This is a genomic window from Candidatus Zymogenus saltonus (assembly GCA_016929395.1).
Classification (GTDB): domain Bacteria; phylum Desulfobacterota; class Zymogenia; order Zymogenales; family Zymogenaceae; genus Zymogenus; species Zymogenus saltonus.
The window spans coordinates 1-49092 of the sequence record JAFGIX010000055.1 but is presented as its reverse complement, the minus strand read 5'-3'; the positions used below and the strand labels follow the sequence as shown (position 1 = coordinate 49092).

General features: G+C 54.0%; 44 protein-coding genes and 2 riboswitches. Of the genes, 32 read left to right on the top strand and 12 right to left on the bottom strand.

Features of this window, described 5'->3' with window-relative positions:
* Nucleotides 1-341: 341 nt before the first annotated feature.
* Genes JW984_11460 through JW984_11450 form a run of 3 tightly spaced genes read right to left on the bottom strand, consistent with a single transcriptional unit; the run spans nt 342 to nt 3827 of the window.
* Nucleotides 342-1136, bottom strand: a complete 795-nt coding sequence (locus tag JW984_11460) for a tetratricopeptide repeat protein (GenBank protein MBN1573803.1) — start codon at nt 1134-1136, stop codon at nt 342-344.
* A gap of 17 nt (nt 1137-1153) precedes the next feature.
* The gene (locus tag JW984_11455; GenBank protein ID MBN1573802.1) at nt 1154-2062 is read right to left on the bottom strand and encodes a DUF4292 domain-containing protein; all 909 of its coding nucleotides are present in this window, start codon (nt 2060-2062) and stop codon (nt 1154-1156) included.
* Nucleotides 2049-3827, bottom strand: coding sequence for a tetratricopeptide repeat protein (locus JW984_11450; GenBank protein MBN1573801.1), 1779 nt, complete (start codon nt 3825-3827; stop codon nt 2049-2051). The genes JW984_11455 and JW984_11450 overlap by 14 nt, the downstream gene beginning before the upstream one ends.
* Nucleotides 3828-4634: 807 nt before the next feature.
* Between JW984_11450 and mraZ the strand changes: the two genes are divergently transcribed.
* From mraZ to JW984_11350, 20 genes are all read left to right on the top strand, one after another.
* Nucleotides 4635-5066 (top strand): division/cell wall cluster transcriptional repressor MraZ, encoded by a 432-nt coding sequence (gene mraZ / locus JW984_11445; protein MBN1573800.1) that lies wholly within the window; start codon nt 4635-4637, stop codon nt 5064-5066.
* 18 nt (nt 5067-5084) lie between these two features.
* The gene (gene rsmH / locus JW984_11440; protein MBN1573799.1) at nt 5085-6041 is read left to right on the top strand and encodes a 16S rRNA (cytosine(1402)-N(4))-methyltransferase RsmH; all 957 of its coding nucleotides are present in this window, start codon (nt 5085-5087) and stop codon (nt 6039-6041) included.
* Nucleotide 6042: 1 nt separating this feature from the next.
* The gene (locus JW984_11435) at nt 6043-6402 is read left to right on the top strand and encodes a hypothetical protein (protein MBN1573798.1); all 360 of its coding nucleotides are present in this window, start codon (nt 6043-6045) and stop codon (nt 6400-6402) included.
* Entirely contained in the window at nt 6380-8167 is a 1788-nt protein-coding gene (locus JW984_11430) for a penicillin-binding protein 2 (protein MBN1573797.1), read from the top strand. Before JW984_11435 ends, JW984_11430 begins: the two co-directional genes overlap by 23 nt.
* Before the next feature lie 2 nt (nt 8168-8169).
* Nucleotides 8170-9687 (top strand): UDP-N-acetylmuramoyl-L-alanyl-D-glutamate--2,6-diaminopimelate ligase, encoded by a 1518-nt coding sequence (locus tag JW984_11425; protein ID MBN1573796.1) that lies wholly within the window; start codon nt 8170-8172, stop codon nt 9685-9687.
* The gene (murF, locus tag JW984_11420) at nt 9680-11137 is read left to right on the top strand and encodes a UDP-N-acetylmuramoyl-tripeptide--D-alanyl-D-alanine ligase (protein MBN1573795.1); all 1458 of its coding nucleotides are present in this window, start codon (nt 9680-9682) and stop codon (nt 11135-11137) included. Before JW984_11425 ends, murF begins: the two co-directional genes overlap by 8 nt.
* Nucleotides 11138-11207: 70 nt before the next feature.
* Entirely contained in the window at nt 11208-12296 is a 1089-nt protein-coding gene (locus JW984_11415) for a phospho-N-acetylmuramoyl-pentapeptide-transferase (protein MBN1573794.1), read from the top strand.
* A 12-nt stretch (nt 12297-12308) separates the two neighbouring features.
* Entirely contained in the window at nt 12309-12674 is a 366-nt protein-coding gene (locus tag JW984_11410) for a hypothetical protein (GenBank protein MBN1573793.1), read from the top strand.
* The gene (gene murD, locus JW984_11405; protein MBN1573792.1) at nt 12671-14086 is read left to right on the top strand and encodes a UDP-N-acetylmuramoyl-L-alanine--D-glutamate ligase; all 1416 of its coding nucleotides are present in this window, start codon (nt 12671-12673) and stop codon (nt 14084-14086) included. The genes JW984_11410 and murD overlap by 4 nt, the downstream gene beginning before the upstream one ends.
* Nucleotides 14083-15219, top strand: coding sequence for a putative lipid II flippase FtsW (gene ftsW / locus JW984_11400; GenBank protein MBN1573791.1), 1137 nt, complete (start codon nt 14083-14085; stop codon nt 15217-15219). The genes murD and ftsW overlap by 4 nt, the downstream gene beginning before the upstream one ends.
* On the top strand, nt 15216-16292 hold the full coding sequence (gene murG, locus JW984_11395) for an undecaprenyldiphospho-muramoylpentapeptide beta-N-acetylglucosaminyltransferase (protein ID MBN1573790.1): 1077 nt from the start codon (nt 15216-15218) through the stop codon (nt 16290-16292). The genes ftsW and murG overlap by 4 nt, the downstream gene beginning before the upstream one ends.
* A complete protein-coding gene (locus tag JW984_11390; protein ID MBN1573789.1) occupies nt 16292-17701 on the top strand; it encodes a UDP-N-acetylmuramate--L-alanine ligase in 1410 nt (469 codons plus the stop codon). The genes murG and JW984_11390 overlap by 1 nt, the downstream gene beginning before the upstream one ends.
* Before the next feature lie 31 nt (nt 17702-17732).
* On the top strand, nt 17733-18632 hold the full coding sequence (gene murB / locus JW984_11385) for a UDP-N-acetylmuramate dehydrogenase (protein ID MBN1573788.1): 900 nt from the start codon (nt 17733-17735) through the stop codon (nt 18630-18632).
* Complete coding sequence (locus JW984_11380; protein MBN1573787.1) at nt 18629-19429, top strand: FtsQ-type POTRA domain-containing protein; 801 nt, start codon at nt 18629-18631, stop codon at nt 19427-19429. The genes murB and JW984_11380 overlap by 4 nt, the downstream gene beginning before the upstream one ends.
* Nucleotides 19430-19480: 51 nt before the next feature.
* Nucleotides 19481-20707 (top strand): cell division protein FtsA, encoded by a 1227-nt coding sequence (gene ftsA, locus JW984_11375; GenBank protein MBN1573786.1) that lies wholly within the window; start codon nt 19481-19483, stop codon nt 20705-20707.
* Between the two features lie 23 nt (nt 20708-20730).
* Nucleotides 20731-21891 carry a cell division protein FtsZ gene (ftsZ, locus tag JW984_11370; GenBank protein ID MBN1573785.1) on the top strand — a complete coding sequence of 387 codons (1161 nt, stop codon included), beginning with the start codon at nt 20731-20733 and terminating at the stop codon, nt 21889-21891.
* Between the two features lie 38 nt (nt 21892-21929).
* On the top strand, nt 21930-23621 hold the full coding sequence (locus JW984_11365) for a radical SAM protein (protein ID MBN1573784.1): 1692 nt from the start codon (nt 21930-21932) through the stop codon (nt 23619-23621).
* Nucleotides 23622-23699: 78 nt separating this feature from the next.
* On the top strand, nt 23700-24494 hold the full coding sequence (locus JW984_11360; protein MBN1573783.1) for a hypothetical protein: 795 nt from the start codon (nt 23700-23702) through the stop codon (nt 24492-24494).
* Complete coding sequence (locus JW984_11355) at nt 24491-25768, top strand: tetratricopeptide repeat protein (protein MBN1573782.1); 1278 nt, start codon at nt 24491-24493, stop codon at nt 25766-25768. Before JW984_11360 ends, JW984_11355 begins: the two co-directional genes overlap by 4 nt.
* A gap of 267 nt (nt 25769-26035) precedes the next feature.
* Nucleotides 26036-27658 (top strand): hypothetical protein, encoded by a 1623-nt coding sequence (locus JW984_11350; GenBank protein ID MBN1573781.1) that lies wholly within the window; start codon nt 26036-26038, stop codon nt 27656-27658.
* Between the two features lie 79 nt (nt 27659-27737).
* On the opposite strand, the gene JW984_11345 is transcribed toward JW984_11350, so the two are convergent.
* From JW984_11345 to JW984_11325, 5 genes are all read right to left on the bottom strand, one after another.
* Nucleotides 27738-28313, bottom strand: coding sequence for a periplasmic heavy metal sensor (locus tag JW984_11345; GenBank protein ID MBN1573780.1), 576 nt, complete (start codon nt 28311-28313; stop codon nt 27738-27740).
* 111 nt (nt 28314-28424) lie between these two features.
* Nucleotides 28425-28748, bottom strand: coding sequence for a hypothetical protein (locus tag JW984_11340; GenBank protein MBN1573779.1), 324 nt, complete (start codon nt 28746-28748; stop codon nt 28425-28427).
* A gap of 76 nt (nt 28749-28824) precedes the next feature.
* A complete protein-coding gene (locus JW984_11335) occupies nt 28825-29535 on the bottom strand; it encodes a Spy/CpxP family protein refolding chaperone (GenBank protein MBN1573778.1) in 711 nt (236 codons plus the stop codon).
* Nucleotides 29528-30079: a zf-HC2 domain-containing protein gene (locus JW984_11330; GenBank protein ID MBN1573777.1), complete on the bottom strand. Its 552-nt coding sequence runs from the start codon at nt 30077-30079 to the stop codon at nt 29528-29530. The genes JW984_11335 and JW984_11330 overlap by 8 nt, the downstream gene beginning before the upstream one ends.
* A 296-nt stretch (nt 30080-30375) precedes the next feature.
* A complete protein-coding gene (locus tag JW984_11325; GenBank protein ID MBN1573776.1) occupies nt 30376-30942 on the bottom strand; it encodes an RNA polymerase sigma factor in 567 nt (188 codons plus the stop codon).
* A 197-nt stretch (nt 30943-31139) separates the two neighbouring features.
* On the opposite strand from JW984_11325, the gene JW984_11320 reads away from it, so the two are divergent.
* The 7 genes from JW984_11320 to JW984_11290 all read left to right on the top strand — a co-directional run bounded on the left by JW984_11320 (nt 31140) and on the right by JW984_11290 (nt 39438).
* Nucleotides 31140-31898, top strand: coding sequence for a DUF1571 domain-containing protein (locus tag JW984_11320; protein MBN1573775.1), 759 nt, complete (start codon nt 31140-31142; stop codon nt 31896-31898).
* A gap of 422 nt (nt 31899-32320) precedes the next feature.
* Nucleotides 32321-32473 carry a hypothetical protein gene (locus JW984_11315; protein MBN1573774.1) on the top strand — a complete coding sequence of 51 codons (153 nt, stop codon included), beginning with the start codon at nt 32321-32323 and terminating at the stop codon, nt 32471-32473.
* A riboswitch (cobalamin riboswitch) is annotated at nt 32432-32565 on the top strand. Its footprint overlaps the gene before it by 42 nt.
* A gap of 273 nt (nt 32566-32838) precedes the next feature.
* Entirely contained in the window at nt 32839-33783 is a 945-nt protein-coding gene (locus JW984_11310; protein MBN1573773.1) for a cobalamin-binding protein, read from the top strand.
* A complete protein-coding gene (locus JW984_11305) occupies nt 33773-34795 on the top strand; it encodes an iron ABC transporter permease (protein ID MBN1573772.1) in 1023 nt (340 codons plus the stop codon). The genes JW984_11310 and JW984_11305 overlap by 11 nt, the downstream gene beginning before the upstream one ends.
* Nucleotides 34792-35586: an ABC transporter ATP-binding protein gene (locus JW984_11300; GenBank protein ID MBN1573771.1), complete on the top strand. Its 795-nt coding sequence runs from the start codon at nt 34792-34794 to the stop codon at nt 35584-35586. Before JW984_11305 ends, JW984_11300 begins: the two co-directional genes overlap by 4 nt.
* Nucleotides 35554-35842, top strand: a riboswitch (cobalamin riboswitch). (Overlaps the previous gene by 33 nt.)
* 127 nt (nt 35843-35969) lie before the next feature.
* Entirely contained in the window at nt 35970-38099 is a 2130-nt protein-coding gene (locus tag JW984_11295; GenBank protein ID MBN1573770.1) for a TonB-dependent receptor, read from the top strand.
* A 226-nt stretch (nt 38100-38325) separates the two neighbouring features.
* Complete coding sequence (locus tag JW984_11290; GenBank protein ID MBN1573769.1) at nt 38326-39438, top strand: D-alanine--D-alanine ligase; 1113 nt, start codon at nt 38326-38328, stop codon at nt 39436-39438.
* 253 nt (nt 39439-39691) lie between these two features.
* Here the strand turns inward: JW984_11290 and JW984_11285 are convergent, their stop codons facing one another.
* From JW984_11285 to JW984_11270, 4 genes are all read right to left on the bottom strand, one after another.
* Nucleotides 39692-41659: a hypothetical protein gene (locus JW984_11285; protein MBN1573768.1), complete on the bottom strand. Its 1968-nt coding sequence runs from the start codon at nt 41657-41659 to the stop codon at nt 39692-39694.
* Between the two features lie 78 nt (nt 41660-41737).
* Nucleotides 41738-42313 (bottom strand): hypothetical protein, encoded by a 576-nt coding sequence (locus tag JW984_11280; GenBank protein MBN1573767.1) that lies wholly within the window; start codon nt 42311-42313, stop codon nt 41738-41740.
* A gap of 75 nt (nt 42314-42388) precedes the next feature.
* Entirely contained in the window at nt 42389-42796 is a 408-nt protein-coding gene (locus JW984_11275; GenBank protein MBN1573766.1) for a hypothetical protein, read from the bottom strand.
* 678 nt (nt 42797-43474) lie between these two features.
* Nucleotides 43475-45118, bottom strand: a complete 1644-nt coding sequence (locus JW984_11270; protein MBN1573765.1) for a long-chain fatty acid--CoA ligase — start codon at nt 45116-45118, stop codon at nt 43475-43477.
* A 534-nt stretch (nt 45119-45652) separates the two neighbouring features.
* Between JW984_11270 and JW984_11265 the strand changes: the two genes are divergently transcribed.
* From JW984_11265 to JW984_11245, 5 genes are read left to right on the top strand one after another with little or no spacing between them, the layout of a single operon-like run.
* Nucleotides 45653-46537, top strand: a complete 885-nt coding sequence (locus JW984_11265; protein ID MBN1573764.1) for a hypothetical protein — start codon at nt 45653-45655, stop codon at nt 46535-46537.
* 28 nt (nt 46538-46565) lie between these two features.
* Complete coding sequence (locus JW984_11260) at nt 46566-47015, top strand: D-tyrosyl-tRNA(Tyr) deacylase (GenBank protein ID MBN1573763.1); 450 nt, start codon at nt 46566-46568, stop codon at nt 47013-47015.
* A 4-nt stretch (nt 47016-47019) separates the two neighbouring features.
* On the top strand, nt 47020-47541 hold the full coding sequence (locus JW984_11255) for a DUF1285 domain-containing protein (protein MBN1573762.1): 522 nt from the start codon (nt 47020-47022) through the stop codon (nt 47539-47541).
* Between the two features lie 3 nt (nt 47542-47544).
* Nucleotides 47545-47775, top strand: a complete 231-nt coding sequence (locus JW984_11250) for a hypothetical protein (GenBank protein MBN1573761.1) — start codon at nt 47545-47547, stop codon at nt 47773-47775.
* A gap of 12 nt (nt 47776-47787) precedes the next feature.
* Nucleotides 47788-48783 carry a diguanylate cyclase gene (locus JW984_11245; protein MBN1573760.1) on the top strand — a complete coding sequence of 332 codons (996 nt, stop codon included), beginning with the start codon at nt 47788-47790 and terminating at the stop codon, nt 48781-48783.
* The last annotated feature ends 309 nt before the right edge of the window (nt 48784-49092 follow it).

The following is a 49092-nucleotide window of genomic DNA, read 5'->3' as shown; positions in this document are numbered from 1 at the left end:
TCGACCGGGAGTCTTATTCTGTCATTCCCAACTTGACCGGGAGTCTTATTCTGTCATTCCCAACTTGATTGGGAATCCAGAAAGATATTGATCTGGATTCCCGTTTTCACGGGAATGACATATTTTGGATTCCGTTTCCCAAAGGGATGATATTTGTTGGATTCCCGTTTCCCAAGGGGATGACATATGCTGGATTCCCATTTCCCAAGGGAATGACGGACTGGGATTTTGTATTGATATTAACGACCCCGGCATCCGTTGAAAAAACCGCTCTCCGCTTGCGGCTGCGATCGAGTTTCCCCCATAAATCCCAATCGGCGGAGACGGAAGGGGAAGAGAGTCTACCCGCCCGAGTCGGCCTTTTCGACCTCCTTGACGTGACGCTCTATCACCGTGCACCTTTCACCTTTCTTTTCGCACATTTCCAGGGCCTTTTTCAAAAGCTTCAAAGCTTTTTTGTTCTCGCCCATCTTATGCAATATCCAGCCCTTTGTGTCCATCATTGCGTAGTTTTCCGGTTTTTCCTTCAGGGCCTCGTCGATGAGCTTCAGGGCCTCGTCGAGGTTTTCCCCCTTCTGGGCGTAGCAATACGCCAGAAAGTTGTTCACGTCCGATTTCGAGATTTGTTTCTCCGGCAGGGGGTCCTTCTGGTATTCTTTAATAAAGATGATGAACTCGTCCGTGACCTCGAGCATCTGTTTTTCGAGGCCGATGCTGTCGTATATATCGAGCATGGCGTTATAGGACATAAGGATTACTATTTTTGCCTTGTCCGGCTCGGCCGCCTTTGCGTTCTTTCCCCTCTTCAGCGCTTCGGAGAAATGGATCAACGCCTCATTGAAGTTCGAGACATGGAGATAACACTGCCCTATACGCATCTGAATCTGGCCTATCAGTATATCTTCTTTGGGGTGGTTATCGGTTACGATCTTGAGACCCCGATCGTAATACTCCGCGGCGCCGAGATAGTCCTTTGCCTCGTAGAGGTTATCTCCCCACGTCAGGCAATCTTCAAGGCTCTGAAAGGCGGAAGAGGTTGCCGGCAGACAGAAGAAGACGACGGCCGCGATAAGGGCGACTATTACTGCGCTTTTCTTTTTACCAAGGTATGTGTATTTATGGGTTTTTATTCTCACTTTTTCCTCCAAAATAGTTATTCTACAGGCGTCCTGTCGAAGTTGATGATCGTCTTGTCCACATCTATCTCCTGCACACCGTGGGGCGGTGTCATGGAAAAACGGGACTCCTCGATAAAGGCGTTCAGCTTTACATCCTGGTATTCTATCTCGATTTCGACGAAGACCAAATCGCTCGGCACCCTGTATTTCAGGTTCATTGGAAATACGTGGTTATCGATCTTTCTGAAATCGGAGAATGTTCCGTCGATAATGAGGTTGTTGTATCTGTCGTAGAGCTTCATCCCGGTTACGAAGAATGTCCTGGCGTCCACGGTAAGATATGCCATGCCGCGGGTGGGGTCTTCCGGCATGACGGTCAGCGTATATTCCTCCTTTTCGAGGTCAAGGGTCATCTTCGACGGGAAGTATTTGGAGTGGTCCATCTTTCCCTGAACGATCTCCACTATGTCGGCGGATTTGAAGGGGAGCGGGACTATCATGGAAAGGTTTTTTTTTGAGGCGAGCCCGAAATAGAACCGGTTCTCGAGAGGGGAATATATGTAGATTTTCTTATTGTCAGTCGCCAGGAAGAGTACGGTCTGTCCCACGGGGCCGAGACTTTCGAGCCTCAAGTAACCTGGCCTCTTTGCGAGGATGATCTCGGTAATCCTGTACTTTTCGCTTTTAGATAAAACGGAGATTTCCGCCACCCCCCGGATTGACTCCAAGACGCCGTTTGTCTCCTTGACCTTGCTGAAAAGTTCTCCTGTGCTGTTTACCGGCACCAGGGGGATATCGAGCCTCGTCTTGTTCGCCTTTTTGGGCTTTGATGTTGCGCAGGACAGCAGGACAAGCATGATCGAAACGGAAATGACAACAGCAGGGGCCGCCCTCAAACCTCTCCTCAAGAAGACGACTCCCTCTGCACCTTTAAATAAGGTCATCTATCTTCTTTCCCTCTTTTAGATATTCTATCTTCTTCTTCAATGTCTCTATCTGGTGATCCAGGTAGCTCTTCAGGTCCATTTCGAGAGACTTCTGATAGATGGAGAGGACCTCGTCGTCGTTCATTCCCAGTCGATACTTGACATCGCCGAGGTGCTCGTTTATCATCGGGTCGTCGGGGGACAGGGTGAGGGCGCGCTTTATCTCTCTCAGGGCGTCTGCATACCTTCCCTTTTTATAATAGACCCATCCCAGACTGTCCACAATATAACCGTCGTCCGGCTCCAGAGTCAGGGCCTTTATGATCAGCATTTCGGCCTCGTCCAGGTTTATACCCATATCGGCGTACGTATACCCGAGATAGTTCAGGGCGTCGGCATTCTCCGGGTCTCTCTCTATCACCTTCTTCATTACATCAATCGATTTCTTCTGATTCCCGGAGCGCTCCAGGACGGCTCCGTAATAGAAAAGGTGGTTTATGGATTCAGGGTCGAGATTTACTGACTTCTCGATGGATTTGATCGACTTTGCGTATTCCTTCTTGTTCAAGTACAAATTGGAGAGGATGTGATAAAGATTTGCGTTTTCCGGCTCCAATTTCAGGGCGCGGTTTATCTCCTTTATCGCCCCGTCGTAATCCCCTTTGTCCTGAAGGATATAGGCTATCTGAAACGCGGAGTTGGAGAAGTACTCGGATGTTTCCGGGATCTTCCTGAATTCCTCAAGGGCTCTGTCGTTCTCCTCTATTTTGGTTAAACATATCGCCAGGTAGTATTGTACTTTGTCATTCGTGGGGTCGTTTGTAAGGACCGGCTCGAACTCGTCGATGGCTTCCTTGTATTTCTCTATTTCAAAATAGATAAGGCCCATCTTGGTTCCTATCTCGTCCTTTTCGGACCCGTAGAGCTCCATCTTCTTGAACTCGGCGACCGCATCTTCAAGACGGTTCAACAGGATGTATATCTTGGCGAGCCTGTTTCTAAGCAGGTTGTTGCCGGGATACTTCTTTAAAATGCTTATGTATTTCTTGGCGGCGCTCTCGTAATCTCCCCTGTCTTCGTAGAGCAGGCCCAGGGCGGCTATGGCGGACTCATATTCGGGATCGTATTTCAGCACCTTTATAAAGTAGTCTTCGGCCTGGTCGTAATTATTTCTGTAAATCTCGATCTTTCCGATGTAAAAGTAGATGTCGGGAGATTTAGGGTCTATCTTCAGGTATCTCTTGAGAACATCTATCCCTTTATCGAATTGCTTGGCTTCCACATAGATGATGGACAGCTTCAAGTAGTTATCCTTGTCCTTCGGATTAAGCTCTATGATCTTATCGTATCCCTCCGCCGCCTTTTCGACGTTCCCCTGGCTCGCGTATATCTCGGAAAGGAGCTTTATTATCTCGATATCATCGGGCGAAAGGATCAGCGCCATCTCCGCTTCTATGAGCGCCATGGCCGGCTCGCCGTTGGTCATGTAGAGCCTTGCGAGCCCGTAATGTAAATCTGCGCTCTTGGGGTTGTATTCTATGGCCTTCTTGTATTCCTTTATCGCCCTTGGTATGTCACCGTTCCAGGCCGAGACCTGGGCCGCTATAAAGTAGTATTCGGATATCGCCTCCGAAGAGGTGAGATCGCTGGGCAATGAGGTGATTTCCCCTGAAACCGGTTTTGCCGTCTTGATGGTGGAACAAGAGACCGTGAAGATCAGAATCGAAAAGAGGATCAAGGTCAGCGGGATCGATATGACACACTTTCTTATATATTTTTGCATTGGGCTTTTACCTCCTGGCGCTCCGTTTATTGTTTGTATCTTATCCGCTTGTCTAAGATATTGTATTGTTAACAGTATATCAAAACAACCCGGTATCGTCAAAGGATTTTTAATCATCGTTGGTCGATGCGGTTACTCCATATTTAAGCGAAAAGCGGAGGTTCTTATTAATCTCGTTTGTGATCATGGTCGCCGGTTTAAGGGAGTGACAGTTTTTTAGCTGTGGACTGTAATTATTCTGAAAGGTGAAAAGTAAGAAAACGTTTTCCATAGCCCGAAAGACATTTCCATACCGTTTTTGCACTCAGTGTCCTTGATGAACATATCTCGAAGGAATTTCATACCTGTCTCTTTGAGAAAGCGCCGAGGCGCCTTTTTAAATGAAAGCGGCCATAAATGGGCAAAAAATGAGAGAAAATCCTCTAATTAAAGGCGCAAATATTAAAAAATACAGTAAAAAAATACATTTTTCTTGACACAGCCCCCAAACAAGTCTATAGTTTACAAGAGGGTGGGATAAAGTGGCATAGAATGGCAGAAAGGGGAGGATGGGGCCATTAATAAATAGGTAAATCGGCTTCATGTGGGGTCAGTGGAGACGGGTGGATCGGGTTTAGTCGGTTGGGGGGAGTCGGGCGGGGAGGAGGGTGGGGAAATGTGGGAATGGGGAGAATCGAGGTTCCCGGGATAGCGACGGGAGAGGTCTCTCTGCCTCCGACTTTCGTTGTGCCGGCTCAAATTGCGAAAAGCCGGGGGAGGAGGTCGTTAATCTTAAGTGTCTGAGGGTCAGGGAGGGATTTACACGAGATGTTTCGGGGCAACTACGAGCATACCATAGACCAGAAAGGGCGGTTGAGCATACCCTCGAAGTTCAGGGATCTGCTGAGGGAGAACTACGACGAAAAGCTGATCGTCACCCGCCACGAGAATTGTCTCGTGGGCTATCCGGAAGAGGAGTGGATGAAGGTCGAGAGGAAGATGGCGGTTCTCCCCCAGCACAACAAGAACGTCATCGCCTTTCAGAGGTTTTTCATATCTTCCGCGGTGGAGTGCCCCGTGGACAAGCAGGGGAGGATTCTCATTCCGCAGTACCTGAGAACCCACGCGGAGCTCGACAAGGAGGTGATCCTGGCCGGGATGATAAACAGGATCGAGTTCTGGAACAAGAAGAGGTGGGATGAGGGGATGAAGGATACAACGGAGAGGTTCGGGGAGATCGGTGAAGATCTCGGGATTTAGCCTTGGACATTGACCCTTATGGAGGAAGAAGCTCGACATAAACCCGTAATGGCAAGGGAGGTAATCGAGTATTTGAGACCGTCTGACGGCGGCGTCTACTTCGATGGAACGGTGGGGGAGGGGGGCCACGCCTGGGCGATTCTCGAGGCCTCGGCGCCGGGCGGCCGCGTCATCGGCGTCGACCTCGATTCCGAGGCCGTTAAGACGGCCGCGGAAAGGCTCTCTCCCTGGGGTGAGAGGGCGATAGTCAGGCACGGAAACTATAAAGACATAGTCGACATTTTGGTCGCGGAGGGAGTATCGAAGGTGGATGGGATCCTCCTTGACCTGGGGCTCGGGTCACACCAGCTCTCTTGTGCGGAGAGAGGATTCTCGATCGAGGGCGGAGGCCCCCTCGACATGAGATACGACACAAACGTGGGATTAAACGCAAAAGAGGTGGTCAACCGCTTCCCCCAGCGGGAGCTCGAGAGGATATTCAGGGAGCTCGGCGAGGAGAGGAGGGCGAGAAGCGTGGCCAGGGCGATCGTAAACGCGAGGGGGAGGGGGGAGATCGGTGACGCACTTGAGCTTTCGAGGATAGTGGTGAGGGGTGTGGCGGGAGGGTCCAAGGGGTGGAAAAAGATACACCCGGCGACGAGAGTCTTCATGGCGCTGAGGATTTACGTGAACGAGGAGCTCAGAAACCTCGAGGAGTTTTTGCCTGCGGCGATGACACTGTTAAAGGAGGGGGGGGTAATTGTAATAGTCTCGTTTCACTCGCTGGAGGACAGGATAGTCAAGAACGCCTTCAGGAAGTTCTCGGAAAAAGGGGGCGCAGGAGGTAGGTATGAATTGGGGGTTGAGCCGGAGGGGCGGTTGAAAGAGCCGTTGTTGACTATTTTGACGAAGAAACCTGTAACACCGACTCAGGACGAGGTGAGGGAGAACCGGAGGGCCAGGAGCGCAAAGCTGAGGGCGGCAAGGAGGATCTAAGGTGGGAATTGAGACGTTGGCGACAGGGAGGATAATCAGGGTGGAAAAGGACAAGTCCGCCCGCCGGGAGAGTATCGTCAGGCTCTTCGGCGTCTATATCCTATGCGCACTCTTGTTCGCCGTGTCTCTCTTTCTCTTTCTCTTGACGAGGGTTGCGGTGGTCACGATTAACTACGAGATGATCGACCTATCGGAGAAGCGGGACATACTCCTCAAGGAAAACAGGGAGCTGAAGATACAATATGAAACCGTAATCACGCCCAAAAACCTCGAGCGGATGGGAGGAGAGCTGGGATTAAATTATCCGGGACAATCACAGCTGATGCCCGTGAGGGAAGATGGTGAAGATACAAAAAAATAAAGATCGAAGGAAGATCAACGGAGAGAAATGGCTTCGGTTCAGGTCGGGAGTCGTCCTCGTCATCTTCCTTACGTTCTTCCTTGTCATCATCGCAAGGATAACAAACCTCATGCTGATAAACGGGGGCACCCTCTACTCTTACGCCGAAAGGCAGCATAGGGTGATTTCGACCTTTGTAACGAGGCGGGGAAATATATGCGACGTGAACGGCCAGAACCTGGCCGTAAGCGTGGAGATGGAGTCCGTCTGCGCATATCCCGGAGAGGTCAAGGATCCAGAGAAGGCGGCAGACCTCCTCTCCGGGATCTTGCCGATCGAAAGGAAGCTGGTACTGAAACGGCTGAAGGGGGAAAAGAGCTTCGTGTGGGTAAAGCGTCGGGTCTCTCCGTCGCAGGCGAAGAGGATTAAGGATCTGAAACTCGACGGGGTAGGATTTGTCAAAGAGGATAAGAGGTTTTATCCCCACAGGACGCTGGCCTCTCACGTGGTTGGATTTGCCGGCATCGATTCCCAAGGACTGGCCGGAATCGAATACAAGCTGGACGGCGATTTGAAGAGCACGAAGAGTCATTACATAGCCGTCAGGGACGCCAAGGGGGAGAGGCTCTTCGGGACCGACCTTTCCGAGACCGACGCCCTGAGAAACTGCGACGTGACGCTGACGGTGGACGTCTGGGCGCAGTACATAGCCGAGCGGGAGCTCAGATCCGCCGTCAGGGGGAGCTATGCGCAAGGGGGGGTCGCCATAGTGATGAACCCCGCCACAGGCGAGATTCTGGCGATGGCAAGTTTCCCGGAATTTGACCCGAACATCTTCGAGAGATACCCCAAATCGTCGTGGCGGAACAGGGCGATCTCCATGAACTTCGAGCCGGGCTCCACGTTCAAGATATTCCTCGTCTCGTCCGTCCTGGAGGATGAGATTGCGGGAGTTGAGGAAACGCTTTACTGCGAGGGGGGCGGCTACGAGGTGATGAACACGATGTTTCACGACCACGGCGGGAGTTTCGGCATGTTGTCGGTATCGGACATCGTCACCTACTCCAGCAACATCGGGGCGATAAAGCTCGGCATGAAGCTCGGCAAGAAGAGGTATTTCGACTACCTTACGATATTCGGGTTCGGCAAGTCGACCGGGATCATGCTCCCGGGGGAGGAGAGGGGTTTTATTCCTCCCGTTTCATCGATCAACGAAGTCGATCTTGCGGCCCTCTCCTTCGGGCACGGGCTTTCGGTAACGCCGATCCAGCTTATCACCGCGGCGGCGGCCATCGCCAACGGAGGTTTTTTGATGGAGCCGCATGTCGTAAAAAGGATCACCAGGAGTGACGGCGATACCGTCTACGAGGCGAACCCGAAGATAGTCAGGAGGGTGATGGGCGACGAGACCGCCAAAAAGGTGAGGGAGATAATGCTAAACGTGGTCGAGTCCGGCACGGGGGGTGGCGCTAAGGTGCCCGGCTTTTCCGTGGCGGGTAAGACCGGAACCGCCCAGATATTCGACTCCGACACGGGGACATATTCCGAGACCGAGTTCATCGCCTCCTTTGTCGGGTTTATACCGTCGGAGGAGCCGAGGCTCGCTATCCTCGTTGTGGTGGACAGGCCTAAGACCAACTTCTACGGCGGGAGCGTGGCGGCGCCGGCGTTTTCGAAAATAGCGGCCGATACGATGAGATACCTTAAAATATATCCGGAGGAGATGCTGAAAAGGGGGGACGAGATCAGGAAGAGGGAAAAGACCGATCTCTCCCCGCTGATGTAGAGATGAGGCTCGATAAATTAATAGAGGGGGTCAAGACCGTGAAGGTAACGGGCGATACCGGGGTGGAGATAGGCGGGATCTTCTACGATTCGAGGGAGGTCATTCCCGGGGGGCTCTTCTTTGCGGTTCGCGGCCTCAAGACGGACGGCCACAACTTCATCGACGACGCCGTGGCGAAGGGGGCCGCGGCCCTCGTGGTCGAGGAAGACATTGCGGTTTTCGGCGTGACCACTGTTCGGGTCCCAGACACGAGAGCCGCCATGGGGTACTTTGCGGACAGGTTCTACGACCACCCCTCGATGGATCTGAAGCTGATAGGAGTCACCGGGACGAACGGGAAGACCACCGTCTGTTACATCGTGGAGGAGATCATCAGAGCCGCAAATAAATCTCCCGGCGTCATCGGGACGATCGACTACCGCTACTTAAGGAAATCGATCGTGCCTCCCCACACGACCCCGGAGGCGGTCGATCTGTTAAAGTTAATGCGGGAGATGGTCGAGGGCGGCGTGACCTTTGTTGTGATGGAGGTCTCCTCCCACGCGCTGGACATGAACAGGGTGGACCAATGCATGTTTGACGCGGCGGTCTTCACGAACCTGACCCAGGACCATCTCGACTACCACGGGACGATGGAGGAGTATTTCGAGAGCAAGGCGAGATTCTTCACGGAGCTTGTCGGCAGGGAGAAGGAGACGGTGAGCGTGATCAACATAGACGACCCCTGGGGGAAGAAGCTATTGTCGAGAATCGATGGGAGAATTGTCACCTTCGGCCTCGGCAAGGGGGCGGACATATATCCAAAGAGCTTCGAGTCGGACACGGGGGGTGTGAGGGGGGAGATTGTAACGCCAAACGGGTCGTTTAATTTCAACAGCAACCTTTTGGGCAAGCACAATATATATAACATCCTGTCGGCGGTCGGGGCTGCGCTGGGCGCGGGAATAGGGATGGACGCCGTGAGGCGCGGGATAAACGGGAGAATCACCGTCCCCGGGAGGCTCGAAGCGGTGGATCGGGGGCAGGATTTTCTGGTGTTAGTCGACTACGCCCACACGGACGACGCCCTGAGAAACGTCATCTCGACCCTGAAGCCCTTGACCGAAGGGAGGCTCATTACGCTTTTCGGGTGCGGCGGGGACAGGGACAGAAACAAGCGGCCCAAGATGGCCGCCGCCGCGGTCGATCTCAGCGACAAGGTGATCGTCACGTCCGACAACCCGAGGACGGAGGAGCCGGACAAGATCATAGAGGACATATTGAAGGGATTTGAAGGGGCGGAGATTCAAAAGGTCGATCCGACCCACGGGGTTTTTGGTGGCAAAGATAGGGCCTATGTTGTGATCCCGGACAGGAGGGAGGCGATCGCCTTTGCCGTCTCCGAGGCGGAGAAGGGCGACATACTCCTCATCGCCGGGAAGGGGCACGAGGACTACCAGATAATCGGGACGAAAAAATACCCCTTCGATGACCGGATCGAGGCGGAAAAGGGGCTGATGAAGAGGGGGAAGGATGGTTAATTCCGCCCGGATAGAGCTTTTTGGAAGAGATGTGGCAAAGCTTTTTCTCGGCGCCGAAGATTGTTCAAGGGGGGAAGGAGACAAACTCGATAGTATCCGCTTTTCGGGCGTCTCGACCGATTCGAGGACGGCGGGGGAGGGGGAGCTCTTCTTCGCCCTCGTTGGGGATAATTTCGACGGCCACGACTTTGTGGTGGATGCGGTCAAAAGGGGGGCGGCGGGAGTGGTCGTTGAAAAGAGTTATAAATCAAAGCTCTCTCGGGAGCTGGGCGAAAAGGGGAAGGGAGTCCCCCTGATAGCGGTCTACGACACACTCTACGCCCTTGGAGAGCTGGCGAGGTTTCACAGGGGGAGGATGAAGGCGAGGGTCGTGGGGATCACCGGTTCCAACGGCAAGACCACTACCAAGGAGATAACGGCGAGCATCGCCGAGACGAAGTTCGTCACGAGAAAGAGCGAGGGGAACTTCAACAACCTGATAGGCCTCCCGATGATGCTCCTCGCAACAAAAAAAGAGGACGAGGTCATTGTGCTGGAGATGGGGATGAACGTGCCCGGCGAGATGGCAAGGCTCTCCGAGATAGCGGGCCCCGAAATCGGGGTAATAACGAACATCGGCCCCGTTCACCTGGAGGGGGTGGGGTCGATCGAGGGGGTGATCGAGGAGAAGGGAAGGCTGGTCGAGTCGCTCCCCGAAGACGGCACGGCGGTGATCAACGGAGACTGCGTCTACTGCCGGGGGCTGATAGATAAAATCAAATCCAGGGTAATCACTTTCGGGATAGAGGGGGAGGCGGACGTCACGGCGGTCGACGTCGAGGATATGGGGGGCGACGGGATAAAGGCGAAGTTTATTATCCCCAGCGGCGCGTTTCATGCAAGGCTCAAGATTCCGGGGATACACAACATTAAAAATGGACTGGCCGCCGCCTCGGTGGGGGTTGCCCTCGGGATACCGGCAGACGACATCAAGACCGGCATCGAGGCGATAAAGCCTATGAAGATGAGGATGGAGATGATAATGACCGGGGACGGCGTGGTTATATTAAATGACAGCTACAACGCCAACCCGGTGTCGATGAAGGCCGCGATAAGTTTTCTGGCCGGCGAGGCAAGGAGAAAGGGGGGGAGGCTGATTGTCGTCCTCGGCGACATGCTGGAGCTCGGCGGTTACACAATACAGGGGCACGAGGAGGTGGGGATGGAGGCGGCGAAGCTGGGGGCGGGCTATCTCTTCGCTCTTGGAAACAACGCCGTGGACATCGCCAGGGGGGCGGGGGAGAGGGGGATGCCCCCTGAGAGGATATTCACCTACCCGGTTGGGGGTCACGAGAGGCTCATCGAGGATCTTATGGGGGTCATCGGGCCGAAGGACAGGGTGCTGGTCAAGGGCTCCAGGGGGATGAGGATGGAGATCGTTGTATCGGGGATTTCGTCCCCTGCCGCTTAGAGACCTGTAATGGAGATTTTTTAAAAAAACTGTTTAGCGATTCAAATAAAATGTCAGAAAGGTGGATTAAATGATTTATCATCTCTCGATCTGGCTTTCGAGCCTCTACCCGAATTACGCCTCATTTTTCAACCTCTTCAGATACATCTCGTTTCGGTCGATCTACGCCGCTCTAACGGCGCTCCTGTTGTGCCTGATTCTGGGGCCGTGGATCGTCAGGAAGCTGTCGGAGCTTCAGGTCGGGCAGCCGATCCGCGACGACGGGCCCTCCACCCATCTGATAAAGGAGGGGACGCCAACGATGGGGGGGCTTCTGATTATCGCCTCGATGACGGTCTCGGTCTTTCTGTGGTCGGACATCACGAATTTTTACGTAATACTCGTGATGATAGTGACCCTCACCTACGCCCTGATTGGATTCATAGACGATTACCGGAAGCAGATCAAGAAAGACTCCCGGGGACTCCCCGGCAGGTACAAGCTCTTCTGGCAGATCATGGTGGGTATCCTGGTGGGGATTATGCTCTACCTCGCCCCGAACTTCAACACGGAGCTCGCCGTGCCCTTCTTCAAGAACATCAGGCCCGACCTTTCGTGGTTTTACATCCCCTTTGCGATATTCATCATTGTGGGGACGTCAAACGCCGTGAACCTGACGGACGGACTGGACGGGCTGGCGATAGGGCCGGTGGTGGTCGTCGCAACGACGTACCTCTTCTTCTCATATTTTACGGGGAACATAAAGATCGCCGACTACCTCCTGATTCACTACGTTCCCGGAACGGGGGAGCTTGCTATATTCTGCGGGGCGATGGTCGGGGCGGGGATGGGCTTTCTGTGGTACAACTCGTACCCCGCCGAGATATTCATGGGGGACGTGGGGGCGTTGTCCCTCGGTGGGGCTATCGGGACCGTCGCCGTCGCCACGAAGCACGAGCTGCTCCTCGTGATAGTGGGGGGACTCTTTGTCATGGAGACGCTCTCGGTCATCTTTCAGGTCGGCTTTTTCAAGCTGAAGCAGAGACGCATCTTCAGGATGGCGCCGCTGCACCACCACTTCGAGCTATTGGGGTGGCCGGAGCCGAAGATAATCGTAAGGTTTTGGATAATATCTATTATATTGGCGCTTTTGGCTTTAAGTACTTTAAAGATAAGATAATGGAGGGGAGCAATGGCTTATCGTCCTCACGATCTTGACCGGGACGTCGAGGCCTCAAGGCTGAGCGTTGCGATAGAGGAGCTCGATCTCTCGAGCTTCGGCGACGCCCTCGTTCCGGCGGAAATCGTTGATGTGGTGGAGGGGGGGATTGTCCTGGAGAGCAAAAGGGAGTTTCCGCCCGGGATCCTTTTAAGGATCGATTTCTATCACGTCTCCGGGAACGGAAGGGAGACGGCGGCCGACGAGGTCGTGATGTTCGGTCACGTCAAAGAGTCCCGCGAGATCATAAAGGACGGCGTCTATAGGATGTGCGTCGTCTTTAAGAGGCTCAAGAGGGACAATTTCGGGGAGATTGCAGAGGGGATAGGGGCGGTGTGACGACTATGGTTTCGGGAGGAGACGTAGATCTCTTCCTGTCCGGGGGGGAGGTTCCTGCAATCAACGTGCTTGTGGTCGGGGGCGGAGTTACCGGTTTCGGCACGGCGCGCTTTTTGGCCGGAATTTCGAAGGGCGGCGCACGCATCACGCTGTCCGACGCGGGCGATCTTCCCGGAAAGGAGGAGGAGTTAAGGGAGCTTGAAGAGTTCGGTGTCTCTCTGGAGCTTGGGGGGCACAGGGAGGAGACTTTTGTAGAGAGCGATCTCATCATCGTAAGCCCAGGGGTTCCGCTCTACATAGATGAGATCGCAAGGGCGATGGAAAAGGGGGTCAGGATAATGGGGGAGCTGGAGCTGGCGTTCAGGTTCATCGAGGCGCCGATTTTGGCCGTCACCGGGACGAACGGCAAGACCACCACAACGGCGCTTTTGGGGGATATCTTGATAAACTCGGGAATAAAGGCGATCGTGGGCGGAAATATCGGGGATCCGCTGGTCAATCTGATCAAAAAATCGAAGGAGGCGGATTACGTCGTCGCGGAGGTGTCGAGCTTTCAGCTGGAGGCGATAGAGAGCTTCAGGCCCCACGTTGGGGCGCTCCTAAACATCTCCCAAGACCACCTCGACCGCTATCCAGGCTACGAGGAATATATTGAAGCGAAGATGAAGCTGTTCATGAACCAGTCAGATACGGATTGCGCAGTTCTCAACGGCGACGACCCGATAGTATTGGATATGGCCGAGGATATTGCCGGCAAAAAGATATTCTTTTCGAGGGAGAGGGAGATACCGGGAGGGGTTTATTTAAAGGGGGAAAAGATCGTGTGCGAGGCCGGAGACAGGCCCTACACGTACGACCCGACTAAATATTTTCTGACTGGGGTGCACAATATAGAGAACATCATGGCCGCCCTGGGCTCCGCCGCGGCCGTGGGGGCCGGGGGGGAAAGGGCGGACGAGGCGATGGCGAGATTCAGGCCGGCCTCCCACCGTCTGGAGCATGTCTTGACCTTTGAGGGAGTTTCGTTCTATGACGACTCGAAGGCCACCAACGTCGGGGCGGCGCTGAAGTCGATAGAGAGCTTCGGGGGGAATATCCACCTCATCATGGGGGGAGTCGACAAGGGAGGGAGCTACGCGCCCCTTATCCCGGCGGTGGTGGAGAGGGTAAAGGCGCTCTATCTCATAGGGGATGCGAGGGAGAAGATCAAGGAGGAGCTTGGCGGGATTGTGCCGACAATGACGGCTGACGGCATGGAGGGGGCCGTATCCCTGATCGGGGAGCGGATCGAGCCGGGGGACGTGGTCCTTCTGGCTCCGGCCTGCTCCAGCTTTGACATGTACGACAGCTACAAACAGCGGGGCGAGGATTTCAAGAGGATAGTAAAAAAACACTTTGGGAGGGAAGGTTGAACGGAGAAACGGAAAGATACGACAGGGTGCTTCTGGTCTTGACCATCGTTCTGGTCATCTTCGGGATCATGATGGTCTTCTCGGCAAGTTCCGTGGTCTCGTTTAAGGAGTCGGGAAACGCCTTTCGTTATTTCATTCGGCACATGATCTACTGTGTGCTGGGCTTTGTCGCAATGTCGGTTATGATGCGCATCGACTATCATATCCTCAAGCGATTCGTCTACCCGATCCTCCTGGGGAGCCTCGTGTTGCTCCTTTTAGTTCTTGTTCCGGGGGTGGGAAAAGTCATCAACGATTCGAGGCGCTGGATAGGTTTTATGGGGCTTACCTTTCAGCCCGCGGAGCTGGCCAAGCTTACCCTCGTTATATATCTGGCCTATTCCCTGACCAAGAAGGACGAGAAGATAAGGACATTGGCGGTGGGCTTTATCCCACACATCATCCTCCTTGCCATAATCGCCGCCTTCATCATGATGGAGCCCGATTTCGGGGCGGCGGTTACCGTCGGTGTTATCGTCTTTATAATGCTCTTTATCGCCGGAGTGCGCTTTTTATACATATTTATATCGGGCGTCGCCGCCGTGCCGGTGATCCTCATCGGACTCAAGAGCGCCCCCTACCGCTGGGATCGGATAACGGCCTTTTTGGATCCCTGGGCCGATCCGAAGGGGGCGGGTTATCATATAATACAGTCCTTTCTCGCCTTCGGATCAGGCGGTTTCGTGGGAACCGGTCTGGGCGGGGGGACGCAGAAGCTGTTTTACATTCCGTATGCGTATTCGGATTTCATCTTTGCGGTAATCGGAGAGGAGCTGGGCTTTTTCGGGGCAGTCCTTATTGTCGTGGCGTTTTCCGTGTTCGCGGTCAGGGGTTTCAGGGCGGCGAGACTCGCTCCGGACCTCTTCGGGACGTATCTGGCCATGGGGATAACGTCTTTGATCACGCTCGAGGCGATAATGAACATCGGGGTCGTGGTGGGGCTTCTTCCCACAAAGGGGATGACTTTGCCTCTTTTGAGCTACGGGGGGTCGTCCCTTCTGGTCACCATGACCGCCGTGGGGATTCTCCTTAACGTCTCTGGCCAGGGAAGGGAGAGTATTGTCTTGGACAACAGAAAAGTGGGTGTAAGGTGAAGGTCGTAATTGCGGGGGGCGGCACGGGGGGGCATCTATTTTCGGGTCTTGCGGTTTACGAGAGGCTTATGGAAATGGGGGGCAACAGCGCCTATTTTATAGGGACGAGGGACGGAATCGAGGCGGAGATTCTTCCAAAGATGGGGCTTGACGTCTCGTTTATCCCCGTCTCGAAGTTCCGCAGAAGCGGGATCAGGGCGAAGGCCGTCTCTCTTCTCCTTATCCCCGCTTCCGTCCTCTCTGCCTTGAGATACATCTTAAGGATAAGGCCGGACGTGACGCTGGGGGTGGGGGGCTTCGCATCCGGGCCCACGGTCTTGGCCTCGATATTGAGAGGGATACCGACCGCCGTGATAGAGCAGAACTCGGTGGCCGGATTTACCAACCGCCTTTTGGGGAGATGGGTAAAGAGGGCCTTCCTCGGCCTTCCGGGGGCGGAGGAGGCTTTCCCCCAGGGGATCGGTCTCTTCACCGGGAATCCGGTAAGGAAGTCTCTCTTTGACATACCGCCCGTCGATGAAAAGAGGGATTCATTCTGCGTCCTCGTCTTCGGCGGGAGCCAGGGGGCGAGGAGGATAAACGAGCTTGTCACCGATTGTCTTGAATGGCTCAGAGATTACCGGGAGCGGATCGAATTCATCCACCTCACCGGCCCCAGCGATTACGCCTGGGTAAAGGATAAATACGACAAGAGCGGAGTAAGGGCGGAGATATACGACTTCAAGGGCGACATGGAGTCCCTCTACAAGAGGGCCGATTGGGTAATCTCGAGGTCGGGGGCGATGACGGTGTCGGAGCTTTCGGCCGCAGGAAGGCCGTCGCTTTTGATTCCGTACCCCTTCGCCGTGGACGACCATCAGGCGAAAAACGCCCAGTATCTTGTCGATGCGAGGGCCGCGGTGATGTTCAGGCAGGAGCGGCTTTCCGGAGATAAGATCGCCGAGATGATAATCTCGGCGATGTCGGAGCGGGGGGAGCTTTCGAGGATGGGAAGGCGCGCGAGGGAGGCGGCAAGGCGCGACGCCGCCGAGGCGATAGCAAAAGACCTTTTTGACTTGGTCGGTGAAAACTGATGGCAAGATCGAAAACGGATAAAAAGGGTGGAGGCTACAGAGGCTTTCACAAGGTCCACTTCATCGGGATCGGGGGGATAGGTATGAGCGGGATAGCCGAGGTCTTGATAAATCTCAACTACGAAGTCTCAGGCTCCGACCTTAAGAAGGGGGAGATAACAGAGAGGCTTAAAACCCTGGGGGCGGTGATCCACTATGGCCACGCCGCCAAGAACCTCACGGATGCGGACGTGGTGGTGGTGTCCAACGCCGTTAAGAGGGACAACCCCGAGGTGGTGGAGGCGGAGGCGAGGAATATCCCCGTCATACCGAGGGCTGAGATGCTGGCGGAGCTCATGCGGATGAAGTACGGCGTGGCGGTCGCCGGAACCCACGGAAAGACCACCACGACCTCGATGATGGCCACCGTCTTCGGAGTGGGGAACCTTGACCCAACGGTCGTTATCGGGGGGAAGCTGGATTACATCGGCTCCAACGCGAAGCTGGGCGAGGGAGAGTTCTTGGTCGCCGAGGCGGACGAGAGCGACGGCTCGTTCCTCATGCTTACCCCCACCATCGCCGTTGTGACAAACATCGAGGAAGAGCACATGGATCACTACGGGAGCCTCGAGGAGATAAAGGGGGACTTTACGACCTTTATAAACTCGATACCCTTTTACGGCCTCTCGGTACTCTGCCTCGACAACGAGAACGTCCAGGCGATAATACCGGAGGTGAAGAGAAGGTTCGTCACCTACGGTTTTTCCCCCCAGGCGGATTTCTACGCCACGGGGGTGACCTTCGAAGGGCTCAACTCCACCTTTACGGTCAACTACAGGGGTGATGTCTGGGGCGATATTACCCTCCACATGCCGGGCGCCCACAACGCCCTTAACGCCCTCTCGGCGGTGGCTGTGGGGATGGAGGTGGGACTCGACTTTGGGACGATACAGGGGGCGCTCTCCGGCTTTACCGGCGTCCACAGGCGGTTTCAGGTAAAGGGGGAGGCGGCCGGGGTTACGGTCGTCGACGACTACGGCCACCACCCGACTGAGATAACCGCGACCCTGAAGGCCGCCAGGAACTTCTGGAAGGGGAGGGTCGTTGCGGTCTTTCAGCCCCACAGGTACACCAGAACGAGGGACGCCCACGAGGGATTTCTGACCGCCTTTTTCTCGGCGGACGTCCTGGTGATGACCGATATTTACCCCGCGGGGGAGGAGCCGATCCCCGGAATTACCGGGCAGCGCCTCTTCGACGAGATCAGGGAGCGGGGGATGCGCGATACCCACTTCGTCTCGGACAAGGAAGATCTTCCGAAGGAGCTGATGAAGATCATAAGGCCGGGGGATCTGGTGATTACGCTTGGGGCGGGGGACATCTTGAGGGCGGGCGAGAGGCTGTTGGAGCTTCTCGATAAAAAGCAATAGAGACGAAAAGCGTTTTATATGCGGGGACGTTTTGGATATAGAGAAGACAGTCAGGGGGGAGGTCAGGCGCGGTGAGAGGATGGAATTCCATACCACCTACGGGATCGGTGGGCCGGTCGACCTCTTTATCGTCCCCGCGGATACCGATGACCTGGCCGCGGCGGTTAAGTATCTGGCCGGGGCGGGGATACCGGTATTCCCGCTGGGTATGGGGAGCAACGTCCTCGTCTCAGACTCCGGGTTTCGGGGGGCGGTGGTGTGTTTGAGGGGGATGAAGAATATAAAGGAAGCGGGAGAAAACAAAATCTTTGCGGAGGCGGGCGTTCCCCTCTCGCAACTCGTGGAGAAGGCGGCATCCAAGGCCCTCTCCGGCCTCGAGTTCGCCTCCGGGATTCCGGGAAGCGTAGGGGGGGCGGTGGTGATGAACGCAGGGGCGTACGGTGCGGAGATGGAAGGCGTGATCTTAGAGGTTACCTTCGTGGAGAAAGGGGGCAGTGTGAAGACGGTAAGTAGAAAGGATATGGACTTCCGGTACAGGCGACTCGTTATGGGGGAGGGGGAGATCGTGTCGAGCGCACTTTTTTTGCTCAAACCCGATAAAGAGGAGGCCGTCAGAAGGAGGATGGGCGAGAACAACGAGAAGCGGAGGGAAAAACACCCCCTGGGCGCCAAGTCAGCCGGATCGGTCTTCAAGAACCCGAAGGGGCCGGGGAGCGAGCCCGCGGGAAAGATAATAGAGGGCCTGGGCCTCAAGGGGAAGAGGATCGGCGATGCGGAGGTGTCGCCCCTTCACGGGAACTTCATAGTGAATCTTGGAAAGGCCAGCGCAAGAGATGTTCTGGAGCTTATCAATATTATCAGAAAAAGGGCGATGGAGGAGAGGGGGATAGACCTCCAGCTCGAGGTAAAGGTTCTGGGGGAAGACCGATGAACGTGGATCTGAAAGACATGGAGCCCTCGGAGTTCACGAGGAAGAAGCATGAGAGGCGCGGCGGGGAGAAGGGGGGGCGCTCGCTCATGGCGTCGTTTTTTAGGATATTTGTCTTTCTCCTTGTAATCTTCGGGGCCGTCTCCTTCTTCTTTGCGGGCCTTCCCAGGATCAAGGCGAAGCTCTTCGGGTCGGACTATTTCAGGCTGGAAAGGGTGGACATCGTGGGGGTTGTAAGGGCTGACAGGGGAGAGATAGTCAAGGCTGTCAACGTGGAGGCCGGGGGGAGCGTCTTGAAGACCGACCTCGCCGCGATAAGGGACAGGGTCGAAGAGGTCTCCTGGGTCAGGGAGGCGGAGGTGATACGGGAGCTCCCCGCAAGGCTCGTAATAAAGGTCAAGGAGCACAACCCAGTGGGGATTGTGGAGGTGGATGGGGGCTTTCTCTTCGTGGACGAGGACGGGGAGACGGCCGTGATAGACGAGGAGGTCCGGGGCTATCCACTATTCTCCGGTTTCAAGACGAAAGAAGAGCTGGTATACGGGGCGGGTCTTGTCGGCATGTTGATGGATGAGGGGATCGTCGGGGAGAATTCGATAAAGAGCGTCAGGTATGACGACATCATGGGATTTGCCGTGTTGACGAGGGGGGGCGTCCGCCTTCGATTCGGGGGGCCGCCCTTCGAAGAAAAGGTAAAGAGATTATCCATCGTCCTCTCCGATGCTATGGGGAGGGGGGAGATAGAATATATTTATTTGGATGTCGAAAACAGCGTTGTGGTCGGGAAGGGAAAATCTTAGACGATGTGAAAATGTAAGGTTCACAAGAAAATTATAAGGAGGTGATTTGAGATGTCGTCAAACGAAAACATTTTTGTGGGGCTCGATATCGGCACGACGAAGATATGCACGATTATCGGGGAAAATGTCGGCGGCGATGTTGAGATCATCGGGATAGGAAGCGCCCCCTCCAAGGGACTCAGGAAGGGGGTTGTCGTAAACATCGAGAGCACGGTGAATTCCATCAGGAAGGCGGTGGAGGAGGCCGAGCTTATGGCCGGAGTGGAGCTCAAGACCGTCTATGCCGGGATCGCCGGGGGACACATCAAGGGATTTAACAGCCACGGAATAATCGCCGTAAAGAACCGGGAGGTGTCGGAGGGGGATATAAAGAGGGTGATAGACGCCGCGAGGGCGATAGCCATTCCCGTCGACAGGGAGGTGATTCATATCCTCCCCCAGGAGTATATCGTGGACGATCAGGACGGGATTCAGCAGCCGCTGGGGATGAACGGGGTAAGGCTAGAGGCGAAGGTCCATATAGTGACCGGGGCCGTGACGTCCGCCCAGAACATCATCCGCTGTGTCAACAGGACGGGGATGGACGTTTCGACCATAGTTCTCGAGCAGCTGGCGTCGGCGAAGGCGGTGCTTTCGGAAGACGAGAAGGAGCTGGGCGTGGTGATCGTGGACATCGGCGGCGGCACAACGGACGTTGCGGTCTTCTCCGAGGGGAGCATAAAGCACACGATGGTGATAACGCTGGGCGGGAACCACCTGACCAACGATATCGCGGTGGGGTTGAGGACGCCGATGATCGAGGCAGAGAGGATAAAGAAAAAGAGCGGGTGCGCCATGGCTTCTCTTGTGGACAAGGACGAGACGATCGAGGTTCCCTCCGTAGGCGGAAGGAAGCCGAGGATTATCTCCCGCCAGATATTGGCCGAGATAATAGAGCCGAGGGTGGAGGAGATATTGTCCCTAGTGCAGCGGGAGGTGGCAAGGAGCGGTTACGGCGACCTCCTCGCGTCGGGCGTGGTCTTGACGGGAGGCTCTTCCCTCTTGACCGGAATTGCCGATATGGGGGAGCACATATTTAACATGCCGGTCCGGGTGGGCTACCCAAGGGGGATAAGCGGGCTTGTCGATCTGGTCAACAGCCCCATGTACGCCACCGGTGTGGGACTCGTCCTCTATGGCTCCGCCAACGGCGGGAGTGCCCGCTTCAAGGTCGGCGACGGGAACATCTTCGGCAAGGTGACCGAGCGGTTCAAGGAGATTATCAGGGACTACTTTTAAGGGAGTTGGTGAAACCAATGGATATGTTCGAGTTAATGGAAAATCTCCAGGGCGGCGCCCGCATAAAGGTCATAGGAATCGGCGGCGGCGGCGGGAACGCCGTGGACAACATGGTCCAGATGGGACTTATCGGAGTCGACTTCATCTGTGCCAACACCGACTCCCAGGCGCTGAACGCATCGGTGGCTCCCCTGAAGCTTCAGATAGGCTCGAAGCTGACCAGGGGGCTCGGGACGGGGGCTGATCCTGAGATCGGAAGGAAGGCGGCGGAGGAGGACAGGGAGAAGATCAGAAAGGCGCTCGCCGGGGCCAACATGGTCTTCATCACGGCCGGGATGGGGGGCGGCACGGGAACCGGCGGGGCCCCGGTGTGCGCAGAGGTGGCAAGGGAGGTCGGGGCGCTCTCCGTGGCGGTCGTCACGAAGCCCTTTCACTTCGAGAACAAGAAGAGGATGAAACAGGCCGAGGCGGGAATCGAGGAGCTCGAGCAGTATGTCGATACCCTTATCTGTATCCCGAACCAGAGGCTCTTGGAGATAACCGGAAGGCAGGAGACGCTGATTACGGCCTTCAAGAGGGCCGACGAGATACTCTACTGCGCCGTCAGGGGGATATCCGACCTGATAAACATCAGGGGCCTTATCAACCTCGACTTCTCGGACGTGAAGACGATCATGGAGGAGACCGGGATGGCCATCATGGGGACCGGAAAGGCTGAGGGGAAAGAAAAGGGGGTCGAGGCGGCGAAGAGAGCGGTAACCAGCCCGCTCTTGGAAAATATCTCCATCAGCGGCGCCAGGGGAGTCCTGGTAAACCTCACGGGTGGAGAAGACCTCTCGATGGAGGATGTCGAGGGAGCAATGTCGTTCATTCAGGGCGAGGCCCACGAAGATGCAAACATCATCTTCGGAGCCGTCATAGACAACAAGATGAAGGAAGAATTCATGGTGACGGTAATCGCCACCGGCTTTGCGAAGGGGGAGAGGAGGCTCAGCCGGGAATTGGTGCGCATAGCACCCCTCAATACGTCCATAGCGGAAGAAAAGGGCCTCGATACGCCCACCTTCATAAGGAAAGAGAGGGAGGAGCTGGCTCTCCAGAAGGTCACGAGGGGAGTCCGTGTGCCGAACGACGAGGATTCCGAGTACGACATCCCGACCTTTATGAGGAAAAAGGCGGACTGATATAGTACACAGATGGAGAGGCTGGGATTAAAAATCTCGTGTCACGACGATACGAAAGATACCTCAGGGAGCTTTACGGCGAGGAGATAAACCTCACGGGCGGGGGCGGAGACGGGGGACTCTCCGTCTGTATCGTCTACCCGAACCGCTATCGCGTGGCGATGAGCAACCTCGGTTTCCTCTCGGTCTACAGGGTCGCCCGGGATACCTTCGGGGTAAGCGCAGAGCGGGCGACGCTCCCCGACCCGGAGCACGAGGCGGAGATTCAAAGAAAGGGAAAATCGATCCTCTCGATCGAGTCCCTAAGACCGTTAAGACAGTTTGACGCACTCCTTTTTTCAATATCCTTTGAAAACGATTTCATAAACCTCCTGAAAATCTTGAAACTCTCGGACATTTCCATCCGCTCCGAGGAGAGAGGCGGGGACTCCCCGATAGTCGCGGCCGGAGGGGCGGCGGTGATGATAAACCCGGAGGCACTCTCCCCCTTCGTCGACTTTTTTGCCCTGGGAGACGGCGAGGAGCTTGCGGAGGAGATACTCACCATTCTGTTCGACCTGAAGATGTCGGGCGGACCAAAAGACGAGATAATGGACAAGGTCTCCTCGATCCCCGGGGTATACGTCCCCCGCCGCTTCGAGGCCAGATACGACCGCAAGGGGAGGGTGGAGAGCTTTAAAAACGTCGCCGGAGGAAGCGACCGTGTGGTCGTGAGGAAGATGGACAGCCTCTCTTCGGGGAAGTTTTCGTCGTCGGTCGTCACGCCGAACACCGAGTTCTCAAACATGTTTCTGGTGGAGATGGGAAGGGGCTGCCCCTTCTCCTGCGCCTTCTGCATAGCGGACTCCGTCTACGCCCCGGTGAGGATGAGGGGGGGCGGGGAGATAATCGAGGAGATAAGGAGAGGCATGAATCTCACCGGAAAGGGGGGGCTATTGGGCCCGGCGGTCTCCAGCCACCCCGATCTCCTTACCGTCCTCGAAAGGATAAGGGAGCTTGGGGGGAGCGTGGGGATTCCATCCATGAGGGGCGAGATGTTGACCGACGACCAGATAGGATGCCTGAAGGAGTTGGGGGTCAAGACGATAACCGTGGCCCCTGAGGCGGGAAACGAGGGGCTGAGAAAGGCCATTGGGAAGGGGATCGACGACGACCGGTTCTTCGACCTGGTGAAAAGGAGCGTTGCCGCCGGCATTTTCAACGTCCGCCTCTATTTCTTGGTGGGTCTCCCGGGGGAGACCGACGATGATGTCTCGTCGGTGGCCGAGTTCGCAAAGAGGGTCAGGCACATAGTGATAAGCACAGGCAAAAGCACTGGAAGGGCCGGGAGGGTCACGGTGTCGATCACCCCCATTGTCCCGAAGCCGCACACCCCCCTGATGTGGATGGGGATGGAGGAGCCGGGGGCCTTAAACGGAAAGATAAAGAAGATCACGAAGACATTGAAAAAGGCGGGGGGGATAACCGTCGTTTCGGAGCCTCCCAACTGGTCGTACGTTCAGGCGCTTATCTCCAGAGGGGACAGGAGGGTCGCAGATATAGTGGAGGGGGCGCTCCACAAGGGCGAGGACTGGAAGGGGGCAATGAGGGAGTCGTCAATCAACCCCGACTTCTACGTCCTCAGGGAGCGGGACGAGGACGAGATATTTCCGTGGGACTTTCTCGACTACGGGATCGACAAGAAGGCTCTATATGGGAGGTATCTCAAGATAAGATCAAAGGTGAAATAGAAAGAGCATTGTTGGCGGGGCGATATCGAAGTTAAGACCATGTTGACTTTCGACTTCTTTTCTGGTATCTTCAAATTTATGAACATAAATAAGGACAGAGGGGAGTTGAGAAAGGAGATATGGCGGCGCGCCCTGGACAACATGACGTTCGGGGCGGACAAGCGGGACGTCGTCTTTAAGTCTCTTCTCCTCTCCTTTTTCGCAATGATCTTTACTATACCCTATTTTTACTATCTCTTCGTTGCCGTTCCGGCTGAAATCGGATCACAAAAAAATCAGGGCGTCTGGTTGTTTCTGGTCATTGAGCTTTTGATGCTTTTTATCCTCCTCTTTCTCTCTTCCGTGATAGGCCTCTCGTTCTCAAAGAGGTACGATCTCCCCGGATTTGGAGATGTGAAAAAGTTTTTGAAATCGATTCCGATCCTCTTTGTGATAGGGATCGTCATGATAGCCGTCTCTTTTTATTTTTTCGACCGCTTCTACTTCGAGATCTCCCCCCAGTCGTATCCGGGAGAGTACAAGTATCTCTTTACCCTGCCGTTCAAGGGCGCCCTCATGGACGAGATTATCCTGAGGCTCGGCATGACGACCATCGCGGTGGGGTTGTTGAGACACAAGGAGGCCGGGGTGGTCCTCGTCTCGGCCCTCTCCGCCTTTATGGTCATCAAATACAACGAGTTTGTGGGCATCCCCCTTCAATTCGATTACCTCTTTATAAGCCAGCTATTTTTTTCCTTCTGCGCAAATTTTCTTTTGGGCTACCTCTTCGTCAGGTACGGCCTCCTCTTCGCGATGGGTTTGAAGTTCGTCTTCGGGCTTAAATACATTGTGGTCACCCTGCTCCTTGGCACGGTGGGATGGGGAGTTATATGAAAAGGGTGAGATTCCGGCCGTTCGCCACTAATAGATCTGTCGGGGCGATTGTCGCCCTTGTCGCCTCCGCCGTCGTCGCGTTCTCGCCCGGGGGCGCCGCGGCGGAAGAGGAGTGGCTGAGAAGAGAGCTCCTTTCGGGGATTAACCGGATATACAATCTGGATATTGTGGGTGGGGAGAGGGTCTTTTTGGGTATCTCAAAAAAGGCGCCCGAAAACCCCGCCCCGTGGATATATCGGGCCATGGCACGGATGTCCTATCCGCCGAGGGACGGCGACAAGTTCGACTCGAAGGAGGGGGACATCTTGAAGCTTCTTGATACGGGGATTGCTCTTTCGGAGAAGTCCATCGAAGGGCTAAAGGGGGAGGATCTGGGGAGGGCAAAGCTCCTTATGGCCACGGCCCACGCCCTCAAGGCCGAGCTTTTTTTGAGACAGAAACGGTACCTCAAGTCGGTGGAGTACGGCTTTCGGTCGGTGAAGTATCTTGACGAGGCCCGCGAAATCTCCCCAAACGACCCCGATATCCTTTACGCCGTGGGGCTTTTGAAGTACGGCTCCGCCAACGTCCCAAACGTGTTGAGGCCGTTTCTCTCCCTGGTCGAGCTGAGGCCGGACAAGGAGCTCGGCCTCTCCTACATCAGGATGGGAGCCGAGAGGGGCATCTACTCCGCAGGGGGGGCCAAGTTTTTCCTCATGCTTATATCGGTAAGTGAGCTGGAGGACTACAAGACCGCGGCGAAGCTCGGGAAGGAGCTTGTTGGAAGATACCCGAACAACCCGGAGGTCTACTTTCCCTACGCCTACGCCCTCTCGGAGATCGGGGACTATGAGGGCGCATTTATGGTGGTGGATGAGTTCAAGGCGAAGGCAAGGGCGGCGACTCCCTACTTCGACGACGCCCAGAAGGGGAGGCTTCACCACCTCGTGGGAAAGGTATTGATGGATTTGGGAAGGCTTGATGAGGCTGGGGACGAGCTTGAAAAGGCGCTTGTCGTTACCGACGGCAACTATGATTGGGTGCGCCCCCTGGCGCTGGCCAGGCTCGGCATGATCCACGACCTCAGGGGAGAGAGGGAGGAGGCGCTGAAGAGGTACAGAGAGGCGGTCGACACGGGGATTGAGGGAGCGGGCAAGGCCCTCGCCGAGAAGTATATGAAGGAACCTTACTCCAAGGAGGGAGTCAAGGGAGGCGAAAAGCCTGACGTTAAAGAGAAGGGCGGCGGGGCGAGCTCAGGGCCTTTCAAGAGCGGCAAGGGGAGGTCCGGCTTTTGATTGAGGCCAGGCGGATATTAGGTATGTAGTCGCTCTTTTGTCGTGGCGCAATCGCGACGGGTTGGGTCTATTTCGTCGAGGATCGGATCGCCGGCGGAGAATGTCGTTTAAGCCGGTCTTGACAAATATCGAGATTCTGTTATCCTCGAACCAATCGTTTGTATTTCAGGGACGGGGATAAATATAGAAACCTCAATACCTTTTTTAGATGAGGTATGCAGAAATCGGATTGATTACAACTTTTGAAACATTTTAGAGGGCGTCAGTATGCAGCGTTTAAGTTACGATCCAAAACATCCCAGGTATACAATCTTCGACGTGGAGTTTTCGATCGAGATATTTACCTACGAAAACGTATACGGGCTTGACCCCGACAGGAGCGAGCTGAAGGTAGAGGGGGATAAGGCGATCCTTACCGCCCGGGGGTTGACCTGGGCCGGGGGGGTGGAGAAGTGCGACGGCGGGGCGATGCTCCTTGTGGAGAAGCTCGACTCCGACTCCCCAAGGCTGAGGTTCAAGGTGGAGGCGGCGTTCAAAGACAAGCTCAGGGCGGTTAAGGTCATTATCTACGGCCTTAAGGGGGAGGACGTGACAAGCGACCACTCCGAGAAGCTCCCCTTCCCTTGGGGGGGCCTCACCTTCGATTACCCCCGCTGGGATTACGAGTACAAGCTGAAGATGCCGATTGTCTTTTTGAGGGACGGGAATACATATACCTACTTCGCCGCGAAGGACGAAGCGGTCTCCCCGAAGCGCTTCTCCTTTATCCCCAAAGAGGACGGGACGGGCGCCGTGGACGTGGAGCTGATTTACGAGGCTACGGCCAACGAGGCCTCAGAGATGATCGACACAGCACCCTGGGAGATGGGGACTACGAAAGACACTTCGGCCGAGGCGTCGAAATTCCTCGACTGGATTGCCGTGACGTACGGCTTTTCGACCTACGAGACGAGGGGCGACGTCCCGGCCTGGTTTAGAGACGTCAGCCTTGTCCTCTCCATCCACGGGATGCACTTTACCGGATATATTTTTAATACCTACAAGGAGATGCTGAACGTCATAAAGTGGTTTGCAAAGAGGATGGAAGGGAAGAGGCTCCTCGCATATCTGCCCGGATGGGAGGGCCGCTACTACTGGCAGTACGGCGATTACCGCCCCGAGCCGAGGCTGGGGGGCGTCGAGGACTTCAAGAGGCTCGTCGAGGGGGTGAGGGAGCTGGGCGTCAGATTAATGCCGATGTTCGGGGCGAACTGTACGAACAGAGAGCACCCCGATTTCCCGGACTACGGGCCGATCTCCCTCCTCCACGACGCCTCCGGTACCCAATTTTTGGGAAACCGCCCCGACTGGAGCACCGACAGGTCGTACGACCCCGGCTGGCAGATATGGCTCAACCCGGCGGCCCCGGCGTGGCAGGAGAAGCTGATCGAGTCGCTCACCTCAATAATAGACGGCTACGGCATTGACGCGATATTTCTGGACACCCACGACACCTGGACGAACGATCCCTATTATCAAGTATACGAGGGGTGGAAGGTTATCAAGGCGGAGCTCAAGTCGAATCGGCCGGAGCTGCTCGTCGCCGGGGAGCTCTGGTACGACGCGCTCTTGGGCATCACGCCCCTGACCCAGTGGGGCGGGCCGGCCCACTGGCCCGGGATCTTCGAGAAGTATGCCCGCTCGACTCCGCATCTCTGTTACCCCTCCCCGTGCCGGGGGAGCACCGGGGTGCACGAGTTCGGCTACGGCCCCTTCGCTATGCCGACCTTGACCAAGGAGCAGATTCCGATGGTTACGATCGTTGACGGAACGGTGGCCGCGGCCCCGGACAGGCTTATGGAATACGTAAAGCTGGCTGAAGATTACGCCGAGGGCTTTTTGGACAAATAGGAGATGATTGGATAAAGATATTTAAAAAAAGGGGGGCCGGAAAAACGGCCCCCTATATAAAACGTCGTGGTTGATCGGCTTACCAGCGGTAGAATCCACCTCCGCCGGAACCGCCTTTACCACCACGTCCCTTGCCGTAGTATCCCATTCCATGGCCCATCCCCGGGCCCATGCCGTAGCCAGGGCCTATGCCGAAGCCACGTCCGCAAAACGCGTAAGGATTGGCCTCGAGCTGCTCCTTGGTCAGTAATTTCCGGGCGCTGTCCCTGAATTTCTTCTTAAGATCATATTCCTTGTCCCTGAGATCCCTGATCTCCTTTTCAACCCTGTCGATTTTATTGAGATCGGGCTTGTCGGCCTGATAGAGCGTCATGAGCTCGATACGCTTCAGCTGCATCTCCGTTCTTATCTTTGATTTATCTGTGACGTCCTTTCTCATAAGGTCGGAGAGCTTTTTCTGCTGATCTTCGGTCAGCTTAAGGGCCGAGTTGTATCCCCACAGGCATTCGCCGGGACCGTATCCGGGCCCGTATCCGGGACCGTAAAAGGGACGGGTCGGAGGTGCGGCCTCATCGGTCTGTGTGAATGCCGAGACCGCAAATATCAGCATCGCCGCGGCAAAAACCGCAGCTCCTATTGTTAATCCTCTTTTCATATCTTTTCTCCTTTTTTTCGGTTTAGGTTTTTTACGCTTGGTATACCAAAGAAAGCAAATATAAATAGAAACTCGGGCTTTGTCCTCGTTTGTTTTTTCGGTGCTCTGATTCTACTTAGAGCCCCCCTTGCCCTTGGACTTATTGACGCCTGAATTATTGCCGCTGCTGCCTCCATTGCCGTTGCCGCCCCTGTGTCTGTTTCCGTTTCCGGTGTTCGCGCTGCCGGAAGCATCGGTATTGGCATTGCTGTTAAGCCCGCCTCCCGTCGTGCAGTTAGATCCGTCCCGGAGACGCTGGCGGCTGGTGTTTTGGCTCTGCAACTTGTCGCTCACCTCCGCCCTTGCCGATCCGCTCCACCAGCTCGTGCCGAGGGAGCCGAAGGCGAAGACGGCAACTAATATTGTCAGCAGCTTTATTGCTTTTCTAATTCTCATTCTGATTGTTTCTCCTTATTGTTTAAGCCCGCTTCATTTGTCTCCAGATAAATTGTGAAAATATTTAGCAAGGCTCTTATTTCTCTATATCTTTGGGTTCACCGCCGTCGATCTCCTTTTCTCCCGGTTCGCTAACTTCGGACTGCGGCGGCTCTTTGACCTGGAGTTCGTCATCTCCCCACTTTTTTGTCTTATTCTTACTCCAGCCCCGTCGATGGCTTCTATCGCCCTTCCAATTTTTGTTATCGTACCTCTTGCCTTCGAAGCCGGGGGAATACTTGCTCCCTGGACGCATATATTTCTCTATGTGGCTGTCCAGCAGTTTGACCTGATCCGGAGTGAGGACCCCTCTTACCGATATGATCTTTCTGACGAAAATCTTTTCCATATCGAGCTCCAGGGCCGATATCTCGGCGATCTTCTTGTCTATCTCCTCGAGGTTCGGGTCCTCCTTGTTGATGAGGGTGAACAGCTCTTTCCTGTTGTCGGATATCGTTCTTCTGCAGGCTTCGAGTTTTTCGTTGTTCTCTTCGAGAATCTTATTTATATCCTCTTTCTGTTGGTCGGTTATTTTGCACTCGCTCTCGAACCATTTCGGCAGCCCCGGCGGCCCCGATCCGGGCCGTCCCGGCAGATGACGCTCCGGGCGGGGCTCCGGCGGTCGTAATCTAGGGCCTATGCGCTCCGATCCCTTTTCAGAAATCCCCCGATACAGGAACATGCCGAAGAGCCCCACGTTAATTCCGAGGGATACTACGAGGATGGTAATCAATGCTTTTTTATTCATCTGTATCCTCCGTTTCGCTTGCGAAGTATAAGCTTGTCAGTGAATCGCCGTTGGAATATGAGATCTTTTCAATCATGTAATCGAGGGAGGAGTCGGAGGAGGAATCGCCGTTCACGTATATGGCGGTGTTGGACGATCCCGGCGTAAGTATCCCCGAAAAGATGCCTATAAATATCCCGACCGCGGCGGCGATCGCGTAGGAGAAGGAGGGACGAGACATAGGTCTGATCCCCCACCACGGGAACAGCCTCTTGATCGGGTGTAATACCCCTTCATTTTCGAGCGATCTGATCTCTCTCGCCACGGAAGCCGAGATGTCGTATCTGTCCGGAATAGTAACGGGTTTAAGGGCGCCGGCGACCCCCGACATAAGGACCTTTTCCTGATCAAGCGCCTCCCTGCAGGGAGTGCACTCTTTGATGTGGTCTTGGAGCTTTTTTTCCCTCTTCGGATCGAGCTCCCCATCGAGGTACGGCCCGAAGAGCGCCTCGGCCCACCTGTGGGCCCCTTTTTCTCCCTTTATTGTCTTCTTGTATAGTCTCATAATATCGCCCTGAATTTATATAAGAGCGTCATGGCCCATTAGTAGTTTTTTGTATCCCGTTATTTTGTCGGATAATCTCATAATACTGTCCTCTCACCTATATAAACAGCCATCCTTAAAGAATCATGCGGAAAATATTCGGTCGATCGAAAATTATCCCTCAAATATGATTCTCCCAAGTCTTGGATTCTTGAAAAACATTTCCGCTCATGTCCCCAATAGTAGTTATATAAAACACCGTTTCCTCCCTTCCCCCCTATCCAAGTAATAAACCTTCGACAAATCTCCCCTCAAGGTCAGGCGAACATCTCACCAGTGATTCCCCTCTTTTTCAGCTCCGCCTTGAGCTTTGCCTTTGCCCTTATAAGGAGCGACTCCACGCCGGCCACACTTCGTCCGGTGGTCTTGGAGATTTCGGCGTAGCTTATCCCCTGGGTGTATTTAAGGATAATAACAGAGCGCTCAGCGGGATTGAGCCTTAACAGCGCCTCCCTTATGGTCTGAGAGGTTTCAGCCGCCATCGTCTCCGTCTCGGGATCGATCCCCTCGTAGTCCGGGGGGTCGACCCCGTCTTCGTTATCTAAGGATCTTGTGTCGGGCCTCTTCTTTGCGATGAGCTCGTTGATGGCGAGGTTGTGGGCCACCCTGAACAGGTAGGTCGTAAACTTCGCCTCCGGCTTGTACCTGTCCCTGGCCTTGTAGATCTTGAGGAAGACCTCCTGGGCGAGCTCCGCGGCGGTATCGAGATTTCCCGAGTAGCGTAAAAAATAGTTTATCAGTCCGCTCTGGTGCCTCTTGACGATAACGTCAAAGGCGGACTTGTCCCCCTCGGCCGCGGCCGCCATTGCCTCGAAGTCGGACATCTCCCCTTTTTGAGCGTTTATATCCACTATATTATTTTAACACTATTTAAGGCAAAATCCTTCGGATTTTGTTATTTTATCCGTCGGCAATAAACTAAAAAACGAAAAAATTTCCACAACTGGATGGAAAAGACTATTTTTATGTGATATTATTATCTGCTTGAAATCTTTTTTTAAGTTTGATGTTGGAGGCAGGTGTGAACAAAAAGAAAGCCCACCCATTTGTAAAGGAGATAACCTTTCTCGGCATTATTGTGTCGTTCTTGTTATTGTTTCCGTTATCCCTCTTCGCACAGGGAGAGGCGGACTTCCCCGAGAGGGCTGTCGAAGAGCTGAAGAAGTGTCAGGAGAGGGCAAATGCGCTTAACGAATACACGCTGACCCTTATAAAGCAGGAAAGGATAAGGGGAAAGCTCAATCCGGCCCAGAATATCTACGTCAAGTGGAAAAAGCCGTTGATGATCTATCTGAAGATCAACAGCGGCAATGACAGCGGGAGGGAGATAATCTACGTAAGGGGCAAAAACAACGACAAGATGATAGTAAGCCCGGGCGGGATTCTCGGGGCTATAACGATCAAAATCTCTCCTGAAAGCCGCATGGCAATGAGAAACAACCGCCACAGCGTGGCCGAGGCCGGAATGGCGTCAACAATGAGGAGGATAAACACTACGATAAAAGAGGACATGAAAAAGCCGAATCACAAGATCCGCCTTACATACGTCGGCGAGGAGATGTACGGCGATACCGAGACGGTTCACGTCAGGGTGGAAAACAGCAGCTACGCGGCCAGGACCGAGATATATATCTACAAAAGTTCTCGCTTGATCTACGCCCTCTTCTCCTACGACGAGAAGGGGGGTCTCATCGAGTCGTATATATATAAAGATATAAAGACCGATGTCGATCTCACGGACAAGGACTTCGATCCGAAAAATAAGGAGTACAAATTTTAGCGTGTGCCGGGCAAATATCGTTTTTCCCGGGTTACAAGTATATTTATATTGACAAAAAAAATTAAAAATATATAATTCGTTACCATACAAATCTGTTCTTTGAATTTTTGTTTTTGGGATCGGCGATCTTGTTTCGCGGCGGGGGGTCGGCAATTTTTGGTTGTTGGGATTGGAGGTAACTGTTCAACGTGGGTTGGCAAATTTCGGTTGGGGAGTTGGAGAGAACAATCTGGTGTGGGTCGGCAAATTTCGGTTGGGGAGTTGGGGGGAACAATCTGGTATGGGTCGGCAAATTTTGCTTGTCGGGGTTGGAGGTAACTATCTATCATGGGTCGGCAAATCTTGCTTGATGAGTTGGAGGCAGCTGTTCAGCATGGGTCGGCAGATTTTGCTTGTCGGGGGGTGGTGATTATTGGGAAGGATTGGTAGTTATCGGGAGGGAGTGGCGGTTTTTGGGGGAGATTGGGGGATGGTGGGGTATTAATGTATGTTGCAAACTCCGGGAATTCAACGGCGCCGTGAAGCTCGATCTCAGGGAAGACGGTGGAAAACCGTCGCTGCCCCGCAACTGTTAGCGGGGAGTTCCAATAATCGGCCTAGGCTGTCGGCGGCAATCTTTGCCCGCCTATATAGTATGGCCGTATTAACTCCCCCAAGCCAGGAACCTGACCGATTCCCGATAGGATTTAAGCGTGTCTCATCAAGGCCGATGGAGGAAACGGTTCATTTTAAATCAACTCCCGGTGATATTGGGACACGCCCGTCTTCCGAGGGGGGGACGGCCTCAAGAATCGAAGCCGAGCCGTGAACCGATCTATGGAGCTAAAGGTTGAATAGGATCGGTACATTGCCGCCCGGTATGATCACATTTGATCCTCGTTTGATATTCGCCAATCTGTATTCGATTTTTACCCCGACCCTCTCCGGTCGGGGTTTTATTTTGAAAAGAGAAAAGACATTAATCAGGTCGGCCGTTTTAGTATTAATACTAATATCAGCTCTTCTCGTTGTCCTCGCGGCGGCGGCGGCCCACGCCTCGGAGAGGCGCATCGTCGACCAGATGGGCCGAACGATAACCGTCCCGGAAAACCCGAAGAGGATTGTCTCGCTGGCCCCAAACATAACGGAGATACTCTTCGCCGTGGGCGCGGGAAGCAAGGTCGTCGGCGTAAGCGAGTTCTCCGACTACCCGGAGGCCGCCCGCTCCCTCCCGAAGGTGGGCACCTACATAAAGCCTAATCTCGAGAGGATCGTGGAGCTCTCCCCCGATCTGGTGATCGCCACCGCCGACGGTGAGAAGGAAAAGGAGATAGCAAAGCTCCAAACATTGGGGATACCGGTCTACGTCATAAACCCGACCGATATATCGGGGATAATCGAAACCGTCCGGGAAATAGGGACGCTCGTGTCGAAGGGAAAGGAGGCGGAACGCCTCGCCCGAGGGATGGAGAGGAGGATCGACGAAGTAAGGGCGCGGGTCAAGGGCCTAAAGAAAGTCAGGGTCCTCTTGACCTTTTCGGTGGAGCCGATCATAACGATGAGCTCGGGGACGTTTCAGGACGACCTTATAAATATCGCCGGGGGCGTTAATATCGCCGCAGGCGAGAGGGTCCGCTATCCCCAGTTTTCCATGGAGGAGATAATCGTCAGGGCGCCGGAGGTCATAGTCATAACGACGATGTCTCCTGGTGATGTCGACAAAAGGGAGGTCAAAATCTGGTCGAGGTTTGGGGCAATTCCGGCCGTGGCAAAGGGGAGGATATATACGATAGACTCGGACATCGTCGACCGCCCCTCGCCAAGGATCGTCGACGGGCTCTACGAGCTGACAAGGCTCCTCCATCCGGAGGCATTTCCAGAGAGGGGGAAGACGGATGGGAATTAGGGGAAGATTAATAGTCTCTACCGTAATCTTGGTCGCACTGGCGGCGGCCGTGGCGGTTTTTTCCCTCGGGGTGGGATCGGCGAAGCTCTCGTTTGCGAAGGTTATATTCGCCGTCTTCAACCCCGGTAGCATCTCCCCCGAGGTAAAGATGATCCTCTTCGGCCTCAGGCTTCCCCGTCTCCTGATGGGACTTCTCGCCGGGGGGGCGCTGGCGCTCGCCGGCGTGGTCTTCCAGGCGCTCCTGAGAAATCCCCTCGCCGATCCCTTCATCCTGGGCGTCTCCAGCGGGGCCGCCCTCGGAACCATCGCCGTCTCCGTGTTCGGGGGGACCGTCCTTTTCAACCTCTTCGGGACGGACACCGCCGTTGTCGTGAAGAAGTTCTACGCCTTTATCGGGGCGATGACGACCGTCTACATCGTCTTCAGGGTGGCCAGGGTAAAGGAGCGCCTCTACCCGAACACCATGCTCCTCACGGGAGTGATCGTCAACGCATTTTTCTCCGCCGGGATCATGTTTCTGGTCTCCATATCCCAGAGCGACAAGATCCACGGGATATTCTTTTGGCTCATGGGAAACCTCTCCCTCGTCTCGTACGATGAGGTGGTCGTCGTGCTTGTTTTATCGATAATCTCGTTTTTTGCGGTCTACTATCTCGCCCGGCCGATGAACCTGCTGTTGAGCGGAGAGGAGGCCGCCGCTTCTCTGGGGGTGGAGGTCGAGAGGATAAAGGAGTTTCTCTTCATCCTCGCCTCGATACTCACGGCATCCGTGGTCTCCGTTGTGGGGGTGGTCGGCTTTGTGGGGCTCGTCATCCCCCACATGATGAGGATGGTGGTGGGGCCTGACCACCGCGTCCTGATACCGGCGTCGTTCCTCTTCGGGGGGTCGTTTCTCGCCCTTGCCGACACCGCCGCAAGGACGATAGTCTCCCCCCTGGAGCTTCCGGTGGGGGTTCTGACGGCACTCTTTGGGGCGCCCTTCTTTATCTATCTTTTGAGGAGGGAGATGTGAGCCTGATAGAGGGAAAGGGACTCCACTTCAGCTATGAGGGGAATGGAGGGTGGGTAATAAATGGTCTAGACTTCTCGGCCGACCCGAAGGAGATGGTCGCGGTCATCGGCCCGAACGGGTCGGGCAAGAGCACCCTCTTAAAGCTCCTGACCGGAATACTGAAACCCCAGAGGGGGGAGGTGCGCCTAAGGGAGAGGCCGCTCAGGGATTACTCGAGGAGGGAGATATCCCAAAATATGGCGCTCGTGGCCCAGGAGGGGATGGGGGACTTCCCCTTTACCCTGCTCGACGTGGTGCTGATGGGGAGGGCGCCCTACCTCAAGGGATTCGCCCTCGAGGGAAAGGGGGACATGGAAAAGGCGATGTGGGCGGTCGATGTGACTGACCTCTCCAGGCTCTACAGGAGAAATATACAGGAGCTCTCCGGCGGCGAGCGCCAGCGGGCCTTCATAGCCCGCGCCCTGGCCCAGGACACGGGGCTTCTGTTTCTGGACGAGCCTACCGCCTTTCTCGATATAAAGCACCAGATATCTCTTTTAAGGCTGATTCGGGAGCTCAACGTAAAATATGAAAAGACGATTGTCTCCGTGACCCACGACATAAATCTCGCCTCGTACTTTTACGACAGGATAGTCCTCCTCTCCAAAGGGGAGGTCTTCGCCTCCGGGACGCCGGAGGAGGTGATTACCGAGGGGAACATGAGGGAGGTCTACGATGCCGAGATAACGGTGGATATAAATCCGGTCTTTAAGAGGCCGAGAATAACTATTTCAGGAGGTTTGATGAAATAACCATCCCCGGGATGCACGGGAAGACGGTTGGAATCCGTCGCTGCCCCGCATCTGTATTGGGAGCGAAAGCCGCAGACATGCCACTGCAAACGTTGGGGGACTGCGCCTGATCTCTTAGTCGTTTTTGAGATCTTCGTCGCGATTTAAGCGGGATGATTTCAACGAGAGATCCCATGAGGCGCGCCCCGTTTGTTGGGAAGGCGCGGCGAGTAGGAAGCCCTAAGCCAGAAGACCGATCCCTGGGAAATAATACCGACCCTTTTCGAGGGCGAAAGGAGGTAAATATGGAAAGGAAGACTTTTCAAACAAGGGGGCCTTGATCCTCCACGAAAAACGGTGGATTCTGATTCTGCGAATCTTAAAAAGTGGAGGAAATTTCTAAAATGAACGGGAAAATGAAGAGAAAAGGTAAATTGAAGAGGGGAGCCCGGTCTTTCGCGGCGATCCTGATCGCGGGGCTTTTTCTCGTGCCCGCGGCCTTCGGGGAGGAGGTCCAAGTCCCGGAGGTCAAGGTTACCTATACCAGGGACGAACAGGACCCGGCGAAGATCCCCGGAAACGTCACGGTGATCGACAGGGAGACGATCGACAAATCGGGCGCCACAAGCGTCCCGGAGCTTTTAAAGCGGGAGGCGGGGATCAACTTCCACAGCGTCTCCGGCGTTGAGACGATGGTTGGTATGGACATGAGGGGATACGCCAGGGGGTATGACACGCTGATAATGGTAAACGGCGTCAGGGTGACGCCCTCCGATCTGTCAACCGTAGATTTCAACCTGATTCCGCTGGAGGCGGTCGAGAAGATCGAGATCGTCAGGGGGCCCGGCTCCTCCCTATGGGGAAACAACGCGGTCTCAGGCGTGGTCAACATCATAACGAGGAGGGACTTCGAGGGGCTGTTTTTGAAGACGGGATACAAGTTCGGCTCCTGGGGAAACCACGAGGGAGTGATGAGCGCCGGCTATTCCAACGATACAGGGAGGCTTTTTCTCTCCGTTGACCGGAAGCACGCCGACGGAGAGCGCTACAATAAGTTCTACAGCTTTAACAGCAGCTATTATGACTCCCTCAACTTCACCCTCTCCGGGGCACTCACCCCCACGGAGATATTCGAGCTGACGGTCGACCTCGGCTACGACAAGAGCGAATATGGCTTCCCGGGCCCGTCTTACGATGCCGCGCGAAGCGTATTCGGCGAAGACTATTCCGACTCCCTCGACAGGGGGAAGGGGGAGAGCTTCTACATCAACACCGGCGTGAAGCTGGATTTCGACGACTACGGAAGGGTCATGTTGAACTACACCTTCAGAAACAGCAACGGCTGGCTCTATCAGCCGGACCCGCCCCACGACTACATGCAGACCTACAGCTATCTGACCGAGCATGGGATCTCCGGCAAGTATGTGCTGGATCTCGATTTCGATGAGGTGGATAACCGCCTTATGGCGGGCGTGGACTATCTCCACTCCGAATACGAGCTTTCGTTTGCCGGCTTCTGGCTCTGGGACTGGCCGCCGTGGACGCCCATGGGGCTTTCGATTACACAGAGGGATACGGAGTCGGTCAGGGAATCGATCGGGTACTACCTCTACGACGAGCTGACCCTCTTCGACAGGTTGGTTCTGAGCGTGGGCTACCGGTACGAGGGGATGAAGATGCGCTATGATTGGCAGAACATCGACATGGACGACCACCCGTTTTTCACCCCCCTTGCGATTACGAAGAGGGGTGGGAACGTAGAATACAGCGAAAAGGCGGTGGAGGCGGGCCTGACCTATATGTACGGCGAGGGAAACAAAATCTACTTCAGCTACGCCCAGGGGTTCAGGCTTCCATTGATCGACGAGATCATCGATTACAACGGCATAAACATCGATCTTAAGCCGGAGAAGGCCGTAAGCTACGAGTTGGGGGCGCTGCACCACTTCACCCCGGACATCTACGCCTCCCTCGATCTCTACTGGATGAACATCAAAAACGAGATCTACGTAGACCCCACGGCCTTTGGCGCCGGCAGGGTCAGCAACGTGAACTTCCCGAAGACGGTGCACAGGGGACTGGAGCTCAAGGTTGTGGCAAAGCCCGTGGACTGGCTTAGCCTCTATACCGCCTGGGCCTTTCAGGACGCCTATTTTGACACATGGGACTTGAAGGGGAAAACCCTGCCCTACGTCCCGAAGCACACCGTAAACTTCGGCTTTGGCGTCGATTACGAGGGATTTGCCTACAACATGGACTGCAGGTACGCCAGCAAGAGGATCAGGGACGGGGATTACAACAACATCCAAAAGAGACTCGATAACTCCTTCGTCATGGATATGAGGGTCGGGTACACGTACACCATCAAGGACAAGTACGACGTCGAGGTCTTCACGGGGGTCAATAACGTCACCGGTGAATACCACTCCGACTTCGGAGGATACACAGATCCATTTGGTTCTGTCTTCGACGGGTACTTCGACAGGCCCCTCTCCGGGAGGTACTTCTACGGCGGGATAAACTTCAGCTTTTAGCGGGAGGCCAAACCTTTAATAACTTTTTAACAAATTTTAACCACGGGGACCCCGCACGGTCGGGGCCCTTTTTGTTTATTTATTATCCCATGGAGCGTTGACAAAAGATTACGGAAGTGGTAGATAGAAAACAGCGCTGTCCGGGAACGTTTATGTGGAGAGGGTGTCATACTATCTGTCATACTGGCGGCGGCGGATTTTTTCAAATTTTTTTGTGAGAAGATACGTGGAAAAGTTGAAGACGGGCGTTCTTTTCGGCGGGAGGTCGGGCGAGCACGAGGTGTCGCTGGTGTCGGCCACATCGGTCATCGGCGCCCTCGTAGCCTCCGGCTTCGAGGTAGTACCAATCGGTATATCCAAGGAGGGGCGGTGGTACACCGGGGACGGGGTCATGGATTTCCTAAAAGGAAAGGAGTCTTTCGGAGAGGTCCACCCAGCGGTCCTCCTCCCGGACGCGGAGGGGGGGCTTTTAAGGTGGAACGAGGGGAGGGAAGAGGTGATGCTGGACGTGGCCTTTCCCGTTCTCCACGGGCCCTTCGGAGAGGACGGGACGGTACAGGGGCTTCTGGAGCTGAGCGGGGTCCCGTACGTGGGGTGCGGCGTCCTGGCCTCCTCCCTTGCGATGGACAAGGCCGTCTCCAAGGAGCTTTTCAAGGCGAGGGGGCTGAACGTCGCCGACTGCGTCTGGTTTTCGTCCGGGAGGTGGGAGAACGATGAGGACTCCGTTGTAAGGGAGATAGAGGATAAAATAGGCTACCCCGTCTTCGTCAAGCCGGCGAATATGGGATCTTCCGTGGGGGTCTTCAAGGTTCACGACAGAAATGAGCTCTCGGACGCCGTCCCCGCGGCGGCGGAATACGACAGGAAGTTGATCGTCGAGGCGGGAATTGCCGACGCCATGGAGATCGAGGTCTCGATCCTCGGAAACGACGACCCGACAGCCTCCGTCCCGGGGGAGATCATCCCGTCAAACGAGTTCTACGACTACGACGCGAAATACGTGGACGGAAAATCGAAGGAGAAGATCCCGGCCGATCTGCCGGAGGGTGTGTCGAAGAAGGTCAGGGAGATGGCGATCGAGGCGTTCAAGGCCGTTGACGGAGCGGGGCTCGCCCGGGTCGACTTTCTGGTGACGAGAAAAAATCACGAGATATTCTTGAACGAGATAAACACCATGCCCGGCTTCACGTCGATCTCCATGTACCCGAAGCTCTGGGAGGCGACCGGTATTCCGTACACCGAGCTTGTGGGGAGGCTTGTCGAGCTCGCCCTTGAGCGGGGGGGGATGAAGGGGAAGCTCCTTACGTCTTACAAGCCTAAGGAGGACTGGTACAAATAGCCTTTCATATCAAAAAGGCAAAAGGGCAAAAAGGCCGATCTGTAAAAAAGGGGCGGACTTCAATCCACCCCTTCATTGTTTGATCTCAGATTAAATTTGCCTCGGCCCCCGGTCGCGGGCGGCGGCTTTTTTACCCCACCGTTGGCGAAATTCAACTCTTCCTCCCCACCGAACTAATTACGTCTCAAAGAAGGAGGAAAAGGAAAAGCGCTCTACCCTTCAAGCCGGCCGCACAACAATCGCGTGAGCCGTTCTATTTCCTCTTGTTCCCCCAGATGCACATGTAGGGGTAGTAATAGACCCAGTAGCCCGGGGGTAGATTCGAGAAGTCGTAGTATTTTCTGGTCTCCCTGTATCCGAACTCCTTGCTGTTGCCGTGCTTTTTCTTGTCATCGGGGATGTACATCGACTTTCTCAGGTTGCTGTATTTGCCGCTAAAGGACGACCCCTCTCTATCCAGCTGGGGCTTGGATCCCGACCCGTCGCCCCAGACGTTCCAGCCCGAATCCGGCTTTTCACCCTCCTTGCTCCCCCAGATACACATGTAGGGGTAGTAATAGACCCAGTAGCCCGGGGGTAGATTCGAGAAGTCGTAGTATTCCCTGGTCTCCCTGTATCCGAACTCCTTGCTGTTGCCGTGTTTTTTCTTGTCATCGGGGATGTACATCGACTTTCTCAGGTTGCTGTATTTCCCGTTAAAGGACGCCCCCTCTCTATCCAGCTGGGGCTCGGATCCCGACCCGTCGCCCCAGACGTTCCAGCCCGAATCCGGCTTTTCACCTTCCTTGCTCCCCCAGATGCACATGTAGGGGTAGTAATAGACCCAGTAGCCCGGGGGGAGATTCGAGAAGTCGTAGTATTCCCTGGTCTCCCTGTATCCGAACTCCTTGCTGTTGCCGTGTTTTTTCCTGTCGTCAGGGATGTACATCGACTTTCTCAGGTTGCTGTATTTGCCGTTAAAGGACGCCCCTTCTCTATCCAGCTGGGGCTCGGACCCCGACCCGTCGTCCCAGACGTTCCAGCCCGAATCCGGCTTTTCGCCTTCCTTGCTCCCCCAGATATACATGTAGGGGTAGTAATAGACCCAATAGCCCGGGGGGAGGTTTCTGAATTCGTAATAATTTTCCGTCTCCCTGTATCCGAACTCCTTGCTCTTGCCGTGTTTTTCCTCGTCCTTGGGCACGAAAAGGGCCTCCCTTATGTTCCCGTACTTTCCGCTGAAGGAGGCTTTTCTCTCGTCATTGTGGCCCGGCTTTTGCACCCTTCCCCATATGTACATGTATGGGTAGTAGTAAACCCAGTACCCGCTTGGAATTCCCGAAAAGGAGTAGTAGGTGCTGTTTGTCATGTAGCCGAATTCCTTGCTCGTCCCGTGCTTGTCTCTGTCGTCGGGGACGTACAGGGTCCTCTTCAGATTCCCGTATCTCCCGTTAAACGAGGCTCCTTCTTTGTTTATAGAAGGCTCATCGGGTGAGGAAGATCCCGACTCGCTCTCCCAGATGTACCAGTATGGAAACGAGTAGACCCAGTACCCCCTGGGGAGGTTGTAGTTTCCCCTGTAGGATGAAACCGTTCTGTACCCCCACTCATAAAGGTCCCTGAAGCTGTTTTTGTCATTAGGGGCGTAGATGGTCTTAAGGAGCCTGTTGTACTTGTTGTTGACGTTCGCCCTGTCTTCGTCGGTGGAGCCGGAGTCTTCGTCCCCGGTTTTGTTCTCCCAGATATACCAATAGGGATAGAGGTAGACCCAGTACCCCTTGGGGAGGTTGTAATTCCCCCTGTAGGAGGAGGTGGTTCTGTAACCGCCCTCGTAGAGATCCTTGTAGCTGTACCTGTCGTCCGGAACGTTGAGGGTCTTCAACAATCCCCTATACTTGCTGTCAATTGACGCCTTATCGTAGATAGGGCCTTCCTCGTCGGACGTCTTCTTCTTCCAGATGTACCAGCTCGGATAGACGTAGACCCAGTAGCCGTACTCGAGGTCTTTGTAGTCTTTGTATTTACGCCATTCTTTGTATCCCAGCTCGTAGAAATCGCCGTACTTGTTCCTGTCGTCCGGTACGTCTATGACGTTTGTAAGGTCCGAGTACTTGCCGTTGACCGACGCCTTTTCCACACCCGGCTGCGGCGAGGATGCTATGGGGCCGGGCAACGGGCACTCCTGAAATCCAAAGAGGAATAGAACAAGCACAAAGACCGTCCCAACTATCTTTTTATTCATGGTAGACCTCCCATTAAAAACTTAATATCATAACGCTGAAATGGGGATTAGATTTATCTATACGCTGTTGTCAAATCGTTACCTTTGGTTGCCCCAGATATACCAGTAGGGGTAAAGGTAGACCCAATATCCGGGGGGGAGGTTGTCGTATCCCTGGTAGTAGGAGCCGGTGTAGTATCCCTCCTCGTAGTATTCGCCGTAGCTCTCCCTCTCGTCGGGGAGGTAGAGGACATAGAGGAGGTTGTGGTATTTACCGTTTCCGGTCATCCTCGAGTCGGGGAGTCCGGCGTTAAGGTCGTATGTGGCGGTCCAGTTTCCCCCCATCCCGTTCGTATATATAGTGACGTAGAATGTCCCGCCGCCGCCGAGGTGGATCTTGTTTGTGGTCTTGAGCTTAATATTCCCCAGGACCTTCCTCTCGTCCCTCCCCTCTATCTTCACGTAAAAATCCCAGCCGTCCTTGGGGAAGGTGAAGGTCACCTCAACGAAATCGACGTCTCCGGCGTTGACGGTAAACGTCTGGAATTTGTTAGGGCCTGACAGGTAACCGCTCTCCGTTACGGCAAAGGCGCTTGTGCCCAATACGTTTGTGCTGAAAAATGCGGTGATTGCAAGGAAGAGAAGAGATTTAACAAAAAGTCTCAATGTGTTCATCTGCTATTTTCCTTTGATATTGGCTATTAAAACCAAAGGGGGTTGAGGCCCTTACCCCAACCCCCCTTTAACCGTCTATCTCCTGCTTCCCCAGATGTACCAGTTCGGATAGACATAGACCCAGTATCCGGGCGGGAGGTTTGTGTGTCCCTTCCATGACGAACCGTTCCAGTAGCCCCACTCGTAGAAGTTTCCGTAGCTGTTCTGGTCGGAGGGGACGTAGATTGTTCTTAGGAGGTTGTAATATTTTCCGTTTACGGACGCGGCTACCATGTCCGGGGATGTCGAAGGCGCCGGCATAGGTGCCGGAGCAGGAGTGACTCCTCCCGGAGCTCCCGGCTGGGGAGGCTGAACCTCGCCAGTGGGGGGCGTATCCGCCTTCTTTTTCTCAAGTCCGATTATGCCCAAGAGCTTATCGCACCCCGCCAAAGCGAGTGTGGAAATCAGGGCCACAGTGATAAGGAATAAAATAGTCTTTTTCATAAATCTCACCTCTATTGAAGTTATTTGTGGATATTCTATTTCATCTAAGATGCATATAAATTGGTTCTAAGGGATTTTGAGATCCTAAACGGTATTAAAGCTTTTAACGGTGGAAAATGATATTTTGTTCATATGATATTATATAACAATAAAAATTCGTTTATCCTTCGGTTTTTAACAAAAGCCGCTCTTTCCCCAACCCTCTATTTTTATTGGGCAAAAATCCCGACAGGTCAGTTAAATCTCATCAAGGATTTCTGCTATAAAAGTATTAACCTTATTGACCTCAACCCTCTATTTTTATTGGGCAAAAATCCCGACAGGTCAGTTAAATCTCATCAAGGATTTCTGCTGTAAAAGTATTAACCTTATTGACCTCAACTCCCTGTTTTTGTTGTAGCAAAAATCCCGACGGGTCAGTTAAATCTCATCAAGGGTTTCTGCTGTAAAAGTATTAACCTTATTGATCTCAACTCCCTGTTTTTGTTGTAGCAAAAATCCCGACGGGTCAATCGAATTTTTCAAAAAGGTCTCTATTGCCAATGGTATCGGCCCGACCCCCCCGCCGCTCTCGAATCAGCCGTCCATCTCAAAAGCGAAAAAAAACAGATGAGGAAAATTTGCCCTTATATTTAGAGGCGCAACAAACGAAAAAACGTAGAATTTAAGGGCGGTTAACTATTCTGTCATCTCCTTTTTCATGATCTTGCCGTCGGCCGTCTTCATGAGTTCCTTAAGAAACTCCACCTCGGCGGGCACCTTGTAACTTGCGAGGTTGTTTTTACAGTACTTGATTATATCTTCTCCGGTAATGATCTTTCCCTCCTCGAGAACCAGGTAAACCTTGACCGCCTCCCCTTTTAGCTTGTCCGGGATGCCGACCGCCGCCGCGTCGACAATCAGGTGGTGGCGCAGGAGGACCTCCTCGATCTCCCTCGGGTATATCCTGTTTTCTCCGCTGAAGATGATGTCCTTTTTCCTGTCGACGAGGGTAAAGAAGCCCTCATCATCCATGACGGCGATATCGCCTGTGTAGAACATGCCGTTTTTAAAGGAATCCAGCGTCTCATGGGGCATATCCCAATATGCATTCATCAACTGCGGTCCCTTTATTATCAGCTCCCCCGGATTTCCGGCGTCCAGCTCCTTTCCCGTATTGATGTCTACTATCCTCGCGTCCGTATCCGGAAGCGGAAGCCCTATTGTACCCATCCTTTCGGTACCCCCCAATGGATTGATATGGGTGAGCCCAGAGGCCTCGGCGAGACCAAAGCCCTCGATTACCTTTATCCCCGTCATTGATGTAAATTTTTCTTGAACCTCACGGCTCAGCGGGGCCGAGGCGGACATGGACAGCTTGATGGATGAAAAATCGTAGCTGTAAAACGACAGGTAGTGTATTATCGATCTGTACATCGACGGGATGGCCGGAAAGAATGTGGGACTGAAATCCTTGGCGAGATTGACGATCTTCTTTGCCGTAAAGCGGTTGAGAACGAGTATGGTGGCGCCGACCCTCACCGGGAAGTCGAGGGCCATGGTCATCCCGTAAAGGTGACTGTACGGTGCGGCGGCGATTACCCTGTCTTTTTTCCCGATGATGTTTTTAAACCACAGGTATACCTGTTCCACGTTCGAAGAGATGTTGCCGTGGGTCAATACGGCCCCCTTGGAGATCCCCGTTGTGCCGCCGGTGTATTGAATGACGGCGTTGTTTTCGAGATCTATCTTGACGTTTGGGGGTGTGGACGGACTCCTTCTGATGAGGCTCCAGAAGGAGAGGATATCCCCTGTGAACTTGACATCACGGTAGTAACCCGATATGCGGGCGAGAAATTCCTTGTATATTTTACGTTTGAAGGGGAAAAACTGGCGCAAGTCTGTCAGGATGAGCTTGATTCCCGTTCTCTCCTTGATGCTTTGCAGACGATCGATGTTGATCTTCAGGCTGATTATCATCCCTGCCCTGGAGTTTGTGACTATATGCTCTATCTCACGCTTGGATGAATCGGAGTTGATGTTTACGACAACACCGCCCGCCTTTAATATGCCGTAGTATGATATGATCGTCTGTGGAAGGTTGGGAAGCATGATCGCTATCCTGTCTCCCCGCATGACCCCCATCGAGATAAGGGCGTTGGCGAAGGAGTTGGAATACTCGTCCACGTCACGATAGGTGATCTTCTTGCCCTTGAAGATAACGGCGGCATGATTGGGATTTTCCTCGGTGGATCTTCTCAGATTGTCAACTACGCTGCTTTTCAGCTCTCCCAGTGACTTTGGAATTTCTTCGTCGTAGGAATTAAGCCAAGGTTTTTTCATCCTGAACACCCTTTGTCCTTTGAATAGTAATAGCTGTCTGCAACTCTCTCTTTTCGAGTAAAAAAATATTTATTGAGATGTTTTTTGAGGATCAATTAAACACATTAACGTCATTGTAGACAGGGCAAAGAATTTCTCGTTTCTTCTGAATTATGAGAAGAACTCTCTCATATTTCACTTTAACCTCGACATGATATTCGTGTTTGAATGGAGGAGAAGCTTTAAGTCAATGTTGTATTATATATCATATCTTTTCCGATATAATTTTATTTAAAGTAGCTGAATTATGCAAGGAAAAAAGGATTGTTGTGGATACTTGATTCGTTTAATTTGTTTTTCAAGATAGGTATTCGTGGAAAGGGGATGGGTTTTGTCTTTCGATGCCGAATTCCCGTATCTTTATTATTATGGCCTGAATGCTTGGATTAAATTTTAGTAACCGCCTATTTCGCTCGAAACAAAATTTATCTTGAAATAACTCCCTGTTTGTTATATAAAAAAAGGACGTTATTTTTCTGGAAGTATAGACTGTTTATGGGACTGATCTCCCTATGCCATCCCGACGAAAAAAAGTCGTGCGGGGCGTGCTGCGGCCTTTATAACTGGGAGGACAACTCCAGAGAGACCCTGACCAAGCTGATGGGTAAAAGGAGAGAGGCCTACCTCAAGGCGGGGGGCGGCTGCGGAGTGGGTAGGGAGGGCGTCGATTTGGACATCATGGCAAGGGAGCTCGACAAGATAGACACTCCGAGGGTCCTCTTTGACGTGATCCACAACTGCCCCTTCGTCGGCTTTGTCGATGACGGAGGCAACAGGGTGGGGTGCATGATACATCCCGTAAACAACGGAGGCGTAGAGCTCAGGGACGTCTCCTTCTACGGAGCCGAGCTGTGCAGCGGGCATGAATGCCCGAGCTACAGGGTTTTAACCGAGAGGGAGGTGAGGGCGGTCTCCGCCGTCATCGATGACTGGTATTTGTACGGACTGGTGATAACGGACATCGACCTCGTAAAGGAGTTCTTTACCATAACGGCAAACAGGATCGGGGAGGAGATAGACCCCGGGAGGCTCGATCGTCCGGCGGTTAAGGAAGCCTGCCTCAATTTCTTTCGATTGAAGGAGACGTGGCCCTTCTCTAACGGCCGCGGGAGGTTCGGGAAATACTCCTTTTCCGAGGCGGAGTACAGAATAGAGAGGGAGGTGGCAAAGGGAGGACTCAACATCTCCCAGTCCCCTTACTTCAAGATTTTTTTGAGCCTCGCCACGGATTTCAAGACAGAGGGGGAGGCGAAGGAGGCCGATCGAATTGTCGACGGCATCCTCACGGACTTCATCCGCGCCTACAGGGAGGCGCCCCTCAAGGTAGATTCCGGTGAGGCTCCCCTCTCCGCCGGGGGGGGTGGGGGAAGGTCCCGATAATATTCAGGGGAGATAAGAACACTGCAATATGCTGGCGGTCATTCAGCGGACATCGGAGGCAAAGGTTACTGTTAAGGGCAAGACGGTCGGGGAGATCGGCAGGGGTCTCCTGGTCCTCCTCGGCGTGGAGAGGGGAGATACGGCGGGTGACGCCGATTATCTCCTGGACAAGATCATAAATTTAAGGATATTCGAGGACGGGGACTTAAAGATGAACCTGTCGCTCATAGACGTCAAAGGGGAGCTTCTGGTGGTGTCTCAGTTTACGCTCCTGGGCGATGTGAGGAAGGGAAGGAGGCCGTCGTTTGTCAACGCGGAAGAGCCCGGGAGGGCAAAGGATCTCTACGAGTACTTCATCGGAGAGGCGAAGGGAAGGGGGGTCGAGTCGTCGGGGGGGGTGTTTCAAGCGATGATGGACGTATCGCTGATAAACGACGGGCCGGTGACGCTGATCGTGGACAGCAGGAAGAGGTTTTAGGAAGATGACCGAAGGGAAGATGGACTCAGATATCGAAAAGAGCTACGTCGAACAGAACTACGTTATTTCCATAAACAAGGAGGGGGAGTGGTTTTATAACGGCGCCGAGATAATTCACCCGAAGGTGCTCAGGATATTTAACGATGCCCTGGCGAGGGATGAAAACGGGGTCTACTATCTGACGGTCGAGGGGGATTACGCGACGGTTGTGGTCGAGGACGCCCCGTTCGTTGTAAAGAGGATCTCCCCGGTCTTTGACGGGGATGATGTTACAGGCTTTGTGGGGAAATTGTCCGATGATACGTACGAGCCGATAGACCTCAGGACGGTAGAGATAGATGAGAGAAACGTCCCGTATTGTGCGGTCAAGAGGGGCGAGGAAAAGAGGGGGAGGCTTACGGCCCGTTTTTCCACTATTGCCTATTATACGCTCGCAAGCTACATAGACTACGATGAGGCGGGGGACTCGTACTTTATCATCCTGAAATCGAAGCGATTCGATATACCTTATTTCGGCGGGGATTGAGCTATGAAGGGGGACCTGAAAGGCTTCTTGAGGAAGGAAGTGGAGATAGTCGCCCACGGCGTCGTCTACAGGGGCGTTTTGATAGAGGTGGGCGAGGAGGAGGTGCTCCTCAAGTCCGAAGCGAGGTGGGTTACCCTGTTGACCTTAGATGTAATGGAGATCAGGGAGCCAGGGAAACATGACAAAGGACTGTATAAAATGATAGATAAGGATTTCTTTAAAATTGATGAATAGGAGTAATTATTAATGAATGAAACATCATTTTTGTTGTTTAATATCGCATCGTCGATATGCCTTGTCTTTGCGCTCCTCTTCATAATATTGTACTTTCTTTCCGAAAGGGAGAAAGATTTTGCCCTGTTTTCGATCTTCACCTTGGTTGTCGCCGCTCAGCAATTTATCCTCAACCGCTCGGTTGTCTTTCAATATGTAATCGCGCTCTTTTTCTTGTCCGTCTCTTTCTATTCGCTCTTTCTTATATTGAAAGGGATGAAGAGGAGGAGACAAGTCTATTATCTCTATTTCACTGGGAGTCTGTTCCTGTTTATTCTGGGGGGCCTTGACCTGATAAAGGGAGGGGATTACGTCTATGGAGGCATGAAAAGCCTCACCCCCGTCGGATCGATCGTATGGGCGGTAATCGGGGCGTCCGTTGTGCTCAATTACATCCACAAGAGGCGTATACCGGCAAGGGATAAGATGGTCTATATCGTTGACGCGAAAAGGGATGTCGAGGATAAGGGGACGCTCGATATAACCGATCCCCTGACCGGCCTCTACACGATGGAGTTCTTTGAGGAGTGCATAGAGGAGGAGGTAAAGGACTCTCTGAAGATGAACAGGTCCCTTTCCCTCATAGTTGCGGACGTCGATAAATTTGACAATGTCGTCGAGGCCTATGGAAAGTCGATCTCCGATCGAATCCTCGCGGAGATATCGGTTATTATAAAGAGCAGCATAAAGGGGCGCGATCTCCCCGCCCGTTACGGAAAAAGCCTGTTTGCCGTTATCCTTCCGAACACGAAGCTCATCGGGGCCTGGGAGGTGGGGGAGAGGATGGCAAAGAATGTGGGCGAGGTGCAGTTTGTCATCGGGGGAAAGCCGGACGTGTTTGTAACCATGTCGTTGGGCGTTACGGAGCTTCGGGGTTCGGATATGGTCGAGGACTTCGTGAAGAGGGCCGTCGACGCCCTCGAATCGGCGAGGGCCGGCGGCGGCAATGTCGTCAACGCCGTGAAATAGATAGACTACGTTTTGGGATAGTTGGGCCGACCCGACTGTTTGGCGTGAAATGGATTGAACGGATTGAACGGCGGATGTAAAAAACTATTTAAGGCTGTTTACAGGAGGTGGGTGGGGTTGGCGGTTTTTAACAGGTCTGTGGATCTGTGACCCGCCTAAATGAGGTCGAGGAGTGTTGGCGTTGCCGGACGGTCACACCGTTTTCACGGAAAGCCGTTTAATATTAGGGAATTATAAACGATTTTCCACCAAATTAGTTAGATAAGAAACTACAATTTCGAATATATCATCATTATAACGGTTATTATA

What these genes read in the sequence shown, in the direction of transcription:
- JW984_11345 (MBN1573780.1), bottom strand. Translation starts at nt 28,313, where the DNA reads ATGAAAAGAGGATTAACAATAGGAGCTGCGGTTTTTGCCGCGGCGATG.
- JW984_11430 (MBN1573797.1), top strand. Translation starts at nt 6,380, where the DNA reads ATGGTGAAGATACAAAAAAATAAAGATCGAAGGAAGATCAACGGAGAG.
- JW984_11380 (MBN1573787.1), top strand. Translation starts at nt 18,629, where the DNA reads ATGAACGTGGATCTGAAAGACATGGAGCCCTCGGAGTTCACGAGGAAG.
- JW984_11390 (MBN1573789.1), top strand. Translation starts at nt 16,292, where the DNA reads ATGGCAAGATCGAAAACGGATAAAAAGGGTGGAGGCTACAGAGGCTTT.
- JW984_11260 (MBN1573763.1), top strand. Translation starts at nt 46,566, where the DNA reads ATGCTGGCGGTCATTCAGCGGACATCGGAGGCAAAGGTTACTGTTAAG.
- JW984_11305 (MBN1573772.1), top strand. Translation starts at nt 33,773, where the DNA reads ATGGGAATTAGGGGAAGATTAATAGTCTCTACCGTAATCTTGGTCGCA.
- ftsZ (MBN1573785.1), top strand. Translation starts at nt 20,731, where the DNA reads ATGTTCGAGTTAATGGAAAATCTCCAGGGCGGCGCCCGCATAAAGGTC.
- JW984_11245 (MBN1573760.1), top strand. Translation starts at nt 47,788, where the DNA reads ATGAATGAAACATCATTTTTGTTGTTTAATATCGCATCGTCGATATGC.
- JW984_11270 (MBN1573765.1), bottom strand. Translation starts at nt 45,118, where the DNA reads ATGAAAAAACCTTGGCTTAATTCCTACGACGAAGAAATTCCAAAGTCA.
- mraZ (MBN1573800.1), top strand. Translation starts at nt 4,635, where the DNA reads ATGTTTCGGGGCAACTACGAGCATACCATAGACCAGAAAGGGCGGTTG.
- JW984_11450 (MBN1573801.1), bottom strand. Translation starts at nt 3,827, where the DNA reads ATGCAAAAATATATAAGAAAGTGTGTCATATCGATCCCGCTGACCTTG.
- JW984_11250 (MBN1573761.1), top strand. Translation starts at nt 47,545, where the DNA reads ATGAAGGGGGACCTGAAAGGCTTCTTGAGGAAGGAAGTGGAGATAGTC.
- JW984_11255 (MBN1573762.1), top strand. Translation starts at nt 47,020, where the DNA reads ATGACCGAAGGGAAGATGGACTCAGATATCGAAAAGAGCTACGTCGAA.
- JW984_11325 (MBN1573776.1), bottom strand. Translation starts at nt 30,942, where the DNA reads ATGTCCGACTTCGAGGCAATGGCGGCCGCGGCCGAGGGGGACAAGTCC.
- JW984_11265 (MBN1573764.1), top strand. Translation starts at nt 45,653, where the DNA reads ATGGGACTGATCTCCCTATGCCATCCCGACGAAAAAAAGTCGTGCGGG.
- JW984_11275 (MBN1573766.1), bottom strand. Translation starts at nt 42,796, where the DNA reads ATGAAAAAGACTATTTTATTCCTTATCACTGTGGCCCTGATTTCCACA.
- JW984_11355 (MBN1573782.1), top strand. Translation starts at nt 24,491, where the DNA reads ATGAAAAGGGTGAGATTCCGGCCGTTCGCCACTAATAGATCTGTCGGG.
- JW984_11335 (MBN1573778.1), bottom strand. Translation starts at nt 29,535, where the DNA reads ATGAATAAAAAAGCATTGATTACCATCCTCGTAGTATCCCTCGGAATT.
- ftsA (MBN1573786.1), top strand. Translation starts at nt 19,481, where the DNA reads ATGTCGTCAAACGAAAACATTTTTGTGGGGCTCGATATCGGCACGACG.
- JW984_11285 (MBN1573768.1), bottom strand. Translation starts at nt 41,659, where the DNA reads ATGAATAAAAAGATAGTTGGGACGGTCTTTGTGCTTGTTCTATTCCTC.
- rsmH (MBN1573799.1), top strand. Translation starts at nt 5,085, where the DNA reads ATGGAGGAAGAAGCTCGACATAAACCCGTAATGGCAAGGGAGGTAATC.
- JW984_11350 (MBN1573781.1), top strand. Translation starts at nt 26,036, where the DNA reads ATGCAGCGTTTAAGTTACGATCCAAAACATCCCAGGTATACAATCTTC.
- JW984_11340 (MBN1573779.1), bottom strand. Translation starts at nt 28,748, where the DNA reads ATGAGAATTAGAAAAGCAATAAAGCTGCTGACAATATTAGTTGCCGTC.
- JW984_11360 (MBN1573783.1), top strand. Translation starts at nt 23,700, where the DNA reads ATGAACATAAATAAGGACAGAGGGGAGTTGAGAAAGGAGATATGGCGG.
- JW984_11280 (MBN1573767.1), bottom strand. Translation starts at nt 42,313, where the DNA reads ATGAACACATTGAGACTTTTTGTTAAATCTCTTCTCTTCCTTGCAATC.
- JW984_11425 (MBN1573796.1), top strand. Translation starts at nt 8,170, where the DNA reads ATGAGGCTCGATAAATTAATAGAGGGGGTCAAGACCGTGAAGGTAACG.
- JW984_11295 (MBN1573770.1), top strand. Translation starts at nt 35,970, where the DNA reads ATGAACGGGAAAATGAAGAGAAAAGGTAAATTGAAGAGGGGAGCCCGG.
- JW984_11330 (MBN1573777.1), bottom strand. Translation starts at nt 30,079, where the DNA reads ATGAGACTATACAAGAAGACAATAAAGGGAGAAAAAGGGGCCCACAGG.
- JW984_11415 (MBN1573794.1), top strand. Translation starts at nt 11,208, where the DNA reads ATGATTTATCATCTCTCGATCTGGCTTTCGAGCCTCTACCCGAATTAC.
- JW984_11455 (MBN1573802.1), bottom strand. Translation starts at nt 2,062, where the DNA reads ATGACCTTATTTAAAGGTGCAGAGGGAGTCGTCTTCTTGAGGAGAGGT.
- JW984_11410 (MBN1573793.1), top strand. Translation starts at nt 12,309, where the DNA reads ATGGCTTATCGTCCTCACGATCTTGACCGGGACGTCGAGGCCTCAAGG.
- murF (MBN1573795.1), top strand. Translation starts at nt 9,680, where the DNA reads ATGGTTAATTCCGCCCGGATAGAGCTTTTTGGAAGAGATGTGGCAAAG.